The sequence below is a fragment of the Stenotrophomonas maltophilia genome (assembly GCF_039555535.1).
In the GTDB taxonomy this organism is placed as follows: Bacteria; Pseudomonadota; Gammaproteobacteria; order Xanthomonadales; family Xanthomonadaceae; genus Stenotrophomonas; species Stenotrophomonas maltophilia_Q.
The window spans coordinates 113,954-171,624 of sequence record NZ_CP154630.1; the positions used below are offsets into that span (position 1 = coordinate 113,954).

Genomic DNA, 57,671 nt, shown 5'->3' on the forward strand with positions numbered 1-57,671 from the left:
CCTGCTCGGCGAGCCGGCGCGACGTGCGGAAGTGCACTTCCTGGCACCGATCGGTGCACAGGACCTGGAAGGCCGTCGGCGCATCGCGGAAACCTCGCGCGCGCGCATCGTGGCGGCCATGAGCACCGGGTGAGGCTGCGGTGGCCCTGATCCCGCCACCTGTCCTGGACGCCGGCACGCCGACGCTGCATGCGGCTGACTACCAGCCACCGCGCTGGCTGCGCAATCCCCACCTGCAGTCGATGCTCAGCTCCAGCCGCATGCGCCTGCAGCGCGGCCTGCTGCTGCTGGCCGCCACCGGTGCGGTCAGCGAGGAGCTGATCCTGGATGGCGGCGATGGCGTTCGCCTGCAGGGCTGGCACAGCCATGTCGAAGGCCGCGAGCCCAAGGGCATCGCGCTGCTGCTGCATGGCTGGGAAGGCAGTGCCGAATCCAGCTACATGCGCATGGCGGCCGCGCGCATGCTGGAGCAGGGCTTCGACGTGGTGCGGCTGAACTTCCGCGACCACGGCAACACCCATCACCTCAACCCCGGCATCTTCCACTCCAACCTGATCGATGAAGTGGTGCATGCCGCGGGTGACGTCGCCCAGCGCTGGCCGCAGCTGCCGCTGGTGGCCGCCGGCTACTCGCTGGGCGGCAACTTCGTGCTGCGCCTGGCCCTGCGCGCACCGGCCGCCGGCGTGCCGCTGCAGCGCGTGGCCTCGGTGTGCCCGGTGCTCGACCCGGCGCTGACCATGGAAAGCATCGAGAACGGCCCGGCGATGTACGACTGGTACTTCCGCCGCAAGTGGGCCGGTTCGCTGCGCCGCAAGCGTGACCTGTTCCCCGAGCTGAGCGACTGCGACGACCGCGTGCTGAAGCTGGACATCCGCGCGCTGACCGCCTGGCTGGTCGAGCGCCACACCAGCTTCGGCTCGCTGCAGGCCTATTTCGATGGCTACTCTATTGCCGGTGACCGCCTGTCCACCCTGCAGGTGCCGGCCGACATCCTGATGGCACAGGATGACCCGGTGATCCCATATGCCACCTTCAACAACTGGCAGCTGCCACGCCAGGCGCACCTGGAAACCGCCTGCTGGGGCGGCCACTGCGGGTTCATCGAGAACTGGCGCGGCGACGGCTTCTCCGAACGCTGGGTCGCCCAGCGCCTGCAGCGGGTCCTGCGGGCCTGAACCGGCGGCAGCGCGCAGCCCGCTACAATGCGGGTTTGCACTTGAACCGGACTGCCATGCAAGACCAGATCATCCAAGCGTTGCGCCAGAACCAGGCCGACCAGGCCGTGCAGCTGGCCCAGGCGTGGACCCTTGACGAACCCGGCCAGGCCAACGCCCACCGCTGGCTGGCGCTTGCGCTGCAGCAGCAGGGCAACGCCGAGGAGGCGATGGAGGCCCTGCAGAAGGCGCTGCGGCTGGCCCCGGACGACGCCCAGCTGCACCTGCAGCATGCCGGCCTTCTGCTGGCACTGCGCCAGTTCGAGGGTGCCGACGAAGCACTGGTGCGCACCACCGGCCTCGATCCGAACTCGTTCTCCGCCTATCTGATGCAGGCGCACCTGGCGATCGGCCGCAATGACTTCGACGAAGCGCAGCGCATCTCGACCCTGGCCGCGCGCGTGGAGCCGGACCATCCGGAACTGCTGACCATCGACGGCATGGTTGCACTGCGCCGCGGTGATGCGGACCGCGCACTGGCGCTGCTGTCGGCGGCCAGCAAGGCGCTGCCGGACGATACCCGCGTGCTGTACGCGCTGGGCTTTGCCTACCTCGGCAAGGACATGCTGGCGTTCGCCGAGCAGTCGTTCCGCCGCGTGCTGGAACTCAATCCGTCGCTGTCCTCGCTGCATGGCCTGGTGGTGCAGCTGGCACTGCGCCAGGGCAACGTGCCGGCCGCCGCCGAGGCCATGCAGGTGGCCCTGCAGCAGCCGGAGATGGACGTACCGTCGATGCGCCGCCTGGCGGGTGAGCTGTCGCTGCGCAATGGCCAGCCGCTGCAGGCCCTGGACTACCTGCTGCCGCTGCTGGAGACGCAGCCGGAAGACCGCCAGGTGCTGCAGCTGCTGCTGATGTCCTGGCAGCGCCTGGGCCGCGAGGACGAAGCGCGCGCACGCCTGGATGCGGTGCTGGACAGCAACGACCAGCTGCACGACGTGTGGCTGGCGCGACTGGCCATCGAGCAGGTGGGCAGCGAAAGCGCCGTGACCGCGGTCGAGCGCTGGATGGCGGCCATGCCCGCGCACCTGCCGGCCCTGGAGGCGCGCCTGCGCCTGCATGACATGGTCGGCGAACATGCTCAGGCTGAAGCGATCGCCGAACGCATCGTCAGCCTGGAACCGGGCCGCGTCAGCGGCGAGACCCGCCTGGTCGAAGGCCTGCTGCAGCGCGATCCCGCCGCCGCCGTGGCCCGCGTGCAGGCGCTGATCGAGCTGGCGCCGGAAGACCATCGCGCCGACCTGCGGACGTGGATGGGCGAGATCCAGGACCGCGCCGGGCAGCCGCAGGACGCGCTGCGCACGTGGCTGTCGCTGCAGGCCGACCAGGCACCGCAGCGCTTGCCACTGCCGCCACAGGCCAAGTCCCCGCCGAGCTGGCCGGACAAGGGCAGCATCGACGGCGATGCCAGCTCCGCGCCGATCTTCCTCTGGGGCGCGCCGGGTTCGGGCGTTGAGCGCGTGGCAACCGGCCTGGCCGCTGCCAGCCCGGTGCTGCGCAGCGACCGCTACACCAACACGCCGCCCGATGATGCGTTCCAGAACTACAACACGCTGCAGGACCTGGCCTCGGGCGTGCTGACGCCGGAGCGGCTGGTGCAGCGCTGGCGTGAACAGCTGCCGGCACGTGGCCTGCAGAGCGACACCGTGATCGACTGGCTGCTGTGGTGGGACAACGCCCTGCTGTGGGCGCTGCGCCCGCAGCTGCCGCAGGGCCGCCTGGTGCTGGTGCTGCGCGACCCGCGCGACATGCTGCTGGACTGGGTGGCCTACGGTGCCGCCGCGCCGCTGGCGATGACGTCGTTGGCCGAAGCCAGTGAATGGCTGACCCGCGCGCTGAACCAGATCGCCACGCTGCATGAGGATGACCTGTACCCGCACGTGCTGCTGCGCATCGACCAGATCGGCAACGATCCGCAGGCGATGGCCGAACTGCTGGGTCGCCTGTTCGAGCGGCCGATGCCGCCGGCGGCACAGCTGGGCGCCCCGCGCCTGCCTGCCGGCCACTGGCGCAACTACCGCGACGTGATGAGCGCCGCCTTCGCCCAGCTCACGCCGGTTGCGGTGCGCCTGGGCTACCCGGAAGAGTGAGGAGAGTCCGATGCAGCTGACCAGCCACAGCCTGACCAACGGCGCACCGATCGATCGTGAGTTCGCCGCGGGCGACGCCAACGGTTTCGCCCCCGACCGCAACCCGCACCTGGCCTGGAGCGGGGTGCCAGCCGGCACCCGTTCGTTCCTGCTGGTATGCGTGGACCCGGACGTGCCGACCGTGCCGGAGACGGTTGGCCGCAATGACATGACGGTGCCGCGCGACCAGCCGCGCTGCGACTTCGTGCACTGGGTGATGGCCGATATCCCGGCCACGGTGCAGGAGATCGCCGCTGGCAGCTGCAGCGACGGCTTCGTGGTGAAGGGCAAGCCCGCTCCCGCCGGCCCGGCCGGCAGCCGCCAGGGCCTGAACGACTTCACCGGCTGGTTCGCGGGCAACCCGGACATGGCCGGTGACTACCTGGGCTATGACGGCCCGTATCCGCCGTTCAACGACGAGCGCATGCACCGCTACTTCTTCCGGGTATTCGCGCTGGACGTGGCGTCGCTGGACCTGCCGCAGCGCTTCACCGCCGCCGACGCGTACCGCGCCATGCACGGCCACGTGCTGGCCGAAGCCGCACTGCATGGCACCTACACGTTGAACCCGGCGCTGGGCTGAGCAGCACACAGGGTAGAGCCGAGCCGATGCTCGGCTGCTTCTGCTACACGATTGACCGGCAGTAATCGGCAAACCGCGCCAGGAACGTATCAGCGTCGGCGCGGTGCACCTTCGACTGCAGTACGTCAATCACCTGCTCGGGCTCCAGGCCAAGCACCGGTACACGCAGGAACAGCGTTGTGCTGAACGCGGCACTGACCGTGGACAGCACCGCGCGCAGTTCCTGCAGCATGTCCTCGCCACGATGGGACGCGTGCACCAACGCAATGGGCCGACCGACGATCTGGTCGCCGGATACCAGCCAGTCAATCGCATTCTTGAGCCCGCCGGGAATGCCGCGCACGTATTCCGGGCTGCATACCAGCACGCCATCGCTGTGCGCGATGGCCGCCTTGAAGCAGGTCACGCTGCCAGGTTCGTCGGCGCCTTCCAGATCCGGGGAGAACACCGGCAGTTCGCCGATGCCAGTGTAGACCTCAATCTCCATTCCGGGCGGTGCGATGGCCTTCAGCGCCATCAGCAGAGCGGTGTTGGTCGACCGCCGGCGTACGCTTCCGGAGAGGGCAAGAATCTTCATCGCGGAACGTTAGCATGCAGGATCCGCGGGATTTCAGCCGGGCGCGGGCTCGGCTCTACCTTCCATTCGTTGGCAGCGGTGCCGGTTCGAACACCGCGGTGTCGCCCTGCGCGTTGCGCAGTACCAGCGCGCCGCGGTCATCCAGCTCAAGCGTCGGTGCCGGGCTCCGGCTGCTCATCAGCGTTCCAGCACGTTCCTGCTGCACGACGATGTCACCACGCATGCATCCGGCCACTGTCTGGATGCCGTTCTCCAGGATCAGTGCGTTGCCCTGCATCCGGTACTGGCTGCTGACGTTGTTGCACAGGTTCAACTCGCTCAGGTAACCGTGCCCGAAGTGCAGCGTATAGGGCGCGCGACCGCGGACGAACAACGCGCCGATGCGCCTGCCCTTTGCATCTGTGGCGCGGGTGAGCTGCCATGTGTGGGCTTCGAGCTGGGCGGTGGTGGGCGTGCTGGCAGCGGAGGCATCGACGCACACGGCCAGCAGTGCAGTGGCCAGGAGGACGGGGACGTGCTTCATGCCGATCTCCCAGATGCATGTGGGTAGTGCCGGCCGCTGGCCGGCAACGTCCGTGTGCTGCCGGCGCCAGGCGTGGCAGCCGGCCAGCGGCCGGCGCTACAACCTGCAACGCAATGAAGAAGGGCGGCCTTTCGGCCGCCCTTCCATCGTTTTATTTCTCCTCGATGGCCGACTCGACCACCATGTCCAGCACGTACGCCTGCGACGGCGCATCGGCCGGCGGGTTCTTCACCTCGTAGCGCTTCACGCGCACCACGTTGCGCACGCCGTCTTCGTGGGTGTAGCCCTCGATGTTGCCGTAGAAGTTCTCGAACTTGCCTGGCTCGCCCTGCTTCAGGCCCTTGTCGTCGAACTTCACTTCACGCACCTGCAGGCACTGGTAGTCCGGGATCAGCGGGTGCGAGCACTTTTCGGTCTTCGCAGCCACTTCCAGGAACACGGTTTCGCCGGCGCCGCCATAGCGGGTTTCAGCGGTCGGTTCCGGGTTGAAGACCAGCACGTCGCCCTTGGCAGTGGTCAGGGTCAGCTTGCCATCGGCATCCTGCGTGGCCTTCAGCTCGCCCTGCAGGCGGCTCGACACGGCCTCGTCCAGCGCCATCAGCGCCTTGTCGGTGCAGGCCATCATGGTGGACGCCATCGCGCCCACGGTCAGCTTGCCGTCGGCCAGGGTGTAGCTGCCGCCCATGTGGTTGCAGGCGTTGCTGACCGACAGGCGGCCGTCGGCGAAGTCCAGGGTGACCGGCTTGTCTTCACGGGCGAACAGCGCGTCGATGCGCTTGCCGTCGGCACCGGTGGCCTGCTGCAGCAGCCAGTGCTGGCTCTGCAGGCGCTGCGCGTCCAGGTGCGCCAGCGTCTGCTGGTCTGCTGCCTTGGCCGCGGCCGGGGCCACGTCGTCGCCGCCGTTGCCGGCCGGGGCCGGGGTCTGGCTGCAGGCGGCCATCAGGGCCAGCGGGAGGAGCAGGGTGAGCTTGCGGTTCATGGTGATTCTCCTTGGGGAACCGTGGGGGAAACGGGGTGGGGCCGGCAACGGGGTTACCGTGCCCCGGCGCTGTTCAGCTGCCGGAAGGCAACCACAGCAGCAGCGCCGCGCCCAGCGCGATGCGGTAGATGGCGAAGGCGGTGAACTTGTGCGACTTGATGTAGCCCATCAGCCACTTCACTACGACGAAGCCGGTGACGGCCGCGGCAAGGAAGGCCACGCCCACCTCGGTCCAGTTCTCGCTGCCCAGCTGCCCGGCCCTGGCCATCTCCAGGAAGGTGTAGGCGCTGGCGGCGAACATGGTGGGGATGCCGACCAGGAACACGAACTCGGCGGCGGCGGCACGGCGGCTCAGGCCCAGCAGCATGGCCAGGAAGATCGCCGAGGCCGAGCGCGAGGTGCCCGGGAACACACCGGCCACCACCTGCGCCAGGCCCACGCCGATCGCTACCGTCCAGGTCACCTGATCGCGGTCGGGCAGGCGCGCGGTGTAGGCCTCCACCAGCAGCATCCAGACGCCACCGATGATCAGTGCCCAGGCCACCGGGCTGACCGTTTCCGGCAGCGACCAGCCGGCCTTGCGCACGACCAGGCCGACCACCGCGGTGACCAGGAAGGCGGCCCCCAGCTTGAACACGTACTCGCGGTTCTCGCGCTGGTTGAAGCCGGTGGCCAGCTGCAGCAGGCGCTGGCGGAACACCAGCACCACGGCCACGATCGCGCCGGCCTGGATGACGATGTTGAAGAAGTCCGAGCGGGCCCCCAGCCAGTGCTGGGCGATGAGCAGATGGCCGGTGCTGGAGATCGGCAGGAATTCGGTCAAGCCTTCGAGGATGCCCAGCAGCAGGGCGGAGAGCAGGTCGGACATGGACGGTGCGTGCACGCGCGGCGGAAGGAAGAAGGTCGAGAGGATAGACGATCCCTGCTGCACCAAACGGGTGCGTCTGGTGACCGGCGCACCCGTTTGGTGCGCCCCGCTCTGCACCCGCACGGGGCGGTCTTTTTGAAATCAATGACTTGCGGCATCTGAAAAGTTGGCACGGTCATTGCTGTACCTCAGCAGGCATTCATCCCCATCCGAGGTCGTACCGATGTCCGTGGAAAACGTTGAGAAGCTGATCAAGGACAACCAGATCGAGTTCGTCGATCTGCGCTTTGTCGACATGCGTGGTGTCGAGCAGCACGTGACCTTCCCGGTCAGCATCATCGAGCCGTCGCTGTTCGAAGAAGGCAAGATGTTCGACGGCAGCTCGATCGCCGGCTGGAAGGGCATCAACGAGTCGGACATGGTGCTGCTGCCGGATACCGCCAGCGCCTACGTCGACCCGTTCTACGCCGATCCGACCATCGTGATCAGCTGCGACATCCTGGACCCGGCCACCATGCAGCCGTATGGCCGTTGCCCGCGCGGCATCGCCAAGCGCGCCGAGGCCTACCTGAAGTCCTCCGGCATCGCCGAAACCGCGTTCTTCGGCCCGGAACCGGAATTCTTCATCTTCGATTCGGTCCGTTTTGCCAATGAAATGGGCAACACCTTCTTCAAGGTCGATTCCGAAGAAGCCGCCTGGAACAGCGGCGCCAAGTACGACGGCGCCAACAGCGGCTACCGTCCGGGCGTGAAGGGCGGTTACTTCCCGGTTCCGCCGACCGACACCCTGCACGACCTGCGCGCCGAGATGTGCAAGACTCTGGAACAGGTCGGCATCGAAGTGGAAGTGCAGCACCACGAAGTGGCCACCGCCGGCCAGTGCGAGATCGGCACCAAGTTCAGCACCCTGGTGCAGAAGGCCGACGAACTGTTGCGCATGAAGTACGTCATCAAGAACGTCGCGCACCGCAATGGCAAGACCGTCACCTTCATGCCCAAGCCGATCGTCGGCGACAACGGCAGCGGCATGCACGTGCACCAGTCGCTGTCCAAGGGCGGCACCAACCTGTTCTCCGGTGACGGCTACGGCGGCCTGAGCCAGCTGGCGCTGTGGTACATCGGCGGCATCTTCAAGCACGCCAAGGCCATCAATGCCTTCGCCAACTCGGGCACCAACAGCTACAAGCGCCTGGTGCCGGGCTTCGAAGCGCCGGTGATGCTGGCCTACTCGGCCCGCAACCGCTCGGCCTCGTGCCGCATTCCGTGGGTGTCCAACCCGAAGGCACGCCGCATCGAAATGCGCTTCCCGGACCCGATCCAGTCCGGCTACCTGACCTTCACCGCGCTGATGATGGCCGGCCTGGACGGCATCAAGAACCAGATCGACCCGGGCGCACCGAGCGACAAGGACCTGTACGACCTGCCGCCGGAAGAAGAGAAGCTGATCCCGCAGGTCTGCTCCTCGCTGGACCAGGCGCTGGAAGCGCTGGACAAGGACCGCGAGTTCCTGAAGGCCGGTGGCGTGATGAGCGACGACTTCATCGACGGCTACATCGCGCTGAAGATGCAGGAAGTGACCAAGTTCCGCGCGGCCACCCACCCGCTGGAATACCAGCTGTACTACGCCAGCTGACCGGATGCGATGGCGGTGGGCTTCCCCCTCCCACCCGCCGCCATCGCTTCCGTTTTCGCGGCTGGGGAGCCGCAAGGCGGGCGCAGGCCCGCCGTTGTAGAGCGGACGGTGGTAGAGCGGACTGTTAGTCCGCTGAACTTCAATCCGCTTATCCAGGGGCAAGAGAGAGACCGGATACGCGACCAGGGCCGCCCTCCCTCCCGCGTCGGTCGTGCAAGGAGAGAGGCACGGCCGTCCCGGCCCTGTACGTGTCCGGTGCAACAGCCACGGCCATCACCCTGATGGCCGCTGGTTGCCTGATGCCAACGCGCGCTGGCGCGCTGGCCCCATCCACCATCGGGACATGCGCATGAAACTGATCTCCGCCATCATCCGGCCGTTCAAGCTCGACGAGGTCCGCGAGGCCCTGTCCGACGCAGGCGTGTCGGGCATCACCGTGACCGAAGTGAAAGGCTTCGGCCGCCAGAAGGGCCACACCGAGCTGTATCGCGGCGCCGAGTACGTCGTCGATTTCCTGCCCAAGATCAAGATCGAAACCGTGGTCACCGACGAACGTGCCGATGCGGTGATCGAAGCGATCCAGTCGTCGGCAGGCACCGGCAAGATCGGTGACGGCAAGATCTTCGTCACCGCCGTCGAACAGGTCATCCGCATCCGCACCGGCGAAATCGGTGCCGACGCGCTGTAACCCCCTTCCGGAGACTCCCCCATGAAGATGCGCTTTCTCACCGGGTGGCAAGCCCGGTTCCATGTCGTGTGGCTGTTGATGCTGCTCAGCGCGTTCGCCGTCGGTGCGTGGCCGGGCAGCGCCCATGCCCAGGCACAGGTGTCGCCGCTGCCGAGCGAAACCGTTGCGGTCGAACCGCTGCAGGACCCTGCAGCTGCAGCCGCTGCGCCGGCCGTGGCCGAAGCGGCCGCTGCCTATGATCGTGGCGACGTGGCCTGGATGCTCACCTCAACCCTGCTGGTACTGATGATGGTGGTGCCGGGCCTGGCCCTGTTCTACGGCGGCCTGGTGCGTTCGAAGAACGTGCTTTCGGTGCTCAGCCAGATCCTGGTGGTGTTCTCGCTGGTGCTGCTGCTATGGGTGGCCTATGGCTACAGCGCGGTGTTCAGCGCCGGCAATCCGTTCTTCGGCTCGTTCACCGAATTCGCCTTCCTCAAGGGCTTCACCCCCGAGTCGGTGGGCAACACGCCGATCAAGGGACTGCCGGACTATCTGTTCGTCGCCTTCCAGTCGACCTTCGCCGGCATCACCACCGCGCTGATCGTCGGTGCCTTCGCCGAGCGCATCAAGTTCCGCGCGGTGCTGCTGTTCTCGGCGCTGTGGTTCACCCTCAGCTACATCCCGATGGCCCACATCGTCTGGGGTGGCGGCTACCTGGGTGAACTGGGCGCGATCGATTTCGCGGGCGGCACCGTGGTGCACATCAACGCCGGTGTGGCCGGTCTGGTCGCTGCCTGGTTCGTCGGCAAGCGTCTGGGCTATGGGCAGACCGCGCTGAAGCCGCACAACGTGCCGTTCACCTACATCGGCGCGATGCTGCTGTGGGTGGGCTGGTTCGGCTTCAACGCAGGCTCGGCGGCAGCGGCCGATACCGTGGCCTCGCTGGCCTTCCTCAATACCGTACTGGCCACGGCAGCGGCCGTGCTCGGCTGGACGCTGGTGGAAGCGATCAGCAAGGGCAAGCCGTCGGCACTGGGTGCCGCCTCGGGCGCGGTGGCCGGCCTGGTCGGCATCACCCCGGCCTGCGGCACCGTCGGCCCGCTTGGCGCGATCATCATCGGCTTTGTCGCCGGCGTGGTCTGCGTCTGGGGGGTGACCGGTCTCAAGCGCCTGCTGAAAGTGGACGACACCGCCGACGTGTTCGGTGTGCACGGTGTCGGCGGCATCGTCGGCGCGATTCTCACCGGTGTGTTCAGTGCACAGTCGCTGGGTGGCACCAAGGCCGATCTGGATATCGGCCATCAGGTCTGGGTGCAAGTGGTCAGCGTGGGCCTGACCGTGGTGTGGTCGGCGGTGGTGACCACGCTGATCCTGCTGGTGGTGCGCAGCGTGGTCGGCCTGCGCGTGACCGAGGAAGCCGAGCGCACCGGTCTGGACGTCACCTCGCACGGCGAATCGGCCTACGAGGCCTGACCGGTTTCACGGTTTCAAGGGCGTCCCGCCACTGCTGCGCTGCACGCAGTGGCGGGCGTCAGGTACAGGTTTTCCTTGTGCCACCGGCATCAGTCGACGCAATGACGGAGCTCTGCTGGTTCCAGTGTAGATCCAGGGCTCTGCCCGCTGGCGGAATACCCTCCGTCGGACATCACACTTTGCCTTGAAGGCTTGCGCCAGCGTGGTTCGCTGGTGCTTTTTCCTGCCACACGATTCCCTTACAGTGCTGCCTCTTCCAGCCGCATCTTCGTCGGTCTGGCAGTCATCAGCAGGGAAAAGCATCGTGGAACAGGGACGTAAAGTACGCAGCCGGGTGTTGCAGTGGCGGTTGTCCGTGGGCGTGGCATTGGCCATCACTGGCCTCCAGGCGCCGGCATGGGCACAGACGGTGTCACCGGAGCAGGAACTGCTCCGGCAGCAGGAGCGCGAGCGCGTGCTGCGTGAACAGCAGGAATCCACACCGGATGTGCGCCTGCAGCCAGCCACCGAAGACCTCGGCCGCCTGCCGGTTGATGAGTCGCCCTGTTTCACCATCACCACCATCGCGCTGCAGGGCGAGCTTGCCGACCGCTTCCGCTGGGCGCTGGCGGCAGCCGATCCCCGCAGCAATCCCGCCACCGGGCGCTGCCTGGGTACGGCGGGCGTGGACATCGTGATGAAGCGCGTGCAGAACGCGATCATCGAGCGCGGCTACGTCACCACCCGCATCCTTGCCGCACCACAGGACCTGAAGACCGGCGTGCTGATGCTCACGGTCGTGCCAGGGCGGGTCAACGCCATCCGCTTCGCGGACGGAGAAGGCCGTACCCCCACCCTCTGGAATGCGATGCCGGTGACGCGTGGCGAGGTGCTGAACCTGCGTGACATCGAGCAGGCGCTGGAGAACCTGCAGCGCGTGCCGACCGCCTCGGTGGACATACAGATCGCGCCACCGGCCGATGGCGCGGCCGCCAAACCCGGCGAAAGCGACCTGGTGATCAGCTGGAAGCAGGCGCGTCCGGTACGCGTCAACCTGACCCTGGACGATGCCGGCAGCCAGAGCACGGGCAAGATGCAGGCCGGTGCCACGGTGTCGGTGGACAACCCTGCGGGCCTGAGCGATCTGTTCTACGTCAACGTGGGCAGATCGCTGTTCAACGGCAGCGAACGTGGCACCGACAGTTGGGCGGCGCACTACAGCGTACCGCTGGGCGGTTGGCTGCTGGGTGCCAACGCCAGCAAGTACGACTATGAGCAGACCGTTGCCGGTGCGTTCGAGAACTACGTCTACAGCGGCTCCAGCCGCAATGCGGAACTGCGGCTGACCCGCATGCTGTTCCGCAACGCGCATGCCAAGACCAGCATGTACGCGCGTGGCTGGTACCGCGAATCGGACAACTTCATCAACGATACCGAGATCGAAGTGCAGCGCCGGCGTATGGCCGGCTGGGAGCTGGGCCTGGGCCACCGTCACTTCATCGGCAAGGCGACACTGGATGTGAACCTGGCGTACCGCAAGGGTACCGGTGCCTTCAACGCGTTGCGTGCGCCGGAAGAGGCGTTTGGCGAAGGCACGGCGCATGGCCGCATCTATACCGCGGACGCGCAGCTGGTCCTGCCGCTGCAGTGGGGCAAGCAGAGCCTGCGCTACATCGGCAGCTGGCGTGCGCAGTGGAACCGCTCGCCATTGGTGCCGCAGGACCGGTTCTCCATTGGTGGCCGCTACACCGTGCGTGGCTTTGATGGCGAAATGTCGCTGACCGGTGAGCGTGGCTGGTTGCTGCGCAATGAAGTGGGCGTGCCCCTGGGCGGCGGCGTGGAGGCCTACGTCGCCGTTGATCACGGGCGTGTCGCCGGCCCGTCCACGGCCCGACTGCTGGGCGACCGGCTCACCGGTACGGCCCTCGGGCTTCGCGGTGGCACCCGCCACATCAACTGGGATGCGTTCGTCGGCAGCCCGCTGTCCAAGCCGCGTGGCTTCCAGACCGCCTACACCACCTTCGGAATGAACCTGGGCGTCTCGTTCTGACGCCTGCACATGACCGGCCTGCGCAGTCCCCTGCGCGGCCAACACGATGCCGCAGCCTGCTGCGCATACAACCCAACAGCACCGAAAGGAATCAGCGCCGTGAACAAAGTCTACCGTCTGGTCTTCAACCGTACGCTCGGCGTCATGCAGGTCGCCTCCGAGCTGGTCAACGCTGCACACGGCGGGGTAGACCACCGCGGCGGCAATACCGTCGGCACCCTGCGGCCGATCAGTTTCGCGCTCTGGCTGGTGCTGGGCTGGGTGGGATTGGTGCAGCCGCTGTCCGCGCAGCAGGCGCCGGCCGATCCCGGCCGTATTGCCGCCGACCCCGGCGCACCGGCAAACCAGCGCCCGACGGTGATCACCTCGGCCAACGGCACGCCGCAGGTGAACATCACCACGCCCAGCGCCGGCGGTGTGTCGCGCAACACCTACCAGCAGTTCGACGTCGGCCAGCAGGGTGTCATCCTCAACAACTCGCGCGGCGACGTGCAGACCCAGCTGGGTGGCTGGGTGCAGGGCAATCCGTGGCTGGCCACCGGTACCGCGCGTGTCATCCTCAACGAGGTCAACAGCAGCAACCCCAGCCACCTCAATGGCTACGTGGAGGTCGCGGGTGCGCGGGCGCAGGTGGTCATCGCCAACCCGGCCGGCATCCAGGTCAATGGCGCAGGCTTCCTCAACGCCAGCCGGGTGACCCTCACCACCGGCACGCCGATCGTCACCAATGGCGTGCTGGACGGGTATCGCGTGGAAGGCGGCAGCATCGGAGTCGGTGGTGCAGGCCTGGATACCAGTCGCGCCGACTACACCGACATCATCACCCGTTCGTTGCAGGTCAACGCCGGCATCTGGGCCAACCAGCTGCAGGCCAGCCTGGGAAGCAACGTGGTCAGTGCCGACCACAGCAGTGTCCAGGCGCAGAAGCCGGCTTCTGCGGCGCCCGTCTTCGCGCTGGACGTGGGCGCACTGGGCGGCATGTACGCCAATCGGATCTGGCTGGTCGGCAACGAACACGGCGTGGGCGTGCGCAACGCCGGCAAGATCGGCGCGCAGGCCGGTGAACTGGTGGTCACCGCCGATGGCCGGCTGGAGAATGTCGGCGCGATGCATGCGCAGCAGGACACCCGCATCGACGCCAGCGGCGGGATTGCCAATGCCGGCACGCTCAGTGCCGAGCGCGAGCTGCGCGTGCAGACCCCGGTAGACGTCGACAATAGTGGTGGCACGCTCAATGCGCGCCGCATCGAAGTGAACGCCGATGCGCTGCGCAATCGTGGCGGCAGCATTGAACAGCTCGGAACGCAGGCGCTGCAGCTGCAGGCGGCCGATGTCAGCAATCTGCAGGGCCGCATCGGCAACGTGGCCAGCGTCTCGCCGGGTACCGGCACCGGTACCCCGCCTGGCACCGGTACGCCCGGAACCGGGACGCCGGGTACGGGCAATCCGGGCACCGGCGCGCCCGGCACGGGTACCCCGGGCACCGGCTCTCCGGGCACCGGCACCCCGCCGGTCACGCCGCTCCCGCCCCTGGCAACCGGCATGCTCAACATCGCCGGAACCCTGAGCAACGACGGTGGCCGCATTGAAGCCAGCGGTGACCTGCAGCTCAGCGCCCGCAACAGCCTCGACAACAGCGACGGTACGCTGGGCGCCAGTACCCTGCAGGTACAGGGACAGGCGCTGCGCAACATGCGCGGCACCCTGCAGGTCCAGGGACAGGCGCTGCGCAACATGCGCGGCACCCTGCAGGTCCAGGGTGCGGCCAGCGCGCAGGTGCAGCAGCTGGACAACAGCGCCGGCCGCATGACCTTCGCCCGTGGCTTCGAGTTGAAGGCGCAGTCGGCGATCAATCGTGGCGGCAGCCTTGCCCACGGTGGCAGCGCGGCGACGACCTGGACGATCGGTCAGCTCGACAACGGCGAGGGCAGCATCTCCAGCAATGCCACGCGCCTGGGTCTGGACATCGGCACCCTGGTCAACACGAAGGGCAACATCAACCACGCCGGCAGCGAAGGGCTACTGCTGCGAGCGGAGGTACTGGAGGGTGTACAGGGCAGCATCGCTACCGCAGGCGCGGCAGACCTGCTGCTGGGTCGTGCCGACCACCGCGGCGCGCAGCTGGTCGCCCGCCAGCTCGAGCTGACGGCACGGGATTTCGACAACCGTGGTGGCCGCGTGCTGTCCACCGGCCAGCAGGCCAGTACGCTCAGCGTGCGCAATCATCTGGACAACAGCGACGGTGGCCTGCTGGCCAGCAATGCCGACCTGCAGATCGACGCAGCATCCTTTGGCAATGCCGCAGGTACCGTGCAGCAGGCGGGTACCGGCAACCTGCGCATCACCACCGCCAACCTGCAGGGCCAGGGCGGCACCGTCCTCAGCAACGGTACCCTGCAGCTGCACGGCGATACCCTCAACCTGCGCAATGGCACCACCGCTGCACAGCGCATCGATGTGCGTGCCGGCGACCTGACCACCGCGGGCGGCACGCTGACCTCGACGGGCAGTGATGCATTGCGCCTGCAGGTCGCGCGCACCCTGGACAACAGCGGCGGCACCGTGGGTGCCAATGGTGCGCTGGACATCAACGGCGGCACCGTCATCAACGATGGCGGCAAGCTGATCGCCGCAGGCACCGGCACCAGCCGCATCCATGCCAGCCAGCGGCTGCAGAACCAGCGCGGCCTGCTGTCCGGCAATGGCGACCTGGACATCACGGCCGATGGCCTGCTGAACGAGGGCGGCAGCATCGACCACGCCGGCACCGGCACGCTGAAGATCAACGCGACCTCGGTGCAGGGGACCGGTGGCAGCATTGCCAGCAACGGTCAGCTGCAGTTGAGCGGGCAGCAGCTGGACCTGCAGAAGGGCAGCACCCGCGCCCGTGACGTGAAGATCGATGCTGCCGGGCTGGACATCAGTGGCGGCAGCCTGCTGTCACTGGGCGAAAATGCGATGCAGCTGCAGGTGCAGGGCCTGCTGCGCAACGACGGCGGCAGCATCAGTGCCAACGGCGCCCAGCAGATCCACGCGGGCGCGCTGTCCAACCGCGGCGGCGCGCTCAACTCGGCCGGTACCGCGGCGTCGCAGATCCGGGTCGACGGCACGCTCGACAACAGCGGCGGCAGCATTGCCAGCAATGCGGGCAACCTGCAGCTGCAGAGCGGCGCCCTGATGAACGCAGGTGGCACGCTCAGCCATGCAGGTACCGCCGGCCTGGTCATCGACACCGGGCGCCTGGACGGCGCGAAGGGACAGATCGCCACCGCCGGCGCACTGCAGCTCAACGCGGCCGAAGTCGATCACCAGGGCGCGTCGCTGACCGCCACGCAACTGGACATCACGGCAGCCGGGTGGAACAACCGGGGCGGACGCATCGTCGCCACTGGCACCGGCAGCAATACGCTGCGCGTGCAGGGCACGCTGGACAACGGCAATGGCGGCACCCTCGCCAGCAACGGCAACCTGGATATCCACGCGCGCACCTTCGGCAATGCCGGGGGAACCGTGCAGCAGGCCGGTTCCGGCAGCCTGGCCATCACCACGCAGGACCTGACCGGTGCCGGCGGCACCCTGCTCAGCAATGGTTCGCTGGACCTGCAGGGCGACAGCCTCGATCTGCGCGAGGGCACCACGACGGCGCAACGCATCAGCATCGATGGTGACAGCGTGATCACGGCAGGTGGTCAGTTGAGCGCGCTGGGCGCCCAGCCCCTTCAGCTGCAGGCCCGCAGCCTGCTCGACAATACCGGCGGAACGCTGGGCAGCAATGGCGCCATCGACGTACGCGCAGGGCGCTTTGTCAACGACCATGGCAAGCTGATTGCGGCCGGTGAAGCGGCCTCTGCGATCCGGGCTGCACAGCTGGAGAACCGCAGCGGCTCGATCTCTGCCAACGGCAACCTGCACATCGAGGCGGAAACACTGTCGGGCCAGGGCGGGAGCATCGGTACTGCCCGCGCGCTGGATCTGCAGGGCGGGTCGTTGGACCTGCGCGGCGGTACCGTGGCGGCCGAGCAGCTCGACATCGTGGCCGGCAGCCTGGACAACAGTGCGGGTGCGCTGCGCGCTACGGGCAGTGGAACGCTGGCGATGCAGATCAGCGGTCGCTTGGCCAACGACGCTGGCACCATCGCCAGCAACGGTGCCCAGAACATTCAAGCCGGCGAGCTTTCCAACCGCGGCGGCACGCTCAGTTCGGCAGGCAGCGCTTCCACCGAGCTGCACGTGGATGGCCTGTTCGACAACAGCAACGGCGTGCTGGCCAGCAATGGTGCGGCGCTGAAGATCGACGCCGGCAGCATGGCCAACGTCAAGGGCACGCTCAGCCATGCCGGCAGCCAGGGCCTGCTGCTGCGCACCGGGCAACTGGATGGCCAGGGCGGCACCATCGCCAGCGCGGGCGCCATCACCCTGCAGGCGGGCAGCGTGGACCATCGCGGCGCCACCCTGCAGGCCGAGCGCATCGCGCTGGACGCACAGTCCTTCGACAACCGGGCCGGCAAGGTCATGGCGACGGGTGCGGAGGGCAGCCGGATCGACGTGGTCGGCAGCCTGGACAACGGCGGGGGGGGCCTGCTGGCCAGCAATGGCGACCTGGGCATCCAGGCGGCGGTGTTCGGCAATGCCGGCGGTACCGTGCAGCACGCTGGCGAAGGCGTGCTGTCGATCAATGCTGGAACGCTCAACGGTACGGGCGGCACGCTGGTCAGCAATGGCAGCCTGCTGCTCAAGGGCACCACCACCGACCTGCGGGCGGGTGTCACCTCGGCCAAGCGGATCGAGGTGGATACCGGCACCCTGATCACCGCCGGCGGCACGCTGACCGCGACCGGCGGCGACATGCTGCGGCTGAGCGCGCGCGAACGCATCGACAACAGCGGCGGCACCGTATCCAGCAACGGTGGGCTGGACCTGCGCAGCGCCGTGCTGGTCAATGCTGGCGGTACGCTGCAGTCCGCCGGCACCGCAGCGAGCCAGCTGAGCATCGGCCAGGACCTCAACAACCGTGGCGGCCGCATTCTGGCCAACGGTGGGCTCGGCATCACCTCAGGCAGCATCGACAACCAGGGCGGCACGCTGCACAGCGCAGCACGCCTGGTGGCAAAGGCCGATGGCCTGCTCGACAACAGCAACAAGGGCGTGATTGCCAGCGGCGCGGGCATGCAGCTGGCAGCGGCTTCGCTGGACAATCGCACCGGCAGCATCGAGCAGGCGGGCGACAGCCTGTTGCAGATCGATGCCGACACGCTGCAGGGTCATGCCGGCCGCATCGTCAGCAATGGCGAGCTGCAACTGAAGGGCGAGACCATCGATCTCAGTGCGGGCACCACGGCCGCGCAGCAGGTCAGCATCGAGGCCGGCCAGCTGGACAACACGGCGGGTACGCTGAACGCTACCGGCAACCAGGCGATGTCGCTGCAGGTACGCGGCGCGCTGGGCAATGACGGCGGCACCATCGCTGCCAACGGTGCGCAGCAGATCAGCGCCGGTTCGCTGTCGAATGCGGGCGGTACCTTGAGCTCGGCAGGTACGTCCGACAGCCGGATCACCGTCACCGGCCGTTTCAACAACGGCGGCGGCACCCTCGCCAGCAATGCCGGCAACCTGCGTGTCGATGCCGGGCAGCTGGTCAATGCCGCGGGCAGCATCGTCCATGCAGGGAAGGGCGTATTGACCTTACAGGCCACCCAGCTGGACGGCGCCGGCGGCAGCATCGCCACGGCAGGCGGATTGCAGCTGGATGCGGTGACCGTGGACCATCGCGGCGCCACCCTCACTGCCGATCACTTCGCCCTCAACGCCGACCGCTTCGACAACCAGAACGGCAAGCTGCTGGCGACGGGCACGCAGGCCAGCACCGTGCAGGCCACCACGTCACTGGACAATGGCGGCAACGGCCTGATCGCCAGCAATGGTGACCTGACACTGACCAGTGCAGTGTTCGGCAATGCCGGCGGCACCGTGCAGCAGGCTGGCACCGGCATGCTGGCCATCAACACACACACCTTGAATGGCCAGGGCGGCAAGCTGCTCAGCAATGGCGCCCTGCAGTTGACCGGCGAAACCACCGACCTGCGTGACGGCACGCTGTCGGCTACCCGCATCGCCGTGGATACAGGCACGCTGCTCAACGCGGGCGGTTCGATCATCGCCTCTGGCAGCGATGCATTGAAGGTGTCCGCGCGCGACAGGCTGGACAACAGCGGTGGCACGCTTGCCGGCAATGGCACGCTGGATCTGCGCAGCGCGCAGCTGCTCAACAACCGGGGCACGATCCAGGCTGCCGGCGGCGGTATCAGCACCCTGGCGATCACCCACGCGCTGGAGAATCGCGGTGGCCGCATCCTGACCACAGGAGACGCCACCCTCACCGCAGGCGCGTTCGACAATCGCGGCGGCATCGTGCACAGCGATGGCAGCAGCGCATTGACCGTGCGCGTCGACGGCCTGCTCGACAACAGCGACAAGGGCACCCTGTCTGCCGGAGGCGCACTGCTGGCCGAGGCACAGTCCATCAACAACGATAGTGGCACCGTGGCTGCTGGTCAGGACATGCAGCTGACCAGCGCCGATGCGCTGCGCAACCAGGGCGGCCTGGTCCAGGCCGGCAAGCACCTGCAGGTCTCGGCCAGCGGCCTGAACAACAACAGTGGCCGGATCATCGCCAACGACCTGCAGCTGGATACCCGCGGCCAGGCGCTGGACAACCGCAGCGGCATCATTGCCAGTCTTTCCGGAAACGCAGAGCTGCGCAGCGGTGCCCTGGACAACACAGGCGGCCTGCTGCAGTCGGCGGCAGCCCTCAGCATCAACACCGCCGGACAGCGGCTGATCAATGCCGGTTCCAACGGCAACGGCATTGTCAGCAGTGGCACGCTGCAGATCCGCAGCGGCGATCTGGACAACCGTGGTGGCGCGGTGTCCGCCAAGGCCGGTGCCGACGTGCAGGCCATCAACATCGACAACAGTGGCGGCGGCTCGCTGGTGAGTGCGGCCGACCTGCTGCTGCGCGCGCAGCAGCTGGCCAACACCGGTGGCAGCGTGACCGCCGGTGGCAATGCCGACATCAGCTTGCAGGGCGCGCTGCTCAACAGTGGCGGCCTGGTGGCCGCGACCGGCCGCCTCGACCTGCAGGCCGGCCATGTCGACAACCGCAATACGCTCAGCCCGGGCAATGGTCCTGCACTGGGGTTGCAGGGCAAGACCCTGCAGGTGACCACCAGCAACCTGGACAACCAGAACGGCCAGGTGATTGCCGACAACCTCGTACTGCAGGTGAACCAGCGCCTGGACAACAGCGATGGCCTGGTGTCGGCGGCGCTGGGCTCCGATGTCCGCGCCGATACCCTGGTCAACAGCGGCGGCACCCTGGTGGCCGGCAGGCAGCAGACCCTCCGCACCCGCGAGATCATTGGTGATGGCCGGCTGATGTCGCAGGGTGACATGACTCTGGAGCTGGGCCAGAGCCACACCAACCGTGGCGAGATGGTGGCCAACGGCACGCTGAGCCTGTCCATCCAGGGCAACCTGGACAACACCGGCAAGCTGGCCGGCGCCAACGTCAACATCAATGCGGGCAACATCACCAACGCCTCCACCGGCGAGATCAGCAGCATCGGCCTGACCCGCCTTGCAGCGGGCGGCGCACTGGTCAACTACGGCCTGCTGGACGGCAACGTCACCCATATTACCGCCGCGACCGTCGACAACATCGGCAGCGGCCGCATCTACGGTGACCGCGTCGCCATCCAGGCAAGTTCGCTCAACAACCTGGCAGCCAACATCGGCGGCGTGGACCGTGCAGGTACCATCGCCGCGCGCCAGCGCCTGGACCTCGGCGTCGGCACGCTGACCAACAGCGGCAAGAGCCTGATCTTCAGCGATGGCGACGCTGCCATCGGCGGTGCCCTGAACGGCCTGGGCGCGGTAGGCAGCGCCCAGAAGGTGGACAACATCGGCTCCACCATCGAGGTCAGCGGCAACCTGGACCTGTCCGCGCTGGCGGTGAACAACATCCGCGAGAACGTGGTCGTGGAGAAGGTCACCACCGTGCATGCACCGGTGCGGCTGGAACAACCCGGCTGGTTCAAGAACGCCAACAACAACAACCGGGATTTCCGCGCTACCTCGAATTACCAGCCGTATGAGATCTACTACCTCAACCCGGCGGACATCCTCGAAGACACCCCCTATGTCACTCCGGATGGCCAGCAGATCCGCAAGGCGGTGATCCGGCTGTCCAGCAACACCAGCGCCTATGCGTTCGCCCGCGGTGGCGTGCATGGCGCACGCGCGTCACGTGAGCGCCTGAGCGTGCAGGACGGCACGGTCACGATCTATTACGTCAGCCGCGCCGACAACCGCAACAATCCCGATCAGCTTGGCGCAGGCGCGGAAGATCCCTTCCGCGATCTGTCCACCCGTGGTCCGGGGTCGCCGCCGATCGAGTACGTGACCGATACCCTTCGGTACAACAACGCCTACGGCACCTGCACCACGACCTGCGTGCAGATCATCACCTATCCGGACTATGACAATCCGGACGCGACGCTGATCAACATGCAGCGTCACCCGCAGGAGACCAGCGGCAACGAGAAGACCCGCATTGCCACCCGCACCACCGTGGAAGACGTGGTGGTTTCGGCAGGAAACAACGCCGTGATCAACGCGGGCGGCAGCATGCGGATCAGCACCGATCGGCTGGAGAACCGTTTCGCCAACATCGCCGCGGGTCGCGACCTGGCCATCGTCGGCCTGAACCGCGATCAGTCCGAGGTGATCAATGCTGCCGAGCAGCTGACCCGTACCAGCACCTTCGACAACCAGTCCATCACCTACGGTGGCTCCTCCAGCCGCTGGAAGGCGGCACCGATCACCGAGAAGACCGGCGCGCTGGGTTCGTCGATAACCGCCGGTGGCAAGCTCACCATCGATGTCGGCAACCTGCGCAACGACAACAACGGGGGCAGCAACCCCAACGCCGGTGGTGGCAAGGGCACCGCGCAGCTGGATACCAACGGCCGCGGTGCAGGTGCGGTCGGCCCCGGCGCGGGCAGCGTGCAGGGGCCCGGCCAGAGCACAGGCCAGGGTGCCGGCAGCGTGGACGCACAGGGGCCGGGCACCGCTGGCGCGGCGCAGGGCGCCAACGGTGGCCATCAGCAGGCGGTCGCCCAGACCGACGGCGTGCGCGCGGACGCGGCGGGTGCCCAGGGCCCGAGCCAGGCCGGCAACGCCGGGGCGGGTGCTGGCACGGCGCAGGACATCAATGCCGCCCAGGCCGGGCAGGCCAATGCCAACGGCCCGGCGGCGGTGCGCGCCGGAGAGCATGCCGGCAGTGGTGGCAATGCCGCAGTGGATGGCAAGCAGGCCACGACGACAACCGGTGCTGATCCGCGCGTGGTGATCACCACCAGCCCGAATGCCAGTGCACCCACCGCCAGCCTGTTCAATGTGGACGCCAACCGTGGCAACCACATCGTGGAAACCGACCCGCGCTTTGCCAGCTATCGCGATTGGCTCAGCTCGGATTACCTGCTGCAGCGCGCAGGCTTCGATCCCTCGCAGACGCAGAAGCGCCTGGGCGACGGTTTCTACGAGCAGAAGCTGGTGCGCGAGCAGATCGGCGAACTCACCGGCCGCCGCTTCCTTACCGGCCATGCCAGCGACGAGGACCAGTACCGCGCGCTGCTCGAGGCCGGTGCCACGGTGGCGAGCGAATGGGGCCTGCGCCCCGGCGTAGCGCTCACCGCCGAGCAGATGGCACGCCTGACCAGCGACATCGTCTGGCTGGTGGAAAAGGACGTCACCCTGGCCGATGGCTCGGTGGTTCGCGCGTTGGTCCCGCAGGTCTACCTGCGGGTGCTGCCGGGCGACCTTGGCAACGATGGCGCATTGCTGGCCGGCGCGGAGGTGGACGTCAAACTGCGCGGTGACCTGGTCAACAGCGGCACGATTGCCGGCCGGCAGCTGGTCAGCATCGATGCCGGCAACATCCGCAACCTGTCCGGCGGCCAGATCAGCGGTGCCCAGGTGGGCCTGTCGGCGCGGCAGGACATCGACATCATCGGCAGTACCGTCAAGGCTACCGATGCGCTGGCGTTGAAGGCCGGCGGCAACATCACCGTGGCCTCGACCACCACGGAATGGAAGGATCAGGGCGACCGCCTGTCGCAGCAGAAGACAACGCTGGATCGCGTGGCGGGCCTGTATGTCACCAACCCCGGTGGCGATGGCGTGCTGTCGGTGGTGGCCGGCGGTGACATCGGCCTCAAGGCTGCAGAGATCCGCAATGCCGGCAGCCACGGCATCACCCAGCTGGTTGCCGGTGGCAACCTGGACCTGGGTGCGCAGACGTTGGGCCAGAGCAGTGCGCTGAACCACGACAGCCGCAACCACACCAGCAACAGCCAGACCACGCATGCGGTGACGTCGATTGAGGGCGCTGGCGATGTGGTGCTGGCGGCGGGCAAGGACATCAAACTGGCTGCAACCCGCATCAAGGCCGATGGCGGCATGGCCCTGCAGGCCGGTGGCGATATCAACAGCCAGGCGCTGGTGGACAGCCGCAGCAGCGACTTCAATGCAGGTGGCAAGCGCAGCTCGCTGCAGATCAGCCAGAGTGATGAGACCGTGCGTGGCAGCCAGTTGCAGGCTGGCGACAATGTAGTGCTGAGAGCGAACCGCGATATCAACCTGACTGCCACCCAGGTTGCCAGCTCGGATGGCACGCTGAGTGTGGCGGCCGGTCGCGACGTCAACCTGCTTTCGGCCAACGAAACGCATGACTTCAGCCTGGACAGCTACGACAAGAAAAAGAAAACCCTGTCGAGCACCACCACCACCCGCCACGCCGAGAGCAGCGACAGCTACGCCATTGGCACCGGCCTGATGGGCGAGAGCGTGAGCGTCACCGCTGGCCGCGATCTGACCGCCGTAGGCGCGGTGGTTGATGCCACCGGCACAGTGGTCCTCGGTGCGGGCAACAATGTGCTGATCACTTCTGCGGAAGACCATCACAGCAGTGAGTCCAGCGAGACCAGGAAGAAGTCCGGCTTCACCGGTGGCTTCTCCAATGGAACCGCTTCGATCGGCTACGGCAGCTCGAAGAACAGCAGCAGTTCTGCCGAGCAGTCGACCACCCAGGTCGGCTCCGCCATCGCCTCGCGCGAAGGCAGCGTGCTGATCAACGCCGGCAACCAGCTGACGATCGCCGCGTCCGACGTGGCCGCAGGCAAGGACCTGACCCTGGTCGGCAAGGACATCAACCTGATTGCCCGCCAGGATACGGTGGATACCCAGGCCAGCCAGTCGAGCAAGTCCAGCGGGTTCTCGGTGGGCGTCACCTACGACCCGGCCAAGGCGTACCGCACTGCACGCGACAACGCCACCGAAGGCATGGCCGACAGTGGCACGATGATGGGCCGGATCACGCGTACCGCTGAAGGCGTAGCGGCCGGCGTGTCGGCGGCCGTGCTGCCGGCGATCACGGCCGGCAGCCAGCGCTCGAACAGCAACCAGAGCCACTCCACCAGTGACGCCCGGGTCAGCAACCTCAATGCTGGCGGCAATCTCTCGCTGATCGCCAATGGCGGCTCGATCACCAGCCAGGGTGCGCAGATGACGGCCGAGGGCAATGCTGTCCTGCTGGCCACCAAGGACATCGTGTTCGATGTCGCGCACAACACCGAGCGCAGTGACAGCGACAGCCGGGGCAAGGGTTGGGGTATCGCCACCAACTCCGCCGGTCTGCCGTTTGGCACCAACAATTCGCGCAGCGAGGGCGCCGGCCAGAGCGATACCATCACCGGCACACAGCTGTCGGTGGGTGGCGGTGTACGCATGGCCACCACCGAGGGCGATATCAGCCTGACCGCCGCCAACATCGCTGCGGAAAAGGACGTCAGCATCCGCGCTGCGGGCGACCTGACGATCCGTAGTGGGCAGGACACGGTCAGCAATGCCAACCGCTCGGACAGCAAGGCGATCGGCACTGTGCAGATCTCCGATACCGAGAAGTTCTCCGGCTGGCATCGCGAGCAGCATCGCGATGACAGCGCGCAGGTCTCTCAAGTGGCCAGCACCATTGGCAGTCTCGGCGGCAACGTCAACCTCACCGCCGGTGGCAAGTACACGCAGAGCGCCAGCAATGTGGTGGCGGCCAAGGACGTGAACATCACTGCCGCTGAGATCGAGCTGCTGACCGCTGACGAAAGCGGTCACTACTCGCAGAGCGACAAGGACCTGAAGATCGGCGCCTTCGCGCGGGTGAAATCGCCGTTGATCGATCTGCTCAACAACGTCGACGCCGCCCGCAAGTCCGACGACCGCCTGCAGAAGATGCAGGGGCTTGCTGCTGGTGCCAATGCCTATCAGGCCGCCAGTGCCATCTCCAGCATGGCCGGCAAGGGCGGAGGCGGGGCACTGATCAGTGCCGAGGCCGGCGTTGGCTTCAAGACCTCCAGCAGCAGTGCCGACGGCAGCAGCCAGGTCTCGCGTGGCTCTACCATCCAGGGCGGCGGCAACGTCAACCTGACCAGCACCCAGGGCGACATCCACGTGGTGCAGGGCAACCTGAGCGCGGGCAACACGCTCAGTCTGGATTCGGCCGGTGACATCCTGCTGGAAGCCGGCAAGGCGCATGTGGCCGACCGTAGCAAGAGCAGCAATGCCGGCGCCGAAGTCGGCGTGGGCGTTGCGGTGGGTGCGCAGACCGGTGTGTATGTCTACGCCGAAGCGAGTGTGGGCAGCAGCAAGTCCAATGCCGAGAGCAGCACCTGGCAGAACACCACGCTGACCGGCAAGAACATCTCGATGAAGGCCGAGGGCGATACCACCCTTCGCGGCGCGACCGCCACCGCCGACCGCATCGACGTCAAGACGGGGGGCACGCTGACCATCGAATCGCTGCAGGACGTCGCCGAGAGCATGTCCAAGAACAGCCAGGTGGGCGGCCGCGTGCAGGTCTCGTTCGGCACCGCGTGGAACGCCGACGGCTACGCCAGCGGAGGCAAGGCCAACGGTAGCTATCAGGGCGTTGGCCAGCAGAGCGGCCTGTTTGCCGGCAATGGTGGTTATCACGTGGATGCTGGCCACGTGAATCTGGTGGGCGGCGCGATCGCCAGCACCAATGCGGGAAACAGCGAGCTGACTGCGGATTCGCTGACGTTTACCGACCTGCAGAACCATATGGACTACAAGGCCACGTCGGGCAGCATCAGCGGTGGCTTCGGCAGCAGTGGCAAGGGCCCGACGGACAAGAGTGTGGGAGCGGTTGAGCAGCTGCAGGGTATCGGCAGCAGCATCAAATCCGGAACGTTCGGCGGCGTGGATGGTGTCGGGTTCGGCGGTGGACTGCCGATGCATGAAAGTGGCAGCGACAGTTCAAGCACGCGTGCAACACTGACCGAGGGTAATATCACCATCGGCGGCAGGAAGACCACAGCGGCCGAACTTGGTGTCAATACCGATGCAGCTGCGGCACACCGCGCGCTGGAGGCAATGCCGGATGCCAACAAGATGCTGGCCGATCAGCAGGCGATGGCGAATGCAGCAGGCACGGTACTGGCCACCAGCAAGCAGATCGCATCGGACATTGGCAGCTACGGGATCAACAAGATCACTGATGCCTACCTGGAAGGGAAGAGCGCCGCAGAGAAGGAGGCGTTTGCCAACCTCAGTTCCAAGGACCAGTACGCCGCCCTTGCCGGATTTGACAGCTCCTACCCTGATGCACTGGTCACGCAGCAGAAGTGGGCACCCGACGGTACCTACGGCCGTGCGCTCAACGCGGTCTCCACCGCGCTGGTCGGCGGCGTGGCAGGGCAGGCAGGTGGTCAGGTCATCCCGAACACACTCGCGCCCTACGCCGCTGAGCTGATTGGAAAGACATTCGATCCAAACAAGCAGAGCGCCGTCCCAAGTGAGGCGATGCAGATGCTCTCGCACGCGCTTCTTGGCGCGCTGCTTGCGGAGGCGAATGGGGGTTCGGCGGGTACCGGAGCCGCTGCTGCAGGAGGTGGTGAACTGGCAGCCAAATTCCTGGGTGACTACTACGCGCGGCAGAATGGCGGGCAGCTGACTCCGGAGCAGGAACAGCAGATCAAGGCATTGGGCCAGGCGGTCGGCGCGATGGCTGGTGGGATTGGTGGAGACGGAGCCATGGGTGCGGCGTTGGGAGCCACCATCGCCAAGAACTCCGTCGAGAACAACTACCTGAATCATGCAGAGCGCATGCAGTTCCTGGACGCCATGCTTAGCTGCATGAAGAGCGGGGAGCGTTGCGGCGAACAGAAGGAGCTGGCAGCGCTGTCGGATGCGCGCAATACGGCACTGATTGCAGCATGTACCGCGGCTGCCGATTCGCCTGCCTGCCGCGCAGAGCAGTCGAAACTGGGTGACGCCTATTGGTCACTTACCCAGAATGATTCCACCTATCTGCGATGGATCAACGACAATGGCCTTGATCTGGCCCAGGCGGCACTGACGAAGGGCAATGGTGGCCAGCTCGCCTCCGATCTGCTGACGCATACGTCTTCCCTGGATGCCCGTTACAAGATCACCTGTGCAGCGGCAGGGCGCTGCGATCCATTCACCGCCGGCATGCTCGCGTTGAATGGGAAGACACAGGAGGCGGCGGCCAACGCGGCACTGAATCTGCTGTTCGACAAGGCGGGCTCGGGAGCAGGCGTGGTGACCAACGCGGGTGGAATGGTCATGGACATGGCGAAGATGAATGCCATCTACATGTCCATTGAGAGCACCAAGCAGGCCTTGAACGACTTCCAGCGCATCGGTGAAATTGGCGGCTGGGGTGTCATGAAGGAAAAGGGCGCCGGCGCCTGGTCGTCCATTTCAGGCTACTTCGGGAACGGCTGGGATGCGGCGACCTACGAGCTGGGCCTGAACCAGAAATGGAACCTGGCCGATGTGGCCGCAAACGGATTCACCAAGGGGGACATTGGGCTGGACGTCGCATTGGCTGTGATCAGCCTGGGTGATGTCACCGCGATGCGGGCGGCCGCGAAGGCCAGGAAACTGGCGGCGTTGGAGTCAGGCGCCGCTGCAAAGCCGGTGGCACCCGATCTGGTCCCCCCGCGACAGCCGGCAGACGTCCCGGCGCCTGTGAACAAGCCGTTGGCACTGCCTTCGCCAGAGTTCAATGTTCCCAACGGTTACACGCTGGTCAAGAACGCCGATGGCACGGCCAGCGTTACTGGTCCGCGAGGAGGAACCTACACCTCGACCGGGAGATATACGGATGAAGGCAAGCCGATCTTCAAAGACAATAGTGGGGGTTACGTCACCTTGGATGGTGCGCGTTCATCGGTCCCCGCTCCCGTCGATTTCGAGTCTGCTCCCAAGCATCATATTTGCACCAATAAATGTCTTGTGGGGGCCAATGGAAAGGTCGCGTGGACCAAAGAGTACATGCGGTTCTTCGAAGGCGCAGGGCTTGATATAAACAAGTCTGTAGAGAATCTGGTTGCAGTCAAGGGCCATCGTGGGCCGCACCCTGAGGCATACCATCAGTACGTATATGATAATCTTGACAGAGCGACCAGTGGCTTGAAGCCTGGCACGGCAGCGTACAACTCTGCAGTCACAAGAACGCTGGAGAGGATGAAGGCAGAAGCGGTTATCGTGGGAAGTCAGGTCAACAAGTGGTTGACGAGGAGTTGAGTTGAAATACTTTCGCATCAGGCCCGACATGAGCATTGCAGAGCGATGGACTCTAGGGAATATCAATCATGTGGATAACTGGCTCTTCATAGATCCTCCCGTCAACTTCATGGAACCTGGGACCTACAGCCTTGATCTCGTGAATTGTGGGGTTGAGGTCGATTACTCTCTTGCCGGGTATGCAAGTGTTCCAGTGGTAAGTGCGAGATTTCGAGATGCGCTTGTTGGCTTGCCTGAGTTCGATGAGCCCTATATGAATGTCGTTGTCGAACCATTGATCATCGAGGGTCAGGATGTTCGTGGCGAGTACTCTGTATTGATCGTGGAGACGCGCGTTGACTGCGTAGACGAAGGTCGTTCCGATTTCATGAAGTTTGAAGAGGATGATCCGGTCAGACCGGATCTCGCGGGTCAGTACAGGGCGTTCACGAAACTCATTGTCGATCGAGAGAGGATCGGCGCGAGGCATATTTTCCGAATCGAGAAATTCATGGGCGCGTTGATCGTGAGTGAAGAGGTGAGGCGTCGCCTGGATGAGGCTGGGGTGGTTGGTGCGGTCTACGATCCTGTTACTGAATGAGTAATCAATCAGTACATGGAAAGTTGACAAAATGCGTGGCGCTACCGACCTGTTATGGGTATGTATCTATCCATCTGGTCGGCGTGCTTGGTCGCAGGGGCGATTGTCTTCCTCGATTCTGAGTTCCGAATCAGCTCCCTTCACTTCCTGCTGGATATCCGCTCAGGGCCAAGGGGGGGCAGCGGTGCTTCGGGTGATCGGCGTCCGGCAAGTGCAGACTCCATATGAATGAAACAGGTTCAATCAGCTCGGCAGTAGCGATATGAGCAATGTGGGCAAGATGACGAAGTGGTCGATCGCGCTTCTGTCAATCGCCAGTGTACTGGCTACGATTTGTCCATGATCAGTCCCCGCCTCCCTGTTTCCGCACCGCTGGCACTGGCCCTTGCGGCCTGCGCGGCTAGCGCGCCGGTGCAGCACACCCCGTTCGTCACCTGGGTGTGGTCGCCGAACCAGAACGCGCACACGCCGGATGGAATGGATGATGTGATTTCTGTGAGGACGAGGAATCAGTGAGTACTGAGGGCATTGCAATCCATCTTCAGGCACGGCCTGACAGAGCCATCTCGATTGCCGAGAGGCATCTCCATGTCATGGATAGGATGTCGGCAATCGAGTGCCCATTGGGATTCCATGGTCTCGAGCTGTCGCCTGTACCCGACTGTGGAGGAGAATTGCTGGCAAGCTATGAGATCAAGACTGGACTGAAAGGTCTGTCGATCATCGGTACATACGCTTTCAGGGGGACCGGGTACGACTACGCGGATGTGGCTGCGTTGGACGAGATCATTCTGTATGGGTTCAGAAGCAGCAACAAGGCACGGGACTATCCGAGCGTTCTGACGAACTGCGTCGCTTCTGTTGCCGAGGCGTTCGGTGCGTACAGAGTGAAGGTCACGTACGGCATGCATTCGATGGACTATCAGGACGGTGTGGGCCGAGAGGGGCCAACCCTTGAGGATCTGAAAGCTGCTGGAGTCAAGGATTTCGACGGCAGGAAGAACATCCTGACGATGTACCCTGCCCAGTTCTGGGATGCCCGGCTTTGCAGCGACGCACTTGGATTTGGACCCGAGGAGGTTTTCTCCCGCCTTGAAGGTAAGGTTGATAAGGTGGAACTGACAGCGAGTGGTGTCTACATTCTCCTGAGTGACAAGGTTGATCTTTCCTATGAGGAGTATCTGTAGTTCAATCGCCGCGCAAAAGCGCTTCTGGGTTTGCAGTAGTCCGGAGCGTGACGGGATGACCCGACGGGTTACGTAACGCACCTCATCGATCCGAGCACCAGTAGTCTGATCAACATCACGGTGCCTGGAGCACATGCATTGGATCCGGGCTTTGTGATCCGACAGGTGCATACGAATGGATCCGGTGGATTCTCAGTCTCAACCAGAGGCTGGGGTACGGGTTCGAGTCCAATGTTCAACTAGAATTCGTGGGCCGATAGACAAGTGTGGAGTTCCAGTACGCGCGATATTGGTAGCGAAATTGGCAAGTTGCAGTGGCTTTGGAGTACTTTTCCCTCGAGGCAGAAACGCATGAGCTACCGGGGCCCTGATGGAAAGATGGTGGAGGTCTGCCAGTGAGTGAGCGTGAGTTGGGGGCAAAGATTGTGTCCGTGATTGCCAGTTCCGCGCTTGGAGGGGCTTTATTCATAGGCATTCCGCTGAGTTATCGGATAGGCAGTCTTTCGCAGGCTGCAATTTTCGCATCGCTGGTTTGCGCCATAGCTGCTGTGTTGGGCCTCATCTTCGGTGTGCCTGGGGTTATGCTTGTGGATAAATTTCTTCCGCGGCTCAAAGCTCGCCATGTTGTAGCTGCACCAGTCTGTGCCTTGTTGGCGTGGCTCGCGTTCGAGGGTGCCTTCTCTCCTGGCGCTTGGATAAAGGTCTGGACCAGTCCTTCCTTTTGGCTTGAGTGGGCTCCCAGGCGCGCTGGCATCATGCTTTTCATTGGGTTGGCCGCGGGTGCCTTCTACATGTTGATCTGGCCGCGGATTGGACGAATGATGAAGGTCAACACGGCCTGTGATTGAGGGCGATGGAATCGGGTGCCTGTGCGCAGCAAGGTGGCGGCGGCTGACAGCCAGGCATACAGCGGCGCGGGGAAGTGGGGCGCCTCGATGACTACAACCGTGCACTGAACGCAGTGACGACGGCGCTGGTGAGTGGTGTGGCGGGACAGGGCGCTGGTCAGGTCGCGCCCAATGCACTGGCGCCATATGCCGCTTACTTCATCGGCAGCAAGCTGGACCCGAGCCACGGCAGCGATCCCAATGCGACTCTGCACTTTCTGTCGCATACGGTGTTGGGTGCGCCGCTGGCGGAAGCCAATGGAGGCAGCGCGGGAACCGAAGCGGTGTCCGCGACCGGCGGCGAGTTGGCCGCGAGAGTGCTGACCAATTCGTTGACCGGCGGAAACCCCGCCAAGCTGAGCCCGGAACAGAAGGAGGTGGCGCTGGCGCTGTCGCACGCGGTCGGAGTACTGGCGGGTGGCTTGTTAGCGCAGGATCTGGCTGGGATCACGTTGAATGCGGGGATTGCCAAGAATTCGGTTGAGAACAACTTCCTTGCGGAAGACCAGGCTCGTGCAATGAAGCAGCAGCTCGACGAGTGCGGCGGCGACACTTCATGCCAGAAGACGGTGCGTGATGTTGTTAAGCAACTGTCGGAGCGAATGGACTACGGGCTGCTATCGGTGTGTAGCGCGAACTCGTCGAGCCCTGCGTGTCAGGTGTTTGTCAATGCGGCCGTCTCCTACAAGTACGGCTCGTGGCCCGGAGTGCTTGGGCTGTTCGATGAACTTGGTCACAGTAGCGAGGCGCTTTCCTCGTTCGGCCACTCCCTGAACGGACGTGCCTATCGTGAGCTGATTTTTGAGAGTGGGGGCTCCAGCCGGTCTATATCCTGCCTCAAGAACACACTGTAGCTGCACTGGCGGAGTAGGCCGGGAATCTTGACAGGACGATTGATCAGTACGGCCTCTTCTCGAAGGAATCATCAGCTGAGCTGGGGCTTGGACTTTCGAAGGTACTGCTTCGAAAATATGGCGCTGTTACCATAATCGAAGGGAGCGGAGGCCTCGGGAAGGGTGCGAAGGCGGGCAGTTCTGAAGCACTGCGATGATGAGTTTGGAAGAAAATTCTCTGGCGAAGAAATTATTAATGGAAATTGGGTGGCTTTTAATGTCGGATAGTTTCGAAAAATTCTCTTGCATTGATTTTACGGCTCTGTATGGAAGTGTGGTTTCGTTGAGGGCTTTTCTTGTTGTTCGTGGTAGGGAATGCTTTCTGGTGGATAGTCGTGATCATCAATTTTCTGATCTTAGGATGGATGTGTGTTCACCTGGTCTCGAAAGGTTGCTTGATGAGGCAGTGGGGGGATGGGTTGGTGGTGTTTCCTCATACTTTGATGAGATCCTCATATCGGGAGTAGTTCGCGAAGCGACGACCCGGAGAGACCTTGCGTCCATTGCGGAAGTTTCAAGACTTACACTTTTCAGGGATGAATTGGTGTTTGAAGTGATAGTTTGATGTTGGTTGTTTGCGGATACTGATTGGTACTTTGTGGTCTGATTGAGGTTGTGGGTTTTTGATTATTTTGGTTGTCATTGGAGAGTGGGGTTGTGTCTAGTGTCGGGCGAGGTGTTTGCGTGCAATTGTTTCTATGGGCTCGTGCGGGTCATTAGGCGAATTGTGGTTGTCGAATATCCGGTTTCAGGGCCAAGGGGTGTCTGGGAGATCGGCACTTCGCGCCGAACGACTGCTGCAGTCCATGGTTACAATCCGTCCATGATCAGCCCCCGCCTTCTGGTTTCCGCACTGCTGGCGCTCGCCCTGACGGCCTGCACCGCCACCGCGCCCGTGCAGCACAACCCGCTCGCCACCTGGGTGCCGTCACCCAACCAGAACGCGCGCACGCCACTCATCATCGTCATCCACCACACCGAGCAGAAGTCGGTGCAGCAGAGCCTGCATACGCTGCGTACCGCCAACAGTGGTGGGCCGGTCAGTGCGCACTACCTGATCGGCGCCGATGGCCATCGCTATCAACTGGTCGCCGATGAGCGCCGTGCCTGGCACGCCGGTGCCGGGCGCTGGGGCACCATCACCGATCTCAACTCGGCTTCGATCGGCATCGAGCTCGACAACGATGGCCGCAGCCGGTTCAGTGCGGCGCAGATCGAATCGCTGATCGTGCTGCTGCGCGACCTCACCACCCGCTTGAACATCCCGCCGCGCCAGGTCATCGCCCATGCCGACCTGGCGCCGACGCGCAAGCAGGATCCGAGCCGTTTCTTCCCGTGGCAGGAGCTGGCCGAGGCCGGCTTCGGCGTCTGGCCGCGCGCGGCCGACGGGGCAGCACCGGAAGGCTTCGACGCGTGGAATGCGCTGGCCCGCTTCGGCTATCCACTGGACAACCGCGAAGCCACCGTCGCCGCCTTCCACCGCCGCTTCCGAGGCCGCGACGACCTGCCGATGACGCTGGACGCCGAGGACGCCCGCATCCTGCATTCGCTGCTGCTGCAGACGCCGTAAACAGGCCACCGGCTTGTGGCCGGCAACGGGCTGGTCCCTCGGGAATCTGATCGGGATCACTGAATGGATGGCTGCGAGATCTTTTTGCAATCCATTCGATGTTGTTCAAGGAGGTGAATGCCTAACGTCGCCCGACATCATCAATCGAGCGAATCACCTCCCATGCGCTACTCCAAAGCCCAGGTGCTGCTGCACTGGATCTCTGCAGTCATCATCCTCTGGGCCACCATCAGTGGTTTCTCCGTAGCGCTCCTTGACGTGCCGCATACCGTCGCGGAAGCCATCGGCTTCTTCAACGTATCCATCACCTCGGTGTTGATTCCGTTGTTTGCCGTACGCGTGGTGATTGCCGTCTCAAATCATGGGGATGTGCCCGCCAGCGGAGCGGAATGGGCCGCGTTGATTGCTCACGCAGCTTTGTATCTTGTCACGATCGTTGTGCTGCTGACCGGCGTGCTGATGATGGAGCGGGAGATCAACGTGTTCAACCTGGTGACTTTCCCACAGCCCATCACCGACCCGCAGATGACAATGGCGTTCAATACCGCACATCGATATGCATGCGTCCTGCTTGCTGGGCTCCTGTTCCTGCACATTGCTGCCGTGGTCAAGCATCATCTATCGGGCAATGCGATCCTGAAGCGGATGAGTTGGTAAACGTCATGGAAAAGCCGCTCTGCAGCGGGTCATTTGCACTACATTTGACCGATGACCACATTCAACACCCAATCGAACCGCAGGTACTGGAGCCTGGGTATCCTCGTAGTGCTGGCGGGGTGCTCCACGTTGGAAACACCACCCGCAGCGGTGCCTGCCCCGTCGCCCGCCACCTACGCCAAGACCGAGTGGAGCGCACTGCCGCCGGTCTCCGATGCTGATCTGCAGGCCGGCTTCGTGGCCTGGCGCAGCAGCTGCACCCGCCTGAAGAACGACGCTGTCTGGGCCCGGCCCTGCGCCACTGCCGCAGCGGTGTCAGACAAGGATCCGGCCGCGATCCGCCAGTTCCTGCAGCGCGACCTCGATGTCTACGCCCTGCGTGCAGGTGGCCACCAGGCCGACGGATTGATCACCGGCTATTACGAGCCGATCTACCCCGGCAGCCTCACCCGCACCGACAAGGCGACGGTGCCGGTCTACGGCACGCCCGATGATCTGATCGTGGTGCAGCTGGACAGCCTCTACCCGGAACTGAAGGGCAAGCGCCTGCGTGGTCGTGTTGAGGGCAAGGTGCTCAAGCCCTACGACGATGCCGGCACCATCGCGGCCAAGGGCGCCAAGGCGCCAGTACTGGCCTGGCTGACCGACCCGATGGACCTGCAGCTGCTGCAGATCCAGGGGTCCGGCCGGGTGCGCCTGGCCGACGGCACGCAGGTGCGGCTGGCCTACGCCGAGCAGAACGGCCACCCTTACCGCGCCATCGGGCGCTGGCTGGTGGACCAGGGCCAGCTGAAGAAGGAAGACGTCACCATGGATGCGATCCGCGCCTGGGCCCGGGCCAACCCCGCACGCGTGCCGGAACTGCTGCGCAGCAATCCCAGCTACGTGTTCTTCGTGCGCAACCCGGACAGCCCGGAAGGCCCGCGCGGTTCACTGAACGTGCCGCTCACCGCTGGCTACAGCGTGGCAGTGGACCGTACCGTGGTGCCACTGGGCAGCCTGCTGTGGCTGTCCACCACGCGCCCGGATGGCACCCCGGTGGTGCGCCCGGTGGCCGCGCAGGACACCGGCGGCGCGATTGCCGGTGAAGTGCGCGCCGATCTGTACTGGGGCAGCGGCGATGCCGCCGGCAAGCTGGCTGGCGACATGAAGCAGAAGGGCAACATCTGGATGCTGTGGCCGAAGGGCGTGCCCCTGCCGAACTGAACCGGCAAGGGTCGGATCCCTTCCAAAGGAAGGGGCTCTGACCCCGGATGCCTGATAATGGCGCCATTCCGTACTTTCCGGCCGCGCCTGCGGCCAGGACCCCTGCAATGACCTACGCAAAGCACCACGCAAAATCCGGCGCGAAGTCCGCCGCAAAGAAGTACTACAAGCACTGGGCCGAATCGGGCCTGGGCAAGGGCAACGTGCTGATGGAAGCCCGCGGCGAGAAGATCGTCCGTCAGGTGGAGACCTACGGCACGACGGCGGTCTGGGCCGACGAACACGGCCACAGCGACGACCGCTTCCCGCTGGCCGACCAGCCTGTGTCGTTCCTCGATTTCGATGAGGACGACGAGATCTCCGCGCGCGAGTTCGAAAGCGCCTGGAAGAAGGCACGGCTGGCCACCGGCTATCCGGTCTGACGCCGCTGGTCCCGGGGTCGGATCCCTTTCCGAACGGAAAGGGCTCTGACCCCATAGCCGTTTTTTGCACTACATTGGTGCAATGTCCGACCCCGTATCCCCGCCGTCCCTCGATGCCCTTGGCACGCCGCTGGCCTGGGCTGGCGCTGATGGCCGCATCATCGGCTGCAATCCGGCCTTCGGCCGCTGGCTGGGTGTCAGTGGTCGTCGCCTGCTCGGCCAGCCGCTGGCCGCGCTGGAAGTACAGGGGGAGGCGCTGGCCCATTTCCTGGCCCGCGACGAGCGCGACAGCCTGCGCCTGAACCGGCTGGCGCTGGCGGTGCCCGGCGAGGCGCCGCGCTTCGCCGAGGGCTGGATGAGCCGCCGCGACGATGGCGGCTGGCTGCTGGAAGCGCATCCGGTCGATGAGTTCCCCGGGCTCGACCCGACCCAGGCCCTGCCCAGCGCACTCAGTGCGGCGCTGAAGGGGCTGGCCCACGAGCTGCGTAATCCGCTGGCCGGGCTGAAGGGCGCGGCCCAGCTGCTGGCCCGGCGCGCGGCCCAGCGCGACGCCAGCGAACGCGAGCTGATCGAACTGATCGGCTCTGAGATCGAACGCCTCAACGGCCTGCTCGACCAGCTGCTGTCGCCGGCCCCGGCGGCGCCGCACGCCGAACTGAACATCCATGCCGCGCTGGAACGCGTGCTGCGCCTGGCCGAGAACGAGGCCGGTTGGGCGGTGCGCCTGCAGCGCGACTACGACCCCAGCATTCCCGAATTCCACGGCGACGCCGACCGCCTCACCCAGGCGGTGTGGAACCTGGTGCGCAACGCGATCCAGGCCGGTGCGGGCAACATCACCCTGCGCACCCGCGTGGAGCATGGCGTGCGCATCGCCGAACAGCTGCATACGTTGGCGCTGCGCCTGGAGATCGCCGATGACGGCCGTGGCGTGCCCGAAGAACTGGCCGAGCACCTGTTCCTGCCGCTGGTCAGTGGCCGCGCCGAAGGCACCGGTCTGGGACTGGCGCTGGCCCAGCAGGTGGCGCGCGAGCATCGCGGCACGCTGACCTACCGCTCGCGCCCGGGCCATACCGTGTTCACCCTGCTGCTGCCGATCGGCAACGGCGCCGCCCCGGCCGAGGAGGCCCTGCGCGATGTCTGAGTCTTCTTCGTCCCCGCAGCGCATCTGGGTGGTCGACGACGACCGCGCCGTGCGCTTCGTGCTGTGCACCGCGCTGCGTGAGGCGGGCTACCAGGTCGTCGATTTCGACAGCGCCGCGCCTGCGTTGCAGGCCTTGAGCGAGGGCCCGCCGCCGGCGCTGCTGTTCACCGATGTACGCATGCCCGGCGACGACGGCCTGGTGCTGCTGGACAAGCTCAAGGCCGCGCTGCCGCAGCTGCCGGTGGTGGTGATGTCCGCCTACACCGATGTGGCCAGCACGGCGGGGGCATTCCGCGGTGGCGCGCATGAGTTCCTGTCCAAGCCGTTTGATCTGGACGATGCGGTGGCGCTGGCACAGCGCGTGCTGCCGGCTGTGGCACCGGCACTGGCCACGCCCACGCCTGCCGCCGAAACGCACAGCGACCAGCCGCCGCAACTGGTGGGCGATACCCCGCCGATGCGCGCGCTGTTCCGCGCCATCGGTCGCCTGGCACAGGCGCCGTTGGCGGTGCTGATCACCGGTGAGACCGGCACCGGCAAGGAACTGGTGGCCAATGCGCTGCATCGTGAATCACCCCGCGCGCACGGTCCGTTCGTCGCGCTCAATACTGCGGCGATTCCCGCCGAACTGCTGGAGAGCGAGCTGTTCGGCCACGAGGCCGGTGCCTTCACCGGCGCGCAGCGCCGCCATATCGGCCGTTTCGAGCAGGCCGACGGCGGCACGCTGTTCCTGGATGAAATCGGCGACATGCCGTTGCCGCTGCAGACCCGCCTGCTGCGTGTGCTGGCGCAGGGTGAGTTCTTCCGCGTGGGTGGCCGCGAGCTGATCCGCGTCGACGTGCGCGTGGTGGCCGCCACCCACCAGGATCTGGAGGGACTGGTCGCGCAGGGGAAGTTCCGCGCTGATCTGCTGCACCGCCTGGACGTGGTGCGCCTGCAGCTGCCGCCACTGCGCGAGCGCCGCGAGGACATCGCGCAATTGGCCAGCACCTTCCTGGCTGCCGCCGCACGCAAGCTGGATACCCCGCCGAAGCGCCTGACCGCCGCGGCCCTGCAGGCGCTGCGCGAGCACGACTGGCCGGGCAATGTGCGCGAGCTGGAGAACGTGTGCTGGCGGATGGCCGCGCTGGCCGCCGCCGACACCATCGGCGTGGCCGACGTCGATACCGCGCTCAATCGCGCGCATGGCCGCCGCAGCCCCGCGCACGGTGCCGATCCGGGGCAGTGGGAAGCGCTGCTGGCCGAGTGGGCACGCCGGCAGCTGGCCGAAGGCGTGGAAGGGTTGCATGCGCAGGTGCGCGAGCGGGTCGACCATGCGCTGCTGGAGGCCGCGCTGCAGATCACCCATGGGCGCCGCGCAGAAGCCGCTGCCCGCCTGGGCCTGGGCCGCAATACCCTTACCCGCAAGCTGGGCGCCGGACGTCGCCGCGGGGGCCATTGAACGGCCCCTGCACGCGATCCTCGCGCCCGCTTGCCGAACCGTTGATCGTTCATGGACGATGCCGTCCGTAGTGTCACCTGCAAGGAGTCTTCGATGCGTCTGTCCTCTGCCATCCTGCCGTTGTCCGCCGCCGTGCTGCTGTCTGCCTGTGGCAGTGCGCCGAAGAAGGCCGAGCCCACCCCGCCGCCGCCGACCGTGGTCAGCGCCGCGAAACAGGCTGAGGCCAATCTGTCGCCGGCCTCGGCCAGCATCGTCAGTGGCCGCCTGGCATTGATGGCGGAGCCCGGTGGCCTGCACATCACCGGCCTGATTGGTGGCCTGCAGCCAATGCAGCAGGCCGGCTTCCACATCCACGAGCGCGGCGACTGCAGCGCGGTGGATGCCAGCAGTGCCGGCAACCACTTCAACCCCGGTGGCGCCGCGCATGGCCGCGCCGGCACCGGCAAGCACCACCTGGGCGACATGGACAATCTGCGTGCCGACGCCCAGGGCCGCGCCAACGTCGATATCCACCTCAAGGGCGTTACCCTTGGCGGAGGCGCCGCCACCGATATCGCCGGACGTGCATTGGTCGTGCATGCCAACGCCGACGACTATCGCAGCCAGCCCGCCGGCAATGCCGGCGTCCGCATCGCCTGCGGCGTGATCCGGGTTGTCCGCTGATCACTGCAGGCATCATCCAGGGAGAGATTCCATGCGTTTGATCCACACTTCGCTGTTCGCCGCCATCACCGCGCTGGGCCTGGCGGCCTGCGGCCAGCAGCCCGCCGCACCGCAGGCGGAAACCCCGCCGGCCGCACCGGCCGACGGCGCCACCACCGAACCGGCCGCAACACCGGCACCGGCCGCCGATGCTTCGGCCACCGCCGAGCTGGCACCGACCCAGGGCAACGAAGCCAAGGGCAGCGTCACCTTCAAGGTGGTCGACGGCAAGGTTCACGTGACCGGCCAGATCAGCGGCCTGAAGCCGGGCAGCGAGCATGGCTTCCACATCCACGAGAAGGGTGACTGCAGCGCGCCGGATGGCATGAGCGCCGGCGGCCACTTCAACCCGGGCCACCAGGATCACGGCAACGTTGCCACCGATCCGCACCACGGCGGCGACATGCCCAACATCAAGGCCGACGACAAGGGCGTGGCCACCATCGACGGCCCGGTCTCCAGCAACGTCAACATCGGCAAGGGTGATGACTTCGACATCATCGGCCGCGGCCTGATCGTCCACGCCGATGCGGATGACTACAAGACCCAGCCGACCGGCAACGCCGGCGCGCGCCTGGCCTGTGCGGTGATCCAGAAGGCCCCGTAAGAAGCACGTGCCGCCTGTAGAGCCGAGCCACGCTCGGCTGCTCTGCAGGCGGCCTGAGCCGGGCATGGGCTCGGCGCTACAACACGCGGCGCCCGTTTCCTGTCAGCGCGCCAGCAGCTCGCGCGCGTCCTGCCCGGCCTCGCAATGCACGAACAGCACCGGCACACCGTGTGCTTCCAGCACCGCGGCCATCTGCCGCTGGCGCATCAGGAACTGCTCGTAGATGCCCTTCAGGCGGTCGCAGTCGTTCTTGCCGTGGTTGTAGTGCGCACACCAGCCGGCCGGGTCGAACAGCGCCATGCGTGCCTCGCCATGGGTGTAACGCAGCAGCGGCTCGGGCGCGGCGTTGAGCCACTCGTCCTCGCCCGGCGCCATGATAGCGGTCTCGATCAGCGGCCACAGCGCGGCCAGGCCCTGGTTGTCGTACTGCATCGACATCATCGCGGCCAGGTCGTTCACGGTGAAATAGCGCGCGTGCTCGATGCGGGCACCGAAGCTGTTCTGCGCCATCAACGCGGTGTCGGCATGCGCCATGCCGTTGGCCAGCAGTGTCTCTTCCAGCGCATTGGCCACTGCATTGGTGGTGGCCACGTCGCTGCCGGTCAGCAGGAACGGCACCACGCGCAGGCCACCGCCCACCAGGCTGGCATCGGCCTGGAACGGCAGCGGTACGTCACCGTTGGCATCGGTACCGAACGCCAGCAGGCGCGGGCCCTGGTTGCGGCCCGGGGCACGCATCTGCAGTTCTTCCAGGCGGCGATGGATCGGCCAGCCCGGGCGCAGTACTTCGGCCGGGTCGAAATGGGCGGCAGCGAACACCAGGTCCAGCTCGGCCACCTGCGGCACCAGCTTGGACAGGTCGCGGCCGACGCGTTCGGCCAGTTCACCGGCCTGTTCAGCGCTGAGCACCGCCTGGCGGGGGATTTCGCCGCCGGCCAGTTCCAGGGCCAGCACGCCAAGGGCATTCATCGCGGGGTCGGGTTTGCTCATGGTTCCACGGTTGGCCCATCACAGGGCGGCAGCTACACTTGGCTCCATTATGCCTGCTCCGTCGTGCAGGCCATGTTGCAGACACCCTCATCCATGCCAGGTATCTCCATGCCCAACGCTCGTCCCGTCGCCATCCTCGGTGGCGTCCGCATTCCGTTCTGCCGCCAGAACACCGCGTATTCGGATGTCGGCAACCTCGGCATGTCGGTCCGTACGCTGGGCGCGCTGGTCGAACGGTTCGGCCTGCATGGCCAGCAGCTCGGTGAAGTGGCGATGGGTGCGGTGATCAAGCACTCCAGCGACTGGAACCTGGGCCGCGAAGCCACGCTATCCTCCGGCCTGTCGCCGCTGACCCCGGGCATCACCCTGCAGCGCGCCTGTGGTACTTCGCTGGACAGCATCATCACCGTTGCCAACAAGATCGCGCTGGGCCAGATCGAATCGGGCATCGGCGGCGGTTCCGATACCACGTCCGACGTGCCGATCGTCTACGGCAAGAAGCTGCGTGCGCGCCTGCTGGCTGCCAACCGTGCCAAGAGCACCGGCGACAAGATCCGTGCGCTCACCGCCGGCTTCAAGTTCTCCGAACTGAAGCCCGAGTTCCCGGGCGTGGCCGAGCCGCGCACCGGCAAGAGCATGGGCGACCATTGCGAGGACATGGCCAAGGAATGGAACATCTCGCGCGACTCGCAGGACGAGTGGGCGGTGTCCTCGCACAAGAAGCTGGCTGCCGCTTATGAGCGTGGCTTCTTCAACGACCTGATCGCACCGTTCCGTGGCGTCGAGCGCGACAACATCCTGCGCCCGGATACCTCGCTGGAAAAGCTCGCCACACTGAAGCCGGCCTTCGACAAGGTCTCCGGCCGCGGCACGCTCACCGCCGCCAATTCCACCCCGCTCACCGATGGCGCTGCCGCGGTGCTGCTGGCCAGCGAGGAATGGGCGCGTGCGCACGGCCATGAGCCGCAGGCCTACCTGCGTGATGCCCACGTGTCGGCCGTTGACTTCGTGCACGGCGAAGGCCTGCTGATGGCGCCGACGGTGGCCGTGCCGGAAATGCTCAAGCGCAACGGCCTGACCCTGCAGGACTTCGACATCTACGAGATCCACGAAGCCTTCGCTGCGCAGGTGCTGTGCACCCTGCGTGCGTGGGAGAGCGAGGATTACTGTCGCAACCGCCTGGGCCTGGACGCGCCGCTGGGCCGCATCGACCCGGACAAGATCAACCTGCTGGGTTCGTCGCTGGCTACCGGCCATCCGTTCGCCGCCACCGGCGCACGCGTGATCGCAACGGCGGCCAAGCAGCTGGCCGAACGCGGCGGCGGCCGTGCACTGGTATCGATCTGCACCGCCGGCGGCATGGGTGTGGTGGCGATCGTCGAACGCTGATTGTTGCGACCACACGCCAACCAAGGTTGGCGACTACCGGGTTCCACATATGAAAACGCCGCCCGATGGGCGGCGTTTTCGTTGGTTGCTCCGGTGGGTGCCGACCGTTGGCCGGCACACCTCAGCCATGCTTACGGCAACCGCGGATTACCGAATTCGTCGCGCTCTTCGTTGGCGTCATACACCGGCGGCTGCACCGCGATCGGCTGCTCTTCCACCGTGGCCCGCGACGGCGCTTCAATGCCGCGAACCAGCTCCACGCTGTCCTCGCCACGCTGCAGGCGCAGTGCATTGGCCAGGCACTGCGCGGCCAGCGCGTGTTCGCCACGCTGCGCGAACATTTCACCCAGCGCTTCCCATGCCGGCGCACCCGCGCCCGCGGCGATGGCTTCGTGCAGGAACGCATCGGCGGCATCCCACTGCTGCTGGGCCAGCGCCACGCGGCCCTGTGCCAGGCGCAGCGCGGCCGAGTCGTCATGTACGTTGCGCCAGCGCGCCAGGTTGCTCTGGCGGGTGGCCAGGCGCTCGGCCGGCAGTCGGCCATACAGCGCCACCAGCTCGTCGTCCCAGCGATGGTCCAGGGCCTGTTCCAGCGCCAGCAGCGCGGGCTCGTCCCAGTTCAGTGCTACCGCACGGCTGGCATACGCGCCCACCACGTCCGGGGTGGGGCGCAGCGCCTTCGGCGTGGCCTCCCACTGCGCGGCCAGCGCATTGACGTCGGCCGCTTCCAGCAGCGCCTGTGCCGCCAGGCGTGCTTCCAGTTCGCTGTTCGCGTCGGTCGGCAGCACCTTGCTCTGGCGCAGCGCACCCAGCTGGCCATAGGCCTCGTGGGCGCGGCCGGCGCGGGCCAGCGCTTCGGTACGCAGCCACAGGCCGCGTGGCGGCAGCGGCTGGATTGCCGCTACGTCCAGGGCATTGATCGCATCCACCGGCAGGTCGCGCGCCAACAGCTGTTCGGCGCGCAGCAGCGCCTGCAGCGTGGCATCGCTTTCGCCCAGGCGCTGCAGCAGTGCTTCACCGGCGGGGCCGTCGGCACGCGCCTGTGCGCTGCGCACAGCGTTGGCCAGCGCCACCGCGCTCACTTCCGGGTCCTTGGCCGCGCCGTCCAGCAGCTTCTCGGCACGCTGCCACTGGCCATGTTCGTATGCCTGCAGGCCGTCGATCAGGCGCACCCGGCCCTGCTTGCGGCGGTAGCGGCCCCAGGCCCGGAACGGTGCGGCAATCAGGCTCCACAGCAGCCACAGCACCAGCACCGCGATCACCGACAGCAGCGCTACCTTCGGCAGGTTGCTGTGATAGTCGTAGCCGCCGTAGCGCAGGGTCACTTCGCCGAAGCGGTTGAGGTCATCGGCGCCGAGCCATTGCGCGGCGACCACGCCGATGGCCACGGCCAGCAACAGCACGACCAGGGATTGCAGGGGTTTCATGCGGGATTACCTCCGGTCGGTCTGGGTGCGCAGTTGCTGCAGGGTGCTGCCAAGAACGGCGTTGCTGGCCTGCAGCGGAAGCTCGCGCAAGGCCTTCAGTTCAGCACGTTGCGCGCGCAGGGCCGGTGAATCCGGCCAGCGTCGCTGTGCCCAGTGCTCCACGCGTGCCAACGCGGTATCGCGGCCGGCGCGGTCGCCACGTTCGATCGCGGCGCGCGCCAGGGTCAGTTCCAGTTGCAATGCATCGTCGGCATTGCGGCGTTCGGCAGCGGTCAGCGGGCCGTTCTGGCGGCTCGGTGTGATGTCCACGAACGGGGCCAGCGTCGATTGCCACCATGGTTTTGCGGGGGCGGTCGCAGCGTTGCCGGTCACGTGCGAGGGCAGCCCCTGCAGTGCCTTGGCCAAGGCATCCAGGCGCTGCAGCGACTGCACGCGCGGGCCGGCGCCCAGTGCATCGAGCGCATCGCGCTCCTGCACCAGCGCCTGGCGCAGGTTCAGGCCTTCGCTGTCGGGAAGGTCGGCCAGCGCGGTGGCAGCCTGTGCGTACAGGCGGCGCGCGCCGTCCACGTCGTCGGCGTAGTTGAGGCGCTGCGCGGCCTGGGTCAGCAGCAGTTCGGCCTCATCGCGCTGTACCGCCTGGCGCCCCTGGTTGGCGCTGTCGGCCAGCTTGGCCAGGTTCTCTTCCAGCAGCGCACTGCGCTGCGAGAGGCCCAGCATCTCGTCGCGCAGCACGCGGTTGGTGGCCGCCGCATCCTGCAGGCGCTGGCTGGTCGCGCGCTGGTCGCGGCGCAGCGCGTCCAGCGTGGCTTCCAGGCCCTGCAGCTGCACGGCGGTGGTCTGCGCCTGCGCGTACTGCTCTTCCTGTTGCTGCTGCCAGAAGTACCAGCCGGCATAGCCGCCCGCACCCAGCACGACCACCCCGGCCAGCGGCAGCAGCCAGCGCACGGGTCGATGGGGTGGAGCAGCGGGCGGAGTGTCGTTCATCGGGCTTCCTTGTCGGCTGTGTTGCCAGTCGGTTCCGGCAGGCCGCGTTGTGCACAGCATCACTGTTGCCGACGGCAGCGGCAAGCGTGACGCACGTCCCTGTTCAGGTCGCTGCCGGGCCGGTGAGCGTGGCGTGTGCAGCGGCGACCAATTGTTCAGTGGTTGGCCCGGCACTGCGCACGACCCGGTGCAGGCCCAGGCCGCGAGCCTGTTCACCCAGCCGGTCGCTGGCGACCACGATGCTGGCATGTGCCCGCAGGCGGTGCTGCAGCACAGGCGGAATCTGGCGCCAGAAATGCTGAAGCGCTTCGCCACTGCTGACCGCAAGCACCCAGGGATACGCTGAACGCTCCAGCCGGGCCAACATACGCGGTGGCAGGCCCAGCAGACGGCGCTGATAGACGTCGGCGCGTTCGAGGGTGGCGCCGGCCGCTTGCAGCTGCGCACCAATGAGGCCGCGTCCACCGGGGGCGGTGACCAGGCCGATGCGCAGGCCCTGCACCTGCGCCAGAACCGGCAGGGCGAGCAGGCCTTCGCTGTCCATCCGCTGCGGTGCATGCACCTGGTCAATGCCCTGCGCCCGCAACGCGCGCGCGGTGCCTTCGCCCACCGTCAGCCAAGGACTGCGCTGCGCCTCGGCCAGCGGCAGCAGCGTGGCGGCTGCGGCCACCGCAGCCGGGCTGGTGAACACCACCCGATCGCAGTTCAGCGCGCGTTGCAGCTGGCGCACCACTGGCGTGCCCTGCAGGCGTTGCAAGCGCCAGGGCGGCAGGGCCACGACATGCCCGCCCAGCCCAGCAACGGCGCGGCGCAGCGTCGCATTCTGGCCCCGCGGGCGCAGCGAAATGAAGGTCCAGCCCGCCTCGGAACCGGCAGCGCCAGTGGGTATCGTATGGTCGGCCATTGCCTGCATTATGCGGGCCCTTCGTTGTCGTGGTCGCTGCTCCGATGTCCGTTGATGCCCTGACTTCCTCGTTGGCCGCCCTGCAGGACGTGCTGGACTGCATGCCGGCGGTCCGCGCCATGCAGATCCAGCTCGACGGCTATGCCGACGGCGTGCTGCGCATCACCGCGCCGCTGGCCGCCAACGTCAACGACAAGGGCAATGCCTTCGGTGGCAGCCTGGCCTCGGTGCTGACCCTGTCGGGCTGGGCACTGGTCAGCCTGCGCCTGCGCCTGGCCGGCCACGATGCCGAGGTCTACGTGGCCGACAGCAACCTGCGCTACCTGGCCCCGGTCTACGAAGACCTGCATGCCTATGCCGAAGCGGCCGAAGCCAGCGGCTGGGACGCCTTCCTGAATACCTTCCGCCAGCGCCGCAAGGCCCGCATCAGCATCATCGCCACCCAGCCCGGCGCCGATGGCAAGCCCGCCGCCGAGTTCAGCGGGCGCTTTGTTGCCTTCGCCAGAGGGTAGGATGGCAGGCTGACGTTCTGGGGAAACCACCGATGCGCCGCCTCATCCAGTTCCTGATCTGTTCCCTGCTGCTGGCCAGCGCCGCCGCCTCGGCCGACGACCTCAGCCGCAAGCAGCGAAAGCTGCTGGAAGAGACCCAGATCGCCTATGGGGCGACCATCCGCTGGGGCAGCATGGACGATGCCATCGGCTATCTGGACCCCAAGCAGCGCAAGGAAAAGCCGCCCACCGAGTTCGAGCTCAACCGCTACGCGCAGCTGCGCGTGTCGTCCTACCGCGAGCGCAGCAGCGCGGCGCTGGAAGGCGGCCTGGTCGAGCGCCGGGTCGAAATCGGGGTGATCAACCAGAACACCCAGGCCGAACGCACCGTGATGGTGGTCGAGCGCTGGCGCTGGGATCCGGAGGCCAAGCGCTGGTGGCAGACCGCCGGCCTGCCGGACCTGTGGAAGGGGCAGTGACGGGCCGCGTCCGGCTTGTGCGACAATCGGCGCCCGCTTAATCGACCCGTGACCTGAGTGAATTACGAAGAGTTGCTGGCCTTTGCAGGCCGAAACCCGATGCTGTCCGCGGCCCTGGTCGGCCTGACCGTGGCCATCATCGTCACCGAGATCCGCCGCCTGTTCCGGGGCTTCAAGGGCATCAAGCCCGCCGAACTGACCCAGCTGATGAACGCGGGTGGCACGGTGGTGGTCGACCTGTCGGCCAGCGGTGACTTCGAGAAGGGCCACATTGCCGGCAGCCGCAACGCCCAGGCCAGTGCCTTCGGCCCGGACAACAAGCTGGTGGCCAATGCCAAGCAGTCGCCGGTGGTGCTGGTGTGCCGCAGCGGCAACGCCTCGGAAACCGCCGCCAAGGCACTGAAGAAGGCCGGCTTCGAGAAGGTCTACGTGCTCGACGGCGGCATTCCCGCCTGGCAGCAGGCCGAGCTGCCGCTGGTCAAGGGCCGCAACTGATTGCCGCAGGTGGCGGATCCGGCCTTGTATGGGCCTGATGCCGCCCCCATCGCAGTAATTCGACCATCGTTTTCATTGCATTCATTGGAGTTACTGGAAATGTCCGAAGAGATCACCAACGGCGCTGCTGCGCCGGTCGATGCCGCCACCGGCCCCGCTTTCACCGTCGAGAAGATCTACGTCAAGGACGTCTCCTTCGAGTCGCCGAACGCTCCGACCATCTTCAATGACCAGGTGCAGCCGGAGCTGCAGCTGAACCTGAACCAGCAGGTGCAGCGCCTGGGTGAAAACGCCTTCGAAGTCGTGCTGGCCGTCACCCTGACCTGCCAGGCCGGTGAGCGCACCGCCTACGTGGCCGAAGTGAAGCAGGCCGGCGTGTTCGGCCTGGTCGGCCTGGACCCGCAGTCGATCGACGTGCTGCTCGGCACCCAGTGCCCGAACATCCTGTTCCCGTACGTGCGCCAGCTGGTCAGCGACCTGATCCAGGCCGGCGGCTTCCCGCCGTTCTTCCTGCAGCCGATCAACTTCGAAGGCCTGTACGCAGAAACCCTGCGCCAGCGCCAGGAGCAGGGCGACGCACCGTCGCTGGCTGACTCCGAGCCGGCCGGCAACGCCTGATTCCTGCCGCGACGTCACGGATGAGCACTACCGCTGACAAGATCGCCGTGCTGGGCGCCGGTTCCTGGGGAACCGCGCTGGCCAGCCTGCTCGCACGGCACGGTCACCCGACCGTGCTGTGGGGGCGCGACGCTGCCGTGGTCGAAGCCATCGACCAGCGCCACGAGAACCCGCGTTACCTGCCGGGCATCCCGCTGCCGGACAGCCTGCGTGCCACCACCGACCTGGCGTCGGCGGTGGAGGGCGCGGCCTGGATCCTGGTGGTGACCCCGTCGCACGCCTTCGGTGAAACCGTGCGTGCGCTGGCGCCGCTGCGCCCGGCCGGTGCCGGCGTGGCCTGGGCCACCAAGGGCTTCGAACCCGGTTCGGGCCGCTTCCTGCATGAAGTAGCGCGCGAAGTGCTGGGCGAGGACGTGCCGCTGGCCGTCGTCACCGGCCCGTCGTTCGCCAAGGAAGTGACCCAAGGTCTGCCGACCGCGATCACCGTGCATGGCGACGTGCCCGAGTTCGCGCAGACGGTGGCCGAGGCGATGCATGGCCCGGCGTTCCGTGCCTACACCGGCGACGACATGGTCGGTGCCGAGCTGGGCGGTGCGATGAAGAACGTGCTGGCCGTGGCCACCGGCGTGGCCGATGGCATGCAGTTGGGCCTCAACGCCCGTGCCGGGCTGATCACCCGTGGCCTCAACGAGATGCTGCGCCTGGCCGCTGCCATCGGTGCCAAGCCGGAAACGCTGATGGGCCTGGCCGGCCTGGGCGATCTGGTGCTGACCTGCACCGGCGACCTGTCGCGCAACCGCCGCCTGGGGCTTGCCCTGGGCCGTGGCCAGACGCTGCAGGATGCCGTGCGCGAAATCGGCCAGGTGGTCGAGTCGGTGCAGACTGCCGACGAAGTGATGCGACAGGCACGCCGCCATGGCATCGACCTGCCGATCTCCGACCGCGTGCGCGCCGTGCTGCACGGCGAGCAGACACCGGAAGAAGGCCTGCGCGCATTGCTGGCGCGGGAACAGAAACCGGAATACCCGGACACACTGTTCAAGTGAATCGAAAAACCCCGGCTTCGCGCCGGGGTTTTTTCATCAGGGAGTACCCCATGCGGGTGCCGGACCGGAGACAGGCATTGATCGGTGCCAAGCTTGCTTGGCATCACGCGCGCGGCATATCCACGCATGGCGTGGATCTACTGCAACGCCCGATCACCGCGCCCGTGGCGGCGCGTTGGCGTTGTCCATGTCCGAAAAGATCAGCCACGGCCCATCGCCCTCACGCTTCAGCGTGAGCGTGAACTTGCCGGTATCGCCCACGTTGTTGCCGTAGCCGTAGGCACCGATGATGTAACCCGTGTTCCCCTCCACTGCATACGCCAACGCGCGCAACCGCAACGGGCTGCTGCCCTGGCCGGCATACGCGGCCTCGATCGCGCTGCGTCCGCGCACCGGTGGCTGGTGGCTCTGCAGCACAAAGCCATCCTCGGCGAACAGCGCGGCCAGTGCCTTGGCATCACCGGTGCGCCATGCCTGCTCGTAGTCGCGCAGCACGCGCTCCAGTGGCGCGGGCACTGCTGTATCGGCCAGGCGCGCAGGCGTCGAGCCTTCAGCTCCGAACGCCATTGCCGGCGTTGCCAGCAGCAGGGCACTGCAGAAGATCATGGCGAGTGGTGTACGGCGCATGCGTCCGGCTCCAGGCGATGACGGGAAGCTACAAACGCATCCTAGCGCGGTGCTGGTTAGAATCACGCGGCCGCCAATTCGGCGGATGCAGCGCAGATCAGACAAGGACACGCGATGAAGATGCGGATCACAGGGATGGCGATGATGGCGGCGCTGCTGGCAGCCTGCGGGCAGGCACCTGAGAAGACTGGCGGGACTGCACCTGCTGCGGCGCCAGCGCCGACGACTGAAGCACCGGCCGCCACGGCCACCGTGGTCGAGAAGGAACCGTCCATCGAAGACGGCGTGGATCCCGCGGTGTGGGACAACGAAGGCGAACCGGAAGACCCGGACGCCGGCGGCGAACTGACCTGCGCGGACAATCCGCTGGCGACCCACTTCTTCACCCTGGTGGGCGGCAACACCGTGGACGACTGCGGCCGCAAGGACCCGAAGGTGCTGGCCGCGTTCGATGCGCTGATGAAGGGCACGCAGGACGCCGAATCCACCGACAAGGACATTCCGTCGCTGCGCAAGCGCCTGTTGAGCGGACCCAGCGGCCCTGGCGAGCTGGTAGTGCTGCAGGGCGAGCCGTGGTGGTTCTACACCGCCTGCCAGGCCCACGATTGCCCCGGCACCGCGTTGGCGATGCTGTACTCGCCCGATCAGTCGAAGCTGGTCGGCCGTCTTACCGCGCGCTGCCGTGTGTGGTGGCTGGGCGAGCCGACGGCGGAACAGCGTGCGCAGATCGAACAGCGCCAGCCACTGCAGGATGCCGCGTTGAAGGAAGACAGCGCGCTCTGCGAGTGATGTGGCGCGCTCCGCAGCGCCGGGCCGTGCCCGGTGCTGCAGTGAGCGTTGCTCCCCGTATTACCCTTCCGGCCGCATGCGCGCGCTGACCTGTGCGGCCAGCGACAGGCTGGCCATCATCAGGCCCTCCATCACGCGGTCGCCCACGTACTCCTCGTCGGGTCCGTTCTGGCGCACGCGCTCGGCAGCCAGCAGCATTTCCAGCGCCACGCGTAGCCCGGCCAACGCACAGTCCGCGTCGGCCAGCGCCATGCGGCGCCCTGGCATCTGATGACGTTCGGGCCAGGGCTGGCCGTCGGCGGCCGCGCCCTGGCCGATGCGGTCGAGCGTGGCGATGAAACCGTGCGGATCGTGCGGGTGCGGTGTTTCCGAGGGCGCGTCCGCGTTGGCGGGCACGTACTGCGCGCGCAGGCGGGAGGATTCGGGTGTGCTCATGGCAAGGGCTCCGTGCAGGACAGACGGCAGCCGCCACGCAAAGGTGGCGGGCGGAGACGTGGTTCGAAAACCGGGCGCTTGTTGAAACCGGCAGGCACAAGGCCTCCACGCTCCGCCCGCCATGACCGGCAGACGGATTGCCCGCCGGCGCCACGAGGGGTGACGCCGGCGGGCAAGCGTTGTCAAACAAGCGCACGGGTTTTCGAAGCCCGGCCATCCTTTTTCGATGGCACGTCATCTGTACGCGTGCTGCTGCGCGGTGCCAATCAGAACAGTTGCATTCAACGCTTGATCAAAGACGCTTTTGGCATTTTTGCATGCTGTTAAGCCGTCGCAGACGCAGGCGCCGCAACGTCCGTAGCGGCATGGGGAATATGCGACATGGGTCGAAGTTGATGACGTGGCGTACGGGTACCCCACCAGGCCGATGACGACAGTGCGGGGCGAAGGACGTAAATAGACTTCGACGCACTCCGGTCTGTCAGTGCTCTTCGCGTCTCTCGTACCAGGCTTGAGTACGGTTCACGATCCGCACCACAGACAACATGACCGGCACCTCGATCAGCACACCAACTACCGTCGCCAGTGCAGCCCCCGAATGCACGCCGAACAGTCCCACCGCGCTGGCAACCGCCAATTCGAAGAAATTGCTGGCACCAATCAACGCCGAAGGGCCGGCCACGCAATGCGCCACGCCCAGGCGACGATTGAGCAGGTAAGCCAGGCCGGAAGTGAAATAGACCTGGATCAGGATCGGCACCGCAATCAGTGCGATCACCAGCGGCTGCTTCACGATCTGCTGGCCCTGGAAGCCGAACAGCAGGACCAGTGTGAGCAGCAGCGCACACAGCGAGACGGGCCCAAGCTTGCGAAGCACCCGCTGCAACGCTGCCTCGCCACGACGCATCAGGATCCAGCGCCGCAGCAACGCAGCCACCAGCACCGGCGCCACGATGTAGAGGCCCACCGACAGCAGCAGCGTATCCCACGGCACGGTGATCGCCGACAGGCCCAGCAGCAGTGCAACCACCGGCGCGTAGGCAACCACCATGATCGCGTCGTTCAACGCCACCTGGCTCAGGGTGAAGTTGGCATCACCGCGGCACAGGTTGCTCCACACGAACACCATGGCGGTGCAGGGTGCGGCTGCCAGCAGGATCAACCCGGCGATGTAGCTGTCGATCTGTGCTGCTGGCAACCAGTCGGCGAAGGCATGGCGCAGGAATAGCCAGCCCAGCAGCGCCATCGAGAATGGCTTCACGGCCCAGTTGATGAACAGCGTTACGCCGATGCCCTTCCAGTGCTGCTGCAACTGGCGCATCGCAGCGAAGTCGACCTTCAGCAGCATCGGGATGATCATCAGCCAGATCAGCACCGCAACCGGCAGGTTGACCTTGGCGACCTCTGCGGATGCCAGCGCGGCAAAAGCGCCGGGCAGGACGTGGCCCAGCAGGGTGCCAGCCGCAATGCACAGCACAACCCACAGCGTCAGGTGTCGCTCGAACAGGCTCATGGCACCGTCACTGCGCGCCGTCGGTCGGCAGCAGCCGGCCGATCCGGTCCAGCGCCTGCTGCAGCGCCGTGCGGTCGGACCACACCGATTCGGGCAACGCGAGCAATGCACGCAGTCGCAGCTTCACGATGGCATGGGCCTGCGCGAATGCTGCGGCCTTGTCGGCATCGCTACCCGCTACGGCCGCCGGATCGGGCAGGCCCCAGTGGCTGCGGACGAAGTCACCGAACACCACAGGGCAGGCCTCCGCTGCGGCTGCATCACACACGGTGATCACCAGATCCATCGGTGCTGCATCCACGAACTCATCCCACGACTTGCTGCGCAGCCCTTCAATGGGCATTCCTTCGGCCTGCAACTGGGCCAGCGCGAAGGGGTTGATCTGGCCAGTGGGCTGGCTGCCCGCACTGAATGCGCTGAAGCGATCGCCGCCCCAGGCGCGCAGGGTGGCTTCAGCAAGCACGCTGCGGGCGCTGTTGCCGGTACAGAGGAACAGGACAGAACGGGTCATGGGCAATCGCTTCGATGGGGAAGGTCGTGTGCGGTGTCAGCACTTGCACGCAGGTGCTGCGGGTGCGCACTCCGCGTCAGGCGAGCCCGCGCAGCAGTTGTGCGTCAGGTACTCGATCAAGCCGTTCATGGCGCCGAAGTTGGCCCGATAGCAGACATGGCGGCCCTGGTTTTCGCTCTCCACCAACCCGGCCTGCACCAGCTCCTTCAGGTGGAAGCTGAGCGTGGCTGGGGGCACCTGCAGGGCCGTGGCGATGTCGCCCGCCATGCGACCTGCCGGGCCAGCCTCCACCAGCAGGCGGAAAGCCGCCAGGCGGGTGGCGTGACCCAGGGCAGTCAGGGCGGCGATTGCATTCAACGTTTCCATATTTCTAGAATAGTCGAATGAATAAGCCGATCACAAGTACCCACCTGCCCAACCTGGTGGAATCGTCATTGCCCCAGCCCGATCACCGCCAGCTCGCCGCCGCCGATCTGGGGCCGCCACGCATCCTCCTGCTCTACGGCTCACTGCGGCCGCAGTCGTTCAGCCGCAAGCTGGCGCTGGAAGCCGAACGGCTGCTGCGTCACCTGGGGTGCGAGACCCGGGTGTTCGATCCGCATGCGCTGCCCATGCTGGACAGCGTGGACACGAGCCACCCCGAAGTGCAGCGGCTGCGTGCGTGGTCGCAGTGGTCGGAAGGCCAGGTCTGGGTCAGCCCCGAGCGGCACGGGACGATCACCGGTGTGTTCAAGAACCAGATCGACTGGTTGCCGCTGGAAGATGGCAGCGTGCGGCCCACACAAGGCAGGACGCTGGCGGTGATGCAGGTGAGCGGCGGTTCGCAGTCGTTCAACACGGTCAACACGTTGCGCGTGCTCGGCCGGTGGATGCGCATGCTGACCATTCCCAACCAGTCGTCGGTGGCCAAGGCCTGGCAGGAATTCGATGACGATGGGCGCATGAAGCCCTCGCCGTACTACGACCGCGTGGTGGATGTGATGGAGGAGCTTGTGAAGTTCACGCTGCTGACGCGAGGGCGGTCGGACTACCTGGTGGAACGCTACAGCGAGCGCAAGGGCGCCGCGCACGCCGCTGCATTGGCGAGGGCCGCAGGGGCTGCGGCTTCCTGAATTCCAATTCGCCGATCGACGTATTACTTGCTTGCGCGCCGCGCGCCCTTCTCGTCTTCGTCCTTCGCATCCCCGCGGCTCTGCGCGAATTCCGGAAAGGTCTTCGCGATCGAATCCTTGTCCGGCAGGATGTAGAACACGCCGCCCTTCTCGAACATGGGCTGCACGATCTGCCCGTAGAACGCGGGCGAGACGTTGATGCAACCGTGGGTGACGCGGTTGTCGTCCGGCGTGGGCGATGCCAAGCGCTCGGCGCGCTTCTCCTTCGGGCTGCCCGGTGGCAGCGGATGCATTGAAACGGCCGAATCGTAGTCCACCCACAGCACGCGCCCGGCATCGTCGGAGGGGCCGTAGCCACCAATGAAGCGGCCGGCCGGCGTGGTGCGGTCGTGGCCAGGAATCGCGCTCAGTGCGAGCTTGGCGACGCCGGGTGCGGAGTGGTCGCCGATGGCCGAACCGAACAGCGCCGGTGCCGCGCCACGCAGCTTTCCGTCGCCGCTGAAGATCAGAACCTGCGCCGCCGCCTTGTCCATGACTGCAAACGGATAGCCCTGGTTATCCTTGCTGGCCACCACCCAGCCGGCCAGTTCGATCACCGTTTCGGACACGCCCTGGTCAGGTGGAAGTTCATCAACGGCGGCCACCGGTGGTGCAGGTGCGTCCTTGTCCCTGGCGTTGGCTACGCCGCTGCATGCAACGACCAGCGCCATGGCCAGTGCGGCATGGAGGGCGCGGCGTGCAGGGGAGGAGTAGGTACGAATGGGACGGCTCCTTGCAATGCAATCCTGGGTGGAAGGACGCCAGTGGCCGGCGAAGGCCACTGGCTCCCGATACAGAGGTGGATCAATTCAAACAGTGAGGGAGCAATTACCCGCGCGGCTTGCGGCCGGCCGGTGCCCTTTCAAGCTGCTGCACGCGACCTTCGATCTGGTCCAGACGCTGGTTGGCCTGCTGCGCGGACTGGTTGGCGGACTCCGCGCTCTGCGCAGCACCCTGCACCTTTACGTCGAGCTGATCGAGACGCGAGTTGATGGTTGCAAACTCGTTCTTGTAAGAGGCGCAGGCGCCAAGGCTGACGGTGGCGATGAGCGCTACAGCAAGTGCGCGGGCCGTCTTCATGTGTTGCGGGTTCAGGTTCATTGCATTCCCTCCTTCGTCTGGGGAAGCTGGAATATAGCGGCGTTTGTTCCCGTCGCTACCAAGCGCTTTCAGCTGGAATTTGAGTACGTGGATGCACTGTGAAGCCTGCTTCTGACCCAACATTAACAAGCGGGACCAGGCGAGCTGATCTGCGTCGACGAAGCGCCTTGTGCCTGTTCAAGATTGCCAATTCATCTGTATGAAGCCGGCATCACGGTATCTGCGCCTGCGCGCTTTCGCCTGCTCCGCACGCAGGTTGCCATCCACTTGCTTCCAGCAGCGTTGCAGCGTTTCCAGGCTGGACATTCAGCAGTTTGGCTATGGCGTTGCGCGTGTCGGGCGCGCGCGCAACGTAGGCATGGGCAATGCGGTAGCCGATCCAGTAGCCGAGATCTCCACGGCGCGCATCGTCGCCGGGGCCGTTGTACAGCCACCTCGAAAGATCGGTACCCATGCTGTCCTGCAGGAACGCGCGCTCCAGCGCACATTCGCGGCCTTGCGTCCAACGAAGCAGATGCGCGTTGGCCGGTTGCCCGGAGATCAGTTCGCCCACGTACTCGGCGCCGCCTTCAAGCAACGTCTGATAGAGCAGGGTGGGCTGCGCGACATCGATGCTCGCACCGGGCTGTTGCACGTGCACGTACTCATGGGCGATCAGGTGCACGAAACGATCGCCGACGTCGGGCTGCATCCAGTCAGCGTTGCACAGCGCTTCCAGTCCGATGACCACGCCTGCTTCGGTGGTCACGCCACCACTGTTGCCGCGGCCCACCAGCACGGTGACAGGGGGAAAGCGCGCAGACGGCAACAAGGCGCCCAGCTGATCGACGGCAGCGGCGACGCGCGTGCGGATCGATGGCAATGCTGTCGCGCAGGTTCTCGCTTTCGCAAACAACGCCGGCTTGTCCTGGATGGCACTGGCCAGCCGCTCCATCGAGCCGATACGGCTGTCGGTGAAGCTGCGCAGGGCATCCGTACCCGCATCCAGATAGCCGTGTTGCAGTTCATCGGCGCTTGGGCGCCCTTGGTTGGCGTCCAGCACCTTGAAGAAGCGCGCGACATCGTCCGTCTGCACGACGATGTGCCCGGCAGAAACGATGCGCTCAGCCGCCTGTGCCTGCAGCAGCGCGGCCGGCGAGGCGATCAAGATCAGTGCCCACGTCAAGCATCGAGCGCGGTGCGTATAAGAAGCCGGCAGCGTAGCCACGTGCCCATAGTTAGAGCGCGTTTTGGCCTCATAGTTGGGTGCAGCCGAGGCTCTACATTCACCGACTATTAGCACCTTGGCCCCATAGTCGGGGCGCTCGTAGCGTAGCTAATTGATATCGAAGGAAATGATTGCATAGTTGGAGACTTCTTTCATAGCTGAACCAACTATGGGTACGCGAATGAATATCCGCTCTCCAGACCGTGCAGTCTGCTGGCGTCTGCCACCTACCTGGATTCCGATGCAAGGTTGTGAAGACGTGGCTGAACCTAGTGAGGCAGCACGGATCTCGGATGGACGCAACGCGCAATGCAAGAAGTCGCTAATCAATGTGGCATGGACCCACAAATGAAAAGCCACTGTTAGTTCCACTCGCGCAATGGGCTCCAATCTAGCATTCGACTCGTCCGGAGAACGCTCGACGTATTAAGGCTTCAAGGATTGTAATGGATTGATTTTAAAGGAGGTATAACCATTTATGGCTTGCGAAATGCAGAGGGACTCAACGAGCTTGCAACGAGCATTGGTTTGCGTATGTTGGAGGAATGAACGCACTTTCCCTGCAAAGAGCGGCACTTGAAGCGTCCTCAGAAGAGGAACTGGCAGACAGGATCGTTGATGAGTCTGGGATCTGTGTTCGCGTGGGGGATGCCAGGCAGCTACTTGGATTCCGTAGCCTAGATGCAGGTAGACGAGCTGCAGTGCAGGGGCGCTTAGGCATCGAAGCGGTGAACCTTCCAGGTCGCCGTGGACGTTTGTCCCTTCGGCAGGCACCTATCAAGGAGCCCGTGCAATGAGCTAAGTAAGAAAGATCTCTGGGGAGAAGAAACAACAAACCCTGGCTGGCAGGCCAGGGCTTGTTCGCAGCTAGCGCTTAGTTCCGCGTAGCTGAATCTACTCCCGACCCGTGCTTCTTTCAAGTGCTCGTCAAAGCGGGAGGGGGCCGTGCAGCCATCTCCCACCATGAGGGAGATGGCAATGACCCCAGATCAGCTGAGGGATCATCTAAGAACGCTAGATCTATCAGTAGAAGATAGGTCCTTCGCACTCGAGCTCTTTGGCCAGGAACCAGGGCGCAGCGTTGGCGCCTATGCACTGGACAATGTGGTCGTCGACTTCTATTCAAGAAAGTGTCGCGATGTTCGCAGGCTGGAAAGCCATACAGTCGAGCAAACATTTGCATATGAGCTAGAAATTGATCCTGACGTCATCTCATATGTTTGCCAGGTCACTTGTCGTGGCATAAGGCGCGGCAATCATGTGTGCACCGCCCATGCAGACTTCTTTGTGGTTCGACGGTCCTCCGTGGAAATCGTGGAATGTAAGCCCATCTCCAAGCTCAGCACTCTTGTGGAGAGAAAGCCCGAAGAGTGGGTGCTGGACGGTGGGAAATATCGCAATCTGGTGTATGAGCGATGGGCAGCATCCCATGGGATCGAGTACAAGATCTGGGCCTCACCCAGCAACATCAGCCGATACCATAGGAACTTGCAGTTCATCTACCAAAACTGGGATGAAGATCTCTCAATGGTGCGCCGAGAGGGCTTTGCTGCGGTGGAAAAGCAGCTTTACATGGGGCCAAAAAGCATCGCGTTTCTTATGGAAGAGATCCCTTGGTTCAACGCTGGGGTCGCAGCAGGACTCTTGGCGGATAGGCTAGTCCACGGGCCCATAGGGCACATACCGATTACCGATACGCGCAACTTTCTCTTAAGCCTAAGTCAAGAGCAGGCGGAGGCGATTGCGGCCGAGTGCTGTAAGAACATCAACAACCTGTATGCCGAAGCTAGCGGCCCAGTTGCGCTCGCAAGTTCAGTTGATGTGGCAAAGGCAGTTGCAAGGCTGAAGAAGCTTGAATGCCT

General features: G+C 65.6%; 47 protein-coding genes (2 of these 47 running past the window's edge). 31 read left to right on the forward strand and 16 right to left on the reverse strand.

What is annotated here, in order from left to right; all coding sequences use genetic code 11:
• The 4 genes in view from AASM09_RS00465 to AASM09_RS00480 are tightly spaced (at most 56 nt apart) and all read left to right on the forward strand, a layout consistent with a single transcriptional unit that may run on beyond the window.
• Positions 1-133: the 3' end of a lysophospholipid acyltransferase family protein gene (locus tag AASM09_RS00465; RefSeq protein ID WP_049429864.1), read on the forward strand. Its footprint begins 659 nt before the window's first position; 133 of the gene's 792 nt are visible here — the last part of the coding sequence; its start codon lies beyond the left edge, outside the window; its stop codon occupies positions 131-133.
• 52 nt (positions 134-185) lie between these two features.
• Positions 186-1,175 (forward strand): YheT family hydrolase, encoded by a 990-nt coding sequence (locus AASM09_RS00470; protein WP_049429877.1) that lies wholly within the window; start codon positions 186-188, stop codon positions 1,173-1,175.
• Positions 1,176-1,231: 56 nt separating this feature from the next.
• Entirely contained in the window at positions 1,232-3,301 is a 2,070-nt protein-coding gene (locus tag AASM09_RS00475) for a tetratricopeptide repeat protein (RefSeq protein ID WP_049429863.1), read from the forward strand.
• Positions 3,302-3,311: 10 nt separating this feature from the next.
• Positions 3,312-3,923 (forward strand): YbhB/YbcL family Raf kinase inhibitor-like protein, encoded by a 612-nt coding sequence (locus AASM09_RS00480; RefSeq protein WP_049429862.1) that lies wholly within the window; start codon positions 3,312-3,314, stop codon positions 3,921-3,923.
• Positions 3,924-3,966: 43 nt separating this feature from the next.
• On the opposite strand, the gene AASM09_RS00485 is transcribed toward AASM09_RS00480, so the two are convergent.
• The 4 genes from AASM09_RS00485 to AASM09_RS00500 all read right to left on the reverse strand — a co-directional run bounded on the left by AASM09_RS00485 (position 3,967) and on the right by AASM09_RS00500 (position 6,870).
• Entirely contained in the window at positions 3,967-4,500 is a 534-nt protein-coding gene (locus tag AASM09_RS00485; RefSeq protein ID WP_049429861.1) for an NADPH-dependent FMN reductase, read from the reverse strand.
• Positions 4,501-4,555: 55 nt separating this feature from the next.
• A complete protein-coding gene (locus AASM09_RS00490; protein ID WP_049429860.1) occupies positions 4,556-5,023 on the reverse strand; it encodes an META domain-containing protein in 468 nt (155 codons plus the stop codon).
• A gap of 151 nt (positions 5,024-5,174) precedes the next feature.
• Complete coding sequence (locus AASM09_RS00495; protein WP_049429859.1) at positions 5,175-6,002, reverse strand: META and DUF4377 domain-containing protein; 828 nt, start codon at positions 6,000-6,002, stop codon at positions 5,175-5,177.
• A 73-nt stretch (positions 6,003-6,075) separates the two neighbouring features.
• Entirely contained in the window at positions 6,076-6,870 is a 795-nt protein-coding gene (locus tag AASM09_RS00500; protein ID WP_049429858.1) for an undecaprenyl-diphosphate phosphatase, read from the reverse strand.
• Between the two features lie 223 nt (positions 6,871-7,093).
• Here AASM09_RS00500 and glnA point away from each other — a divergent pair, with 223 nt between their 5' ends.
• The 18 genes from glnA (at position 7,094) to AASM09_RS00590 (ending at position 39,652) form a co-directional block, all read left to right on the forward strand.
• Positions 7,094-8,503 (forward strand): type I glutamate--ammonia ligase, encoded by a 1,410-nt coding sequence (glnA, locus tag AASM09_RS00505; protein ID WP_010487206.1) that lies wholly within the window; start codon positions 7,094-7,096, stop codon positions 8,501-8,503.
• 349 nt (positions 8,504-8,852) lie between these two features.
• The gene (locus AASM09_RS00510) at positions 8,853-9,191 is read left to right on the forward strand and encodes a P-II family nitrogen regulator (RefSeq protein ID WP_004134334.1); all 339 of its coding nucleotides are present in this window, start codon (positions 8,853-8,855) and stop codon (positions 9,189-9,191) included.
• 21 nt (positions 9,192-9,212) lie between these two features.
• Entirely contained in the window at positions 9,213-10,643 is a 1,431-nt protein-coding gene (locus AASM09_RS00515) for an ammonium transporter (protein WP_049429857.1), read from the forward strand.
• Positions 10,644-10,947: 304 nt separating this feature from the next.
• Positions 10,948-12,672 carry a ShlB/FhaC/HecB family hemolysin secretion/activation protein gene (locus AASM09_RS00520; RefSeq protein ID WP_049429856.1) on the forward strand — a complete coding sequence of 575 codons (1,725 nt, stop codon included), beginning with the start codon at positions 10,948-10,950 and terminating at the stop codon, positions 12,670-12,672.
• A gap of 99 nt (positions 12,673-12,771) precedes the next feature.
• A complete protein-coding gene (locus AASM09_RS00525; protein WP_343368691.1) occupies positions 12,772-28,356 on the forward strand; it encodes a hemagglutinin repeat-containing protein in 15,585 nt (5,194 codons plus the stop codon).
• A gap of 28 nt (positions 28,357-28,384) precedes the next feature.
• Positions 28,385-28,936 carry an imm11 family protein gene (locus AASM09_RS00530; protein ID WP_197572800.1) on the forward strand — a complete coding sequence of 184 codons (552 nt, stop codon included), beginning with the start codon at positions 28,385-28,387 and terminating at the stop codon, positions 28,934-28,936.
• A 512-nt stretch (positions 28,937-29,448) separates the two neighbouring features.
• Positions 29,449-30,123 (forward strand): hypothetical protein, encoded by a 675-nt coding sequence (locus tag AASM09_RS00535; protein WP_049429853.1) that lies wholly within the window; start codon positions 29,449-29,451, stop codon positions 30,121-30,123.
• 395 nt (positions 30,124-30,518) lie between these two features.
• Positions 30,519-30,971, forward strand: a complete 453-nt coding sequence (locus AASM09_RS00540; RefSeq protein WP_033834609.1) for a hypothetical protein — start codon at positions 30,519-30,521, stop codon at positions 30,969-30,971.
• 74 nt (positions 30,972-31,045) lie between these two features.
• Positions 31,046-31,864, forward strand: a complete 819-nt coding sequence (locus AASM09_RS00545) for a VENN motif pre-toxin domain-containing protein (protein WP_157804768.1) — start codon at positions 31,046-31,048, stop codon at positions 31,862-31,864.
• A 196-nt stretch (positions 31,865-32,060) separates the two neighbouring features.
• A complete protein-coding gene (locus AASM09_RS00550; RefSeq protein ID WP_152906590.1) occupies positions 32,061-32,468 on the forward strand; it encodes a hypothetical protein in 408 nt (135 codons plus the stop codon).
• A gap of 258 nt (positions 32,469-32,726) precedes the next feature.
• Positions 32,727-33,473: an N-acetylmuramoyl-L-alanine amidase gene (locus AASM09_RS00555; protein ID WP_049429851.1), complete on the forward strand. Its 747-nt coding sequence runs from the start codon at positions 32,727-32,729 to the stop codon at positions 33,471-33,473.
• 162 nt (positions 33,474-33,635) lie between these two features.
• Entirely contained in the window at positions 33,636-34,130 is a 495-nt protein-coding gene (locus AASM09_RS00560; protein ID WP_049429850.1) for a cytochrome b, read from the forward strand.
• 51 nt (positions 34,131-34,181) lie between these two features.
• Positions 34,182-35,336: a murein transglycosylase A gene (gene mltA / locus AASM09_RS00565; protein ID WP_049429849.1), complete on the forward strand. Its 1,155-nt coding sequence runs from the start codon at positions 34,182-34,184 to the stop codon at positions 35,334-35,336.
• A gap of 107 nt (positions 35,337-35,443) precedes the next feature.
• The gene (locus AASM09_RS00570) at positions 35,444-35,758 is read left to right on the forward strand and encodes a hypothetical protein (RefSeq protein WP_049429848.1); all 315 of its coding nucleotides are present in this window, start codon (positions 35,444-35,446) and stop codon (positions 35,756-35,758) included.
• 82 nt (positions 35,759-35,840) lie between these two features.
• A complete protein-coding gene (locus tag AASM09_RS00575) occupies positions 35,841-36,902 on the forward strand; it encodes a two-component system sensor histidine kinase NtrB (protein WP_049429876.1) in 1,062 nt (353 codons plus the stop codon).
• Complete coding sequence (gene ntrC, locus AASM09_RS00580) at positions 36,895-38,343, forward strand: nitrogen regulation protein NR(I) (RefSeq protein WP_049429847.1); 1,449 nt, start codon at positions 36,895-36,897, stop codon at positions 38,341-38,343. The genes AASM09_RS00575 and ntrC overlap by 8 nt, the downstream gene beginning before the upstream one ends.
• A gap of 93 nt (positions 38,344-38,436) precedes the next feature.
• The gene (locus AASM09_RS00585) at positions 38,437-39,006 is read left to right on the forward strand and encodes a superoxide dismutase family protein (protein ID WP_049429846.1); all 570 of its coding nucleotides are present in this window, start codon (positions 38,437-38,439) and stop codon (positions 39,004-39,006) included.
• Between the two features lie 31 nt (positions 39,007-39,037).
• Positions 39,038-39,652, forward strand: a complete 615-nt coding sequence (locus AASM09_RS00590; RefSeq protein WP_049429845.1) for a superoxide dismutase family protein — start codon at positions 39,038-39,040, stop codon at positions 39,650-39,652.
• A gap of 102 nt (positions 39,653-39,754) precedes the next feature.
• Here the strand turns inward: AASM09_RS00590 and AASM09_RS00595 are convergent, their stop codons facing one another.
• On the reverse strand, positions 39,755-40,642 hold the full coding sequence (locus AASM09_RS00595; protein ID WP_049429844.1) for a hypothetical protein: 888 nt from the start codon (positions 40,640-40,642) through the stop codon (positions 39,755-39,757).
• A 93-nt stretch (positions 40,643-40,735) separates the two neighbouring features.
• On the opposite strand from AASM09_RS00595, the gene AASM09_RS00600 reads away from it, so the two are divergent.
• Complete coding sequence (locus tag AASM09_RS00600) at positions 40,736-42,031, forward strand: acetyl-CoA C-acetyltransferase (RefSeq protein WP_099551602.1); 1,296 nt, start codon at positions 40,736-40,738, stop codon at positions 42,029-42,031.
• Between the two features lie 131 nt (positions 42,032-42,162).
• Here the strand turns inward: AASM09_RS00600 and AASM09_RS00605 are convergent, their stop codons facing one another.
• The 3 genes from AASM09_RS00605 to AASM09_RS00615 all read right to left on the reverse strand — a co-directional run bounded on the left by AASM09_RS00605 (position 42,163) and on the right by AASM09_RS00615 (position 45,355).
• Entirely contained in the window at positions 42,163-43,458 is a 1,296-nt protein-coding gene (locus AASM09_RS00605; RefSeq protein WP_100443739.1) for a heme biosynthesis HemY N-terminal domain-containing protein, read from the reverse strand.
• Between the two features lie 6 nt (positions 43,459-43,464).
• Positions 43,465-44,442 (reverse strand): uroporphyrinogen-III C-methyltransferase, encoded by a 978-nt coding sequence (locus tag AASM09_RS00610; RefSeq protein WP_049429841.1) that lies wholly within the window; start codon positions 44,440-44,442, stop codon positions 43,465-43,467.
• 103 nt (positions 44,443-44,545) lie between these two features.
• The gene (locus AASM09_RS00615) at positions 44,546-45,355 is read right to left on the reverse strand and encodes a uroporphyrinogen-III synthase (protein ID WP_049429840.1); all 810 of its coding nucleotides are present in this window, start codon (positions 45,353-45,355) and stop codon (positions 44,546-44,548) included.
• A 35-nt stretch (positions 45,356-45,390) separates the two neighbouring features.
• Here AASM09_RS00615 and AASM09_RS00620 point away from each other — a divergent pair, with 35 nt between their 5' ends.
• From AASM09_RS00620 to AASM09_RS00640, 5 genes are all read left to right on the forward strand, one after another.
• Complete coding sequence (locus AASM09_RS00620) at positions 45,391-45,858, forward strand: YiiD C-terminal domain-containing protein (protein ID WP_049429839.1); 468 nt, start codon at positions 45,391-45,393, stop codon at positions 45,856-45,858.
• Positions 45,859-45,890: 32 nt separating this feature from the next.
• Positions 45,891-46,316, forward strand: coding sequence for a hypothetical protein (locus AASM09_RS00625; protein WP_049429838.1), 426 nt, complete (start codon positions 45,891-45,893; stop codon positions 46,314-46,316).
• Positions 46,317-46,373: 57 nt separating this feature from the next.
• Positions 46,374-46,811, forward strand: a complete 438-nt coding sequence (locus tag AASM09_RS00630; RefSeq protein ID WP_004153552.1) for a rhodanese-like domain-containing protein — start codon at positions 46,374-46,376, stop codon at positions 46,809-46,811.
• Between the two features lie 99 nt (positions 46,812-46,910).
• Positions 46,911-47,429 carry a protein-export chaperone SecB gene (gene secB, locus AASM09_RS00635; RefSeq protein WP_004153553.1) on the forward strand — a complete coding sequence of 173 codons (519 nt, stop codon included), beginning with the start codon at positions 46,911-46,913 and terminating at the stop codon, positions 47,427-47,429.
• A gap of 20 nt (positions 47,430-47,449) precedes the next feature.
• Positions 47,450-48,475: an NAD(P)H-dependent glycerol-3-phosphate dehydrogenase gene (locus AASM09_RS00640; RefSeq protein WP_005407597.1), complete on the forward strand. Its 1,026-nt coding sequence runs from the start codon at positions 47,450-47,452 to the stop codon at positions 48,473-48,475.
• A gap of 153 nt (positions 48,476-48,628) precedes the next feature.
• On the opposite strand, the gene AASM09_RS00645 is transcribed toward AASM09_RS00640, so the two are convergent.
• Positions 48,629-49,081: a YybH family protein gene (locus AASM09_RS00645; RefSeq protein WP_049429837.1), complete on the reverse strand. Its 453-nt coding sequence runs from the start codon at positions 49,079-49,081 to the stop codon at positions 48,629-48,631.
• 135 nt (positions 49,082-49,216) lie between these two features.
• Here AASM09_RS00645 and AASM09_RS00650 point away from each other — a divergent pair, with 135 nt between their 5' ends.
• Positions 49,217-49,891 carry an Ivy family c-type lysozyme inhibitor gene (locus tag AASM09_RS00650; protein WP_049429836.1) on the forward strand — a complete coding sequence of 225 codons (675 nt, stop codon included), beginning with the start codon at positions 49,217-49,219 and terminating at the stop codon, positions 49,889-49,891.
• 60 nt (positions 49,892-49,951) lie between these two features.
• Here AASM09_RS00650 and AASM09_RS00655 read toward each other — a convergent pair whose 3' ends face one another.
• The 4 genes from AASM09_RS00655 to AASM09_RS00670 form a co-directional block, all read right to left on the reverse strand.
• Positions 49,952-50,326 (reverse strand): hypothetical protein, encoded by a 375-nt coding sequence (locus AASM09_RS00655; RefSeq protein ID WP_080355047.1) that lies wholly within the window; start codon positions 50,324-50,326, stop codon positions 49,952-49,954.
• A 481-nt stretch (positions 50,327-50,807) separates the two neighbouring features.
• A complete protein-coding gene (gene arsB, locus AASM09_RS00660; RefSeq protein ID WP_049429835.1) occupies positions 50,808-51,839 on the reverse strand; it encodes an ACR3 family arsenite efflux transporter in 1,032 nt (343 codons plus the stop codon).
• A gap of 7 nt (positions 51,840-51,846) precedes the next feature.
• The gene (locus tag AASM09_RS00665) at positions 51,847-52,350 is read right to left on the reverse strand and encodes an arsenate reductase ArsC (protein WP_049429834.1); all 504 of its coding nucleotides are present in this window, start codon (positions 52,348-52,350) and stop codon (positions 51,847-51,849) included.
• A gap of 36 nt (positions 52,351-52,386) precedes the next feature.
• Positions 52,387-52,716, reverse strand: coding sequence for an ArsR/SmtB family transcription factor (locus tag AASM09_RS00670; protein WP_049429833.1), 330 nt, complete (start codon positions 52,714-52,716; stop codon positions 52,387-52,389).
• A 17-nt stretch (positions 52,717-52,733) separates the two neighbouring features.
• Between AASM09_RS00670 and arsH the strand changes: the two genes are divergently transcribed.
• Positions 52,734-53,462 (forward strand): arsenical resistance protein ArsH, encoded by a 729-nt coding sequence (gene arsH, locus AASM09_RS00675; protein ID WP_049429832.1) that lies wholly within the window; start codon positions 52,734-52,736, stop codon positions 53,460-53,462.
• 23 nt (positions 53,463-53,485) lie between these two features.
• Here arsH and AASM09_RS00680 read toward each other — a convergent pair whose 3' ends face one another.
• The 3 genes from AASM09_RS00680 to AASM09_RS00690 all read right to left on the reverse strand — a co-directional run bounded on the left by AASM09_RS00680 (position 53,486) and on the right by AASM09_RS00690 (position 55,809).
• Positions 53,486-54,172 (reverse strand): hypothetical protein, encoded by a 687-nt coding sequence (locus AASM09_RS00680; RefSeq protein ID WP_049429831.1) that lies wholly within the window; start codon positions 54,170-54,172, stop codon positions 53,486-53,488.
• 157 nt (positions 54,173-54,329) lie between these two features.
• The gene (locus tag AASM09_RS00685; RefSeq protein ID WP_010487149.1) at positions 54,330-54,602 is read right to left on the reverse strand and encodes a hypothetical protein; all 273 of its coding nucleotides are present in this window, start codon (positions 54,600-54,602) and stop codon (positions 54,330-54,332) included.
• A 211-nt stretch (positions 54,603-54,813) separates the two neighbouring features.
• Positions 54,814-55,809 (reverse strand): DUF2268 domain-containing putative Zn-dependent protease, encoded by a 996-nt coding sequence (locus AASM09_RS00690; RefSeq protein WP_049429830.1) that lies wholly within the window; start codon positions 55,807-55,809, stop codon positions 54,814-54,816.
• Between the two features lie 978 nt (positions 55,810-56,787).
• Here AASM09_RS00690 and AASM09_RS00695 point away from each other — a divergent pair.
• Positions 56,788-57,671 carry the 5' portion of a hypothetical protein gene (locus AASM09_RS00695; RefSeq protein ID WP_130768356.1) on the forward strand. It continues 1,507 nt past the right edge of the window, so the window shows 884 of its 2,391 coding nt (coding positions 1-884); its start codon is at positions 56,788-56,790; its stop codon lies beyond the right edge, outside the window.

What these genes read in the sequence shown, in the direction of transcription:
- AASM09_RS00475 (WP_049429863.1), top strand. Translation starts at nt 1,232, where the DNA reads ATGCAAGACCAGATCATCCAAGCGTTGCGCCAGAACCAGGCCGACCAG.
- AASM09_RS00605 (WP_100443739.1), bottom strand. Translation starts at nt 43,458, where the DNA reads ATGAAACCCCTGCAATCCCTGGTCGTGCTGTTGCTGGCCGTGGCCATC.
- glnA (WP_010487206.1), top strand. Translation starts at nt 7,094, where the DNA reads ATGTCCGTGGAAAACGTTGAGAAGCTGATCAAGGACAACCAGATCGAG.
- AASM09_RS00615 (WP_049429840.1), bottom strand. Translation starts at nt 45,355, where the DNA reads ATGCAGGCAATGGCCGACCATACGATACCCACTGGCGCTGCCGGTTCC.
- AASM09_RS00685 (WP_010487149.1), bottom strand. Translation starts at nt 54,602, where the DNA reads ATGAACCTGAACCCGCAACACATGAAGACGGCCCGCGCACTTGCTGTA.
- mltA (WP_049429849.1), top strand. Translation starts at nt 34,182, where the DNA reads ATGACCACATTCAACACCCAATCGAACCGCAGGTACTGGAGCCTGGGT.
- AASM09_RS00495 (WP_049429859.1), bottom strand. Translation starts at nt 6,002, where the DNA reads ATGAACCGCAAGCTCACCCTGCTCCTCCCGCTGGCCCTGATGGCCGCC.
- AASM09_RS00480 (WP_049429862.1), top strand. Translation starts at nt 3,312, where the DNA reads ATGCAGCTGACCAGCCACAGCCTGACCAACGGCGCACCGATCGATCGT.
- AASM09_RS00530 (WP_197572800.1), top strand. Translation starts at nt 28,385, where the DNA reads ATGAGCATTGCAGAGCGATGGACTCTAGGGAATATCAATCATGTGGAT.
- AASM09_RS00585 (WP_049429846.1), top strand. Translation starts at nt 38,437, where the DNA reads ATGCGTCTGTCCTCTGCCATCCTGCCGTTGTCCGCCGCCGTGCTGCTG.
- AASM09_RS00625 (WP_049429838.1), top strand. Translation starts at nt 45,891, where the DNA reads ATGCGCCGCCTCATCCAGTTCCTGATCTGTTCCCTGCTGCTGGCCAGC.
- AASM09_RS00515 (WP_049429857.1), top strand. Translation starts at nt 9,213, where the DNA reads ATGAAGATGCGCTTTCTCACCGGGTGGCAAGCCCGGTTCCATGTCGTG.
- AASM09_RS00680 (WP_049429831.1), bottom strand. Translation starts at nt 54,172, where the DNA reads ATGGCGCTGGTCGTTGCATGCAGCGGCGTAGCCAACGCCAGGGACAAG.
- AASM09_RS00670 (WP_049429833.1), bottom strand. Translation starts at nt 52,716, where the DNA reads ATGGAAACGTTGAATGCAATCGCCGCCCTGACTGCCCTGGGTCACGCC.
- secB (WP_004153553.1), top strand. Translation starts at nt 46,911, where the DNA reads ATGTCCGAAGAGATCACCAACGGCGCTGCTGCGCCGGTCGATGCCGCC.
- AASM09_RS00555 (WP_049429851.1), top strand. Translation starts at nt 32,727, where the DNA reads ATGATCAGCCCCCGCCTTCTGGTTTCCGCACTGCTGGCGCTCGCCCTG.
- AASM09_RS00645 (WP_049429837.1), bottom strand. Translation starts at nt 49,081, where the DNA reads ATGATCTTCTGCAGTGCCCTGCTGCTGGCAACGCCGGCAATGGCGTTC.
- arsH (WP_049429832.1), top strand. Translation starts at nt 52,734, where the DNA reads ATGAATAAGCCGATCACAAGTACCCACCTGCCCAACCTGGTGGAATCG.
- AASM09_RS00600 (WP_099551602.1), top strand. Translation starts at nt 40,736, where the DNA reads ATGCCAGGTATCTCCATGCCCAACGCTCGTCCCGTCGCCATCCTCGGT.
- AASM09_RS00510 (WP_004134334.1), top strand. Translation starts at nt 8,853, where the DNA reads ATGAAACTGATCTCCGCCATCATCCGGCCGTTCAAGCTCGACGAGGTC.
- AASM09_RS00665 (WP_049429834.1), bottom strand. Translation starts at nt 52,350, where the DNA reads ATGACCCGTTCTGTCCTGTTCCTCTGTACCGGCAACAGCGCCCGCAGC.
- AASM09_RS00640 (WP_005407597.1), top strand. Translation starts at nt 47,450, where the DNA reads ATGAGCACTACCGCTGACAAGATCGCCGTGCTGGGCGCCGGTTCCTGG.
- AASM09_RS00570 (WP_049429848.1), top strand. Translation starts at nt 35,444, where the DNA reads ATGACCTACGCAAAGCACCACGCAAAATCCGGCGCGAAGTCCGCCGCA.
- AASM09_RS00595 (WP_049429844.1), bottom strand. Translation starts at nt 40,642, where the DNA reads ATGAGCAAACCCGACCCCGCGATGAATGCCCTTGGCGTGCTGGCCCTG.
- AASM09_RS00550 (WP_152906590.1), top strand. Translation starts at nt 32,061, where the DNA reads ATGAGTTTGGAAGAAAATTCTCTGGCGAAGAAATTATTAATGGAAATT.
- AASM09_RS00500 (WP_049429858.1), bottom strand. Translation starts at nt 6,870, where the DNA reads ATGTCCGACCTGCTCTCCGCCCTGCTGCTGGGCATCCTCGAAGGCTTG.
- AASM09_RS00575 (WP_049429876.1), top strand. Translation starts at nt 35,841, where the DNA reads ATGTCCGACCCCGTATCCCCGCCGTCCCTCGATGCCCTTGGCACGCCG.
- AASM09_RS00655 (WP_080355047.1), bottom strand. Translation starts at nt 50,326, where the DNA reads ATGAGCACACCCGAATCCTCCCGCCTGCGCGCGCAGTACGTGCCCGCC.
- AASM09_RS00590 (WP_049429845.1), top strand. Translation starts at nt 39,038, where the DNA reads ATGCGTTTGATCCACACTTCGCTGTTCGCCGCCATCACCGCGCTGGGC.
- AASM09_RS00650 (WP_049429836.1), top strand. Translation starts at nt 49,217, where the DNA reads ATGAAGATGCGGATCACAGGGATGGCGATGATGGCGGCGCTGCTGGCA.
- AASM09_RS00610 (WP_049429841.1), bottom strand. Translation starts at nt 44,442, where the DNA reads ATGAACGACACTCCGCCCGCTGCTCCACCCCATCGACCCGTGCGCTGG.
- AASM09_RS00560 (WP_049429850.1), top strand. Translation starts at nt 33,636, where the DNA reads ATGCGCTACTCCAAAGCCCAGGTGCTGCTGCACTGGATCTCTGCAGTC.
- AASM09_RS00620 (WP_049429839.1), top strand. Translation starts at nt 45,391, where the DNA reads ATGTCCGTTGATGCCCTGACTTCCTCGTTGGCCGCCCTGCAGGACGTG.
- arsB (WP_049429835.1), bottom strand. Translation starts at nt 51,839, where the DNA reads ATGAGCCTGTTCGAGCGACACCTGACGCTGTGGGTTGTGCTGTGCATT.
- AASM09_RS00485 (WP_049429861.1), bottom strand. Translation starts at nt 4,500, where the DNA reads ATGAAGATTCTTGCCCTCTCCGGAAGCGTACGCCGGCGGTCGACCAAC.
- ntrC (WP_049429847.1), top strand. Translation starts at nt 36,895, where the DNA reads ATGTCTGAGTCTTCTTCGTCCCCGCAGCGCATCTGGGTGGTCGACGAC.
- AASM09_RS00490 (WP_049429860.1), bottom strand. Translation starts at nt 5,023, where the DNA reads ATGAAGCACGTCCCCGTCCTCCTGGCCACTGCACTGCTGGCCGTGTGC.